This is a genomic window from Bacillus sp. B.PNR1 (genome assembly GCF_030386235.1).
GTDB lineage: Bacteria > Bacillota > Bacilli > Bacillales > Bacillaceae > Bacillus > Bacillus stercoris.
In genome coordinates this window covers 402,525-452,870 of sequence record NZ_JANYMN010000003.1, presented here as the reverse complement: position 1 = coordinate 452,870, position 50,346 = coordinate 402,525, and the positions used below count along the sequence as shown (strand labels likewise).

The 50,346-nt window shown below is 41.6% G+C and carries 43 protein-coding genes, 5 tRNA genes and 2 pseudogenes (1 of these 50 cut by a window edge); 33 read left to right on the top strand and 17 right to left on the bottom strand.

Annotated features, from left to right (window positions below; translation table 11 throughout):
• Positions 1-92: 92 nt before the first annotated feature.
• Positions 93-1,316, bottom strand: coding sequence for an MFS transporter (locus NZD81_RS18940; RefSeq protein WP_282373911.1), 1,224 nt, complete (start codon positions 1,314-1,316; stop codon positions 93-95).
• Positions 1,317-1,582: 266 nt separating this feature from the next.
• Between NZD81_RS18940 and NZD81_RS18935 the strand changes: the two genes are divergently transcribed.
• The 5 genes from NZD81_RS18935 (at position 1,583) to NZD81_RS18915 (ending at position 7,562) form a co-directional block, all read left to right on the top strand.
• On the top strand, positions 1,583-2,851 hold the full coding sequence (locus NZD81_RS18935) for an aspartate aminotransferase family protein (protein ID WP_014662550.1): 1,269 nt from the start codon (positions 1,583-1,585) through the stop codon (positions 2,849-2,851).
• Entirely contained in the window at positions 2,848-3,798 is a 951-nt protein-coding gene (locus NZD81_RS18930) for an inositol monophosphatase family protein (protein ID WP_289861046.1), read from the top strand. Before NZD81_RS18935 ends, NZD81_RS18930 begins: the two co-directional genes overlap by 4 nt.
• Positions 3,773-4,819, top strand: coding sequence for a zinc-dependent alcohol dehydrogenase (locus NZD81_RS18925; protein ID WP_289861045.1), 1,047 nt, complete (start codon positions 3,773-3,775; stop codon positions 4,817-4,819). Before NZD81_RS18930 ends, NZD81_RS18925 begins: the two co-directional genes overlap by 26 nt.
• A 240-nt stretch (positions 4,820-5,059) precedes the next feature.
• Positions 5,060-6,496 (top strand): SulP family inorganic anion transporter, encoded by a 1,437-nt coding sequence (locus NZD81_RS18920; protein WP_069148843.1) that lies wholly within the window; start codon positions 5,060-5,062, stop codon positions 6,494-6,496.
• Between the two features lie 145 nt (positions 6,497-6,641).
• Positions 6,642-7,562 carry a bile acid:sodium symporter family protein gene (locus NZD81_RS18915; RefSeq protein WP_080478297.1) on the top strand — a complete coding sequence of 307 codons (921 nt, stop codon included), beginning with the start codon at positions 6,642-6,644 and terminating at the stop codon, positions 7,560-7,562.
• 9 nt (positions 7,563-7,571) lie between these two features.
• Here NZD81_RS18915 and NZD81_RS18910 read toward each other — a convergent pair whose 3' ends face one another.
• From NZD81_RS18910 to NZD81_RS18850, 13 genes are all read right to left on the bottom strand, one after another.
• Entirely contained in the window at positions 7,572-8,324 is a 753-nt protein-coding gene (locus NZD81_RS18910; protein ID WP_282373913.1) for an alpha/beta hydrolase, read from the bottom strand.
• Positions 8,321-9,331 (bottom strand): iron ABC transporter permease FeuC, encoded by a 1,011-nt coding sequence (gene feuC / locus NZD81_RS18905; protein WP_289861044.1) that lies wholly within the window; start codon positions 9,329-9,331, stop codon positions 8,321-8,323. The genes NZD81_RS18910 and feuC overlap by 4 nt, the downstream gene beginning before the upstream one ends.
• Positions 9,324-10,328 carry a FecCD family ABC transporter permease gene (locus tag NZD81_RS18900; RefSeq protein WP_014662557.1) on the bottom strand — a complete coding sequence of 335 codons (1,005 nt, stop codon included), beginning with the start codon at positions 10,326-10,328 and terminating at the stop codon, positions 9,324-9,326. Before NZD81_RS18900 ends, feuC begins: the two co-directional genes overlap by 8 nt.
• Positions 10,329-10,346: 18 nt before the next feature.
• On the bottom strand, positions 10,347-11,300 hold the full coding sequence (feuA, locus tag NZD81_RS18895; protein ID WP_136654937.1) for an iron ABC transporter substrate-binding protein FeuA: 954 nt from the start codon (positions 11,298-11,300) through the stop codon (positions 10,347-10,349).
• Between the two features lie 89 nt (positions 11,301-11,389).
• The gene (gene btr / locus NZD81_RS18890) at positions 11,390-12,979 is read right to left on the bottom strand and encodes a bacillibactin transport transcriptional regulator Btr (protein WP_282373914.1); all 1,590 of its coding nucleotides are present in this window, start codon (positions 12,977-12,979) and stop codon (positions 11,390-11,392) included.
• Between the two features lie 189 nt (positions 12,980-13,168).
• Complete coding sequence (locus NZD81_RS18885) at positions 13,169-14,413, bottom strand: exo-beta-N-acetylmuramidase NamZ family protein (protein WP_289861043.1); 1,245 nt, start codon at positions 14,411-14,413, stop codon at positions 13,169-13,171.
• 13 nt (positions 14,414-14,426) lie between these two features.
• Positions 14,427-16,355: a beta-N-acetylhexosaminidase gene (gene nagZ / locus NZD81_RS18880; RefSeq protein WP_289861042.1), complete on the bottom strand. Its 1,929-nt coding sequence runs from the start codon at positions 16,353-16,355 to the stop codon at positions 14,427-14,429.
• Positions 16,356-16,382: 27 nt separating this feature from the next.
• Positions 16,383-17,708 (bottom strand): N-acetylmuramoyl-L-alanine amidase, encoded by a 1,326-nt coding sequence (amiE, locus tag NZD81_RS18875; RefSeq protein ID WP_289861041.1) that lies wholly within the window; start codon positions 17,706-17,708, stop codon positions 16,383-16,385.
• Positions 17,709-17,764: 56 nt separating this feature from the next.
• Complete coding sequence (locus NZD81_RS18870; protein ID WP_227099635.1) at positions 17,765-19,132, bottom strand: PTS transporter subunit EIIC; 1,368 nt, start codon at positions 19,130-19,132, stop codon at positions 17,765-17,767.
• A gap of 26 nt (positions 19,133-19,158) precedes the next feature.
• Positions 19,159-20,010, bottom strand: coding sequence for a MurR/RpiR family transcriptional regulator (locus tag NZD81_RS18865; protein WP_069148851.1), 852 nt, complete (start codon positions 20,008-20,010; stop codon positions 19,159-19,161).
• Between the two features lie 16 nt (positions 20,011-20,026).
• On the bottom strand, positions 20,027-20,941 hold the full coding sequence (gene murQ, locus NZD81_RS18860; protein ID WP_289861040.1) for an N-acetylmuramic acid 6-phosphate etherase: 915 nt from the start codon (positions 20,939-20,941) through the stop codon (positions 20,027-20,029).
• Between the two features lie 109 nt (positions 20,942-21,050).
• Entirely contained in the window at positions 21,051-21,533 is a 483-nt protein-coding gene (locus NZD81_RS18855; RefSeq protein WP_286315541.1) for a GNAT family N-acetyltransferase, read from the bottom strand.
• An 11-nt stretch (positions 21,534-21,544) separates the two neighbouring features.
• On the bottom strand, positions 21,545-22,000 hold the full coding sequence (locus NZD81_RS18850) for a 2-thiouracil desulfurase family protein (protein ID WP_286315539.1): 456 nt from the start codon (positions 21,998-22,000) through the stop codon (positions 21,545-21,547).
• A gap of 179 nt (positions 22,001-22,179) precedes the next feature.
• On the opposite strand from NZD81_RS18850, the gene NZD81_RS18845 reads away from it, so the two are divergent.
• The 12 genes and pseudogenes from NZD81_RS18845 (at position 22,180) to NZD81_RS18790 (ending at position 30,227) form a co-directional block, all read left to right on the top strand.
• A tRNA-Glu gene (locus NZD81_RS18845) sits at positions 22,180-22,254 on the top strand.
• A gap of 3 nt (positions 22,255-22,257) precedes the next feature.
• A tRNA-Val gene (locus NZD81_RS18840) sits at positions 22,258-22,333 on the top strand.
• Between the two features lie 4 nt (positions 22,334-22,337).
• A tRNA-Thr gene (locus NZD81_RS18835) sits at positions 22,338-22,410 on the top strand.
• Positions 22,411-22,431: 21 nt separating this feature from the next.
• Positions 22,432-22,516 (top strand) — tRNA-Tyr (locus NZD81_RS18830).
• Positions 22,517-22,520: 4 nt separating this feature from the next.
• A tRNA-Gln gene (locus NZD81_RS18825) sits at positions 22,521-22,592 on the top strand.
• Positions 22,593-22,821: 229 nt separating this feature from the next.
• A complete protein-coding gene (sigW, locus tag NZD81_RS18820) occupies positions 22,822-23,385 on the top strand; it encodes an RNA polymerase sigma factor SigW (RefSeq protein ID WP_003223646.1) in 564 nt (187 codons plus the stop codon).
• 13 nt (positions 23,386-23,398) lie between these two features.
• Positions 23,399-24,025, top strand: coding sequence for an anti-sigma-W factor RsiW (rsiW, locus tag NZD81_RS18815; RefSeq protein WP_040084357.1), 627 nt, complete (start codon positions 23,399-23,401; stop codon positions 24,023-24,025).
• Between the two features lie 159 nt (positions 24,026-24,184).
• Positions 24,185-25,006: a diadenylate cyclase CdaA gene (cdaA, locus tag NZD81_RS18810; protein ID WP_014662568.1), complete on the top strand. Its 822-nt coding sequence runs from the start codon at positions 24,185-24,187 to the stop codon at positions 25,004-25,006.
• Positions 24,999-26,441 carry a CdaA regulatory protein CdaR gene (gene cdaR, locus NZD81_RS18805; RefSeq protein WP_040084356.1) on the top strand — a complete coding sequence of 481 codons (1,443 nt, stop codon included), beginning with the start codon at positions 24,999-25,001 and terminating at the stop codon, positions 26,439-26,441. The genes cdaA and cdaR overlap by 8 nt, the downstream gene beginning before the upstream one ends.
• A gap of 18 nt (positions 26,442-26,459) precedes the next feature.
• Positions 26,460-27,806, top strand: a complete 1,347-nt coding sequence (gene glmM / locus NZD81_RS18800; protein WP_014112449.1) for a phosphoglucosamine mutase — start codon at positions 26,460-26,462, stop codon at positions 27,804-27,806.
• A gap of 434 nt (positions 27,807-28,240) precedes the next feature.
• Positions 28,241-30,043, top strand: coding sequence for a glutamine--fructose-6-phosphate transaminase (isomerizing) (gene glmS, locus NZD81_RS18795; protein ID WP_014662572.1), 1,803 nt, complete (start codon positions 28,241-28,243; stop codon positions 30,041-30,043).
• Between the two features lie 44 nt (positions 30,044-30,087).
• Positions 30,088-30,227 (top strand): annotated as a pseudogene (locus NZD81_RS18790) (hypothetical protein).
• 141 nt (positions 30,228-30,368) lie between these two features.
• Here NZD81_RS18790 and NZD81_RS18785 read toward each other — a convergent pair.
• On the bottom strand, positions 30,369-31,280 hold the full coding sequence (locus NZD81_RS18785) for a DNA glycosylase (protein ID WP_282373921.1): 912 nt from the start codon (positions 31,278-31,280) through the stop codon (positions 30,369-30,371).
• 272 nt (positions 31,281-31,552) lie between these two features.
• Here NZD81_RS18785 and NZD81_RS18780 point away from each other — a divergent pair, with 272 nt between their 5' ends.
• From NZD81_RS18780 to NZD81_RS18735, 10 genes are all read left to right on the top strand, one after another.
• Entirely contained in the window at positions 31,553-32,191 is a 639-nt protein-coding gene (locus tag NZD81_RS18780; protein ID WP_282373922.1) for a bifunctional transcriptional activator/DNA repair enzyme AdaA, read from the top strand.
• Positions 32,175-32,708: a methylated-DNA--[protein]-cysteine S-methyltransferase gene (adaB, locus tag NZD81_RS18775; protein ID WP_282373923.1), complete on the top strand. Its 534-nt coding sequence runs from the start codon at positions 32,175-32,177 to the stop codon at positions 32,706-32,708. Before NZD81_RS18780 ends, adaB begins: the two co-directional genes overlap by 17 nt.
• Positions 32,709-33,366: 658 nt before the next feature.
• Positions 33,367-34,884, top strand: coding sequence for an NADH dehydrogenase subunit 5 (locus tag NZD81_RS18770; protein WP_040084349.1), 1,518 nt, complete (start codon positions 33,367-33,369; stop codon positions 34,882-34,884).
• Positions 34,885-34,898: 14 nt separating this feature from the next.
• Positions 34,899-37,511: a DUF2309 domain-containing protein gene (locus NZD81_RS18765; RefSeq protein ID WP_282373924.1), complete on the top strand. Its 2,613-nt coding sequence runs from the start codon at positions 34,899-34,901 to the stop codon at positions 37,509-37,511.
• A 68-nt stretch (positions 37,512-37,579) separates the two neighbouring features.
• Positions 37,580-38,107, top strand: coding sequence for a carbonic anhydrase (locus NZD81_RS18760; RefSeq protein ID WP_282373925.1), 528 nt, complete (start codon positions 37,580-37,582; stop codon positions 38,105-38,107).
• 57 nt (positions 38,108-38,164) lie between these two features.
• The gene (locus NZD81_RS18755) at positions 38,165-38,455 is read left to right on the top strand and encodes a DUF6407 family protein (protein ID WP_014662580.1); all 291 of its coding nucleotides are present in this window, start codon (positions 38,165-38,167) and stop codon (positions 38,453-38,455) included.
• Positions 38,456-38,512: 57 nt separating this feature from the next.
• Complete coding sequence (locus NZD81_RS18750) at positions 38,513-38,875, top strand: Na-translocating system protein MpsC family protein (RefSeq protein WP_014662581.1); 363 nt, start codon at positions 38,513-38,515, stop codon at positions 38,873-38,875.
• Between the two features lie 524 nt (positions 38,876-39,399).
• Positions 39,400-39,702 carry an ArsR/SmtB family transcription factor gene (locus tag NZD81_RS18745; RefSeq protein ID WP_003234907.1) on the top strand — a complete coding sequence of 101 codons (303 nt, stop codon included), beginning with the start codon at positions 39,400-39,402 and terminating at the stop codon, positions 39,700-39,702.
• A 126-nt stretch (positions 39,703-39,828) separates the two neighbouring features.
• Positions 39,829-41,001 carry an MFS transporter gene (locus tag NZD81_RS18740; protein WP_282373926.1) on the top strand — a complete coding sequence of 391 codons (1,173 nt, stop codon included), beginning with the start codon at positions 39,829-39,831 and terminating at the stop codon, positions 40,999-41,001.
• 205 nt (positions 41,002-41,206) lie between these two features.
• Positions 41,207-41,548, top strand: coding sequence for a hypothetical protein (locus NZD81_RS18735; RefSeq protein ID WP_014662584.1), 342 nt, complete (start codon positions 41,207-41,209; stop codon positions 41,546-41,548).
• A gap of 146 nt (positions 41,549-41,694) precedes the next feature.
• On the opposite strand, the pseudogene NZD81_RS18730 reads toward NZD81_RS18735, so the two are convergent.
• Positions 41,695-42,363, bottom strand: a pseudogene (locus NZD81_RS18730) (serine hydrolase domain-containing protein); the annotation flags it as partial.
• A 377-nt stretch (positions 42,364-42,740) separates the two neighbouring features.
• Here NZD81_RS18730 and NZD81_RS18725 point away from each other — a divergent pair.
• From NZD81_RS18725 to NZD81_RS18710, 4 genes are all read left to right on the top strand, one after another.
• Positions 42,741-43,031 (top strand): lactococcin 972 family bacteriocin, encoded by a 291-nt coding sequence (locus tag NZD81_RS18725; RefSeq protein WP_282373927.1) that lies wholly within the window; start codon positions 42,741-42,743, stop codon positions 43,029-43,031.
• 71 nt (positions 43,032-43,102) lie between these two features.
• On the top strand, positions 43,103-43,726 hold the full coding sequence (locus NZD81_RS18720; RefSeq protein WP_282373928.1) for an ABC transporter ATP-binding protein: 624 nt from the start codon (positions 43,103-43,105) through the stop codon (positions 43,724-43,726).
• Between the two features lie 14 nt (positions 43,727-43,740).
• The gene (locus NZD81_RS18715; RefSeq protein WP_282373929.1) at positions 43,741-45,897 is read left to right on the top strand and encodes a DUF1430 domain-containing protein; all 2,157 of its coding nucleotides are present in this window, start codon (positions 43,741-43,743) and stop codon (positions 45,895-45,897) included.
• Positions 45,898-45,923: 26 nt separating this feature from the next.
• Complete coding sequence (locus NZD81_RS18710; RefSeq protein WP_282373930.1) at positions 45,924-46,412, top strand: hypothetical protein; 489 nt, start codon at positions 45,924-45,926, stop codon at positions 46,410-46,412.
• Between the two features lie 207 nt (positions 46,413-46,619).
• Here the strand turns inward: NZD81_RS18710 and NZD81_RS18705 are convergent, their stop codons facing one another.
• Entirely contained in the window at positions 46,620-47,477 is an 858-nt protein-coding gene (locus NZD81_RS18705; RefSeq protein ID WP_103031472.1) for a hypothetical protein, read from the bottom strand.
• Positions 47,478-47,608: 131 nt separating this feature from the next.
• Between NZD81_RS18705 and NZD81_RS18700 the strand changes: the two genes are divergently transcribed.
• Together NZD81_RS18700 and NZD81_RS18695 are read left to right on the top strand one after the other, a co-directional pair.
• Positions 47,609-48,793, top strand: coding sequence for a DUF4885 domain-containing protein (locus NZD81_RS18700; protein WP_069148868.1), 1,185 nt, complete (start codon positions 47,609-47,611; stop codon positions 48,791-48,793).
• 315 nt (positions 48,794-49,108) lie between these two features.
• Positions 49,109-50,346: the 5' portion of an amino acid permease gene (locus NZD81_RS18695; RefSeq protein ID WP_282373931.1), read on the top strand. 151 nt of this gene lie beyond the right edge of the window; 1,238 of the gene's 1,389 nt are visible here — the first part of the coding sequence; the start codon lies at positions 49,109-49,111; its stop codon lies off the right edge, out of view.

The window sequence follows — 50,346 nt, the reverse complement described above, 5'->3', positions numbered from 1 at the left end:
TCAGCGCCGATGGTAGTCGGGGGTTTCCCCCTGTGAGAGTAGGACGCCGCCAAGCAAGTTTAAACCCAACTCATTGAGTTGGGTTTTTTGTTTTATATCTGTACCGGTTTGTTTTCGTCGGTATCCATTTTATTGAGCTTTCTGCTTTTTAAGTTCTCTAACATTTTTAATACCAATACAATCCCAAGCATGATCAACATGAGCGTTGTAAATAACCAAAATGCAGTTTGTACGGGAAACTCATCTAGACTCCATCCGACTGCGATTGGCAGGATAGAGCCGCCTAATCCATTGGCAGCGAGCAGCATGCTTGTCGTTTGTTCGGTTTTTCCTGGGTAAAATTGATTAGTGATAATTAAAGCAATGGCGAACATGCCGGCCATAAATAATCCTAAGAAGAAACAAAGAACAAACCCAGCAAAAGCTGTTTTGCTGATTGCCAAAATACAGAGTGAAATGAGGCCGCCGATATTTATCAGCCTAAGATAACGATGATAGGTTAATTTTTCGGAAACCGGCCCGGTCAGTAAACGGCCGATGATCATACCGATCCAATATATTGTTACCGTAATGGTCGCTAAGGAGTTTGAAATATCCCATTTCTCAGCAAAGATAGAAGGGATAAAGTGAACAATTGATACTTCACTGCCTCCATAAAAAAAGAAGTAAGCAGCTGCTAAACAAATAAACAGTAAGCCATGCTTTCGAAAACTTGTAGGTGCTTGTTGCTTTCCATCGGCCGAGGTGTCTGTTTGACGATTGAGTAAATCGTCTAAACTGCCAAAACTCATCCGGCTCCAAACAACCATTAAAAGAAATGAACTTACCCCCAATACAAGAAAAGCCAATGCCCATACATGATTGCTGATTAAAAAACCAGACAGCAATGGCATGAAAAGTGCCCCTAAACCGTATGCTACTTCCATCTTACTCATAGCGATTGCTTGTTTTTCTTTAATTGCTGTTAGAATGATTGTTCCTACACAGGATTCTACCAGCCCAGCCCCAAGTCCAGCCATACTGACAAGAAGAAAGAGCAACGGCCATGGAGGGAGGAAATAAATAAACAACTCGCAGCTGATCATGGCTAGCCCAATTACAACGACTTTTCTGCGTCCCATTCTTTTTACAGCATAAGGCATCCCTAATACGCCGATTAAAAACCCCATAAATTGTGAAAAAACTAATACACCGCCATTACTGTAGTTTTGGGCGTAATGGGAAAGTAATTCCGGCAGGACGGCTCCAAGTATAACGAGAGTAAAGGCGATCGATCCATAAGATAAACATCCAATCCACAGTAAACGAGTTTTCATTCATTAATCTCCTTTGATAAAAATAATACTCTCTACAATTTTTAATAGGACTGGCAGCAAAATAAGCGTTTATGTAGTTTATATTTAGTTTTTTACAATAAATCCATTTATTTCTATCTTAACATAAGCTGTTTAAATAGGAACCCCCTATGCAAACGTTAACAAATAATTAACAATTTTTACTATTTATCTAGTTGACATTAATTTCTAGAATTTATACGATGGTTAACGAGTTTTACATATTTTATTAAATAGGGGTGTTGATAGTGGGGACTAAAGAAGTTACGAATCCAGACAGTTTGTATTACAAAGTGGATGATGTTGTCATGGAAAGAGGAGAAGGCATTTATTTATACGACTCAGAGGGCAATGAGTATATTGATTGTGCTTCTGCTACTTTCAATTTGAATTTGGGTTATACCAATAAAGAAGTTATTGATACAGTCAAAGAACAGGCTGACCAGCTGATACATGTCACTTCATCCTACCAAACCAACGCCGTTAATAAACTAGCTGAAAAACTTGTAGAAATCTCCCCCGACAATCTCACGAAAGTTCACCCCAAAGTCAGCAGCGGTTCTGCCGCGAATGAAGGAGCTATCAAAATGGCTCAAAACTATTCAGGGAAAACAGATGTCATTTCTTTATTCCGAAGCCATCTTGGCCAAACGTATATGATGTCTGCGTTATCCGGAAATTCGTTTCGAAGAGAGCCGTTCCCCCCTCAGTTTTCTTTTGGCTTGCAGGTGCCTGACCCCTATTGCAACCGGTGTTTTTACAATCAGAAACCAGATTCATGCGGAATGCTTTGTGTAGAAAGAATTAATGACTTTATCGAATATGCGAGCAACGGAAAAATTGCCGCGATGATTATTGAACCGATCTCCGGTAATGGAGGAAACATCGTTCCGCCTAAGGAATACTTTAAGCAATTAAGAAAGCTCTGTGATGAGCATGATATCGCGCTTATTTTTGATGAAATTCAAACTGGATTCGGCCGTACAGGCAAGATGTTTGCCGCTGATTACTTTGATGTGAAACCGAATATGATGACGGTCGCGAAAGGTTTGGGCGGCACGGGGTTCCAGGTTGCCGCTACTCTTACAGAGGATAAGTACATGGGATTAGCCGGCCATAATCACTCATTTACTTATGGTTCAAATGTGATGGCCTCGGCAGCGGCTTGTAAGACCATCGAAATCATGCAGCGTCCTGGCTTCTTAGAAAATGTAACAATTGTCGGGAATTACATTATGGATTCTTTAGAGCACATGAAGAAAGAATTTACCTTTATTGCTGACGTCAGAGGCGTAGGTTTGATGATCGGCGTTGAAATTGTAAAAGAGAATAATGAGCCTGATGTAGAACTGACCAATTATATTGCAAAACGGGCTATGGATTATGGGTTAATTTTACGGACTTCCCGTTACGGATTCGGAAATGTATTTAAAATCCGTCCGCCTCTCACGATTACGCTTAGTGAGGCTGAGGTGCTTTGTTTCAAACTTCGTAAGCTATTGGAGGATATCAAGTGAAAGAATATATTGTAGAGCTTGGAAAATTTGTTTATGAGGAAGTAAAGGGTCAGAAAGGAACACTGAAAAACCGGTTAGTTAACGGGTACTCCCCAGGCGGAGATGCACAGTTTAATATTGATGCGGCTGCTGAGAAAGCAGTGCTGGATTATGTGCAAAGCAAAAAGGAGTCAGTCGCGTTTTATACGGAAGATGGGGGATTGAAGATATTTGGAGACAATCCTCAATATATTTTGATTGTTGATCCGATTGACGGTACGCGTCCGGCAGCTGCAGGTCTTGAAATGTCTTGTATCTCTATCGCATTAGCAGCGTACAAGCCTGACGCAAAAATTAAGGATATTGAATTTGCTTTTCTGCTAGAGCTGAAAACAGGAGCCTATATGTACGCGGATGTTTATTCTGAGGGTATCTATTATGAAGGCTATCGTGGCACCCTGCCAAACCTGAGCAAGGTGGAAGACATTAAACATATGTTTTGGAGCCTTGAGTTTAATGGGCATCCCTCGAATCTGATGATTGATGCGTACGGTCATTTGATAGATCAGTCAGCGAATAATGGCGGCGTTTTTGTTTTTAATAGCGCTTCATATTCCATCTCCAGAATTATCACAGGGCAGATGGATGCCTATGTGGATATCGGCAATCGTTTATTAAAGGACGATCCTGCACTGCTAAAAGATTTTCAGGCTGTAGGAAATGGGCAGGTTCTGCATCTGTTTCCTTATGATATTGCCGCAAGTGTGTTTTTGGCGAAAAAAGCGGGTGTTGTCATTACTGACGCGTATGGAAAGTCCTTGGATGACACACTTCTGACGGATCTTAGCTACAATAACCAGCAGTCATGCATCGCCGCGTCCACGAAGGAGCTGCATCAGAAGCTGCTGGATCAAATTCGCTGGGACAGAAAGGAAGAGACATATGAAAGCGTTGGTCTGGACTCCTAATGAACGGCTGGAATTGCAAGAAGTAGAAGAACCTCAAATTAAAAAAATGAACGATGTAAAAGTAAGAATATACGGGACAGGCATCTGCGGAACGGATCTAAATGTTCTAAAAGGGAAGATGCGTGCGACTCACGGTATGATCCTTGGTCATGAATCCGTGGGCGTGGTGACAGAAACAGGACCTGAGGTTAAAAACGTTAAGCCTGGTGATCGTGTGGTGATCGATCCGACTCAGTTTTGCGGGAAGTGTTATTATTGCAGAAAAGGTTTAACTTGTTATTGTGAAACATTTGAAGACTGGCAGCTGGGATTAGGGGCACATGGCACATTTGCCGATTATTATGTGGGCGAGGACCGATTTATGTATAAGATCCCGGACGCTATGGAATGGGAACGAGCCACTTTAATTGAGCCGCTTTCTTGTGTGTTAAATGTGATTGAGCGGGCTGCTATCAAACCTGACGATTCTGTACTGGTATTAGGTTCAGGGCCGATTGGACTGCTTGTTCAAATCATGGTAAAAAAACTCGCTAGGCTGACAGTTGCGACCGAGGTTGGTGAGTACCGTTCAGAAGCGGCGCGCCGAATATCTGACTATGTTTATCACCCTCAGGATTTAACGGTAGATGAGGTCAAACGGATTAACCAAGGGAGAACATTTGACGTGATCTTTGACGCGATCGGTAATCAGCTTGAATGGGCATATCCGTTAATTAACAAGGGCGGAAGACTTGTGCCTATGGGATTTGATGATACGTATGAGATGAAAATCAGGCCTTTCCAGCTGCTTTCTAACGGTGTGACGATTGTTGGAACCGGAGAGGCGCGCCAAATTATGGAGGATGCGGTATCATGTGCTGTGGACATGCCTCAGCTTTCTGAATTAATTACGGAGAAAACTCCGCTTGAGAACTACGAGGCTGCCATCCAGGAATTGATGGGTATAGGTGCGTTGCCAAATGAGAGAAAAGATATTACTGCCATTAAAACGATTCTTGTGTCTCATCCGGATATGATATAATCCAGCGAAATGGCTCAGACTATGTTTGAGCCATTTTTTTCTTCAGCATTCATCTTGCGTAATTGATGAAAATTTATTATGATACTTTGTATGACAACTCCTTGCCTCAATACAATATACTCAACGTTTCCCCGTTTTCCCCGGTCGTTTTTCTTTCATTTTCTCCCGTAAAATAAAAAAAGCTCCCAATACAATAGATATGGTGCGGTTTTATTTTTTTATAAGAAGGAGTCGTTATATTTGAATAATAGTTTTACATTACAACAGCAATGGTTCGGGAATATCCGAAAAGACATTCTTGCTGGCATTTTAGTTGCGTTAGCATTAATTCCTGAGGCGATCGGCTTTTCTATTATAGCCGGTGTGGATCCGATGGTCGGTCTATATGCGTCATTTTGTATAGCCATAATTATTTCTATTTTTGGCGGCAGACCTGGCATGATTTCAGCTGCGACTGGTTCAATGGCAGTCGTTATGGTGTCGCTGGTTGCTGATCATGGGCTTCAGTATTTATTTGCGGCTACGATTTTGACGGGCATTATTCAGGTGATTTTAGGTATCAGTAAAATAGCGAGATTAATGAAATTCATCCCGCGTTCTGTCATGATCGGGTTTGTAAATGCGCTGGCGATCCTTATCTTCTCTGCGCAGCTTCCTCAGTTTGAAGGTGCTTCTTGGAGTATGTATGCGATGCTTGCCGGGTCGCTGGTTATTATTTATGTGCTGCCGAGGTTTACGACTGCTGTTCCGTCCCCGCTTGTTGCGATTATTGTGATGACAATTATTGCGGTCACTTTCCATGTGGATGTGCGGACGGTTGGCGATATGGGCAATATTTCTAGTTCGTTGCCTCATTTCTTAATTCCCGATGTTCCGTTAACCTTTGAAACACTGCAAATTATTTTTCCTTATTCGATTGCTTTAGCGTTTGTCGGGTTGCTTGAATCTTTGCTGACAGCACAGATTATTGATGAAATGACGGATACGGACAGTGATAAAAATAAAGAGAGCCGAGGACAGGGAATTGCGAATATCGTGACCGGATTCTTTGGCGGCATGGCAGGCTGTGCTATGATCGGACAATCTGTCATTAATACAAAAGCGGGCGGGCGCGGACGTTTGTCAGCATTTGTGGCCGGTGCTTTTCTGATGTTTTTAATTGCGGTGCTAAGTCATGTCGTGGTGAAAATCCCAATGGCTGCGTTAGTGGCTGTAATGGTTATGGTGTCTGTCGGCACATTTGATTGGTCTTCTTTAAAAGGACTTAAAAAAGCGCCGCTCACGGACTCGATTGTCATGGTTGTGACTGTGATAACGGTTGTTGTGACGGATGACTTATCTAAGGGTGTATTTGTCGGCGTTCTTTTAAGTGCCGTGTTCTTTGTGGCAAAAATCTCGAAGCTGAAAATCGTTTCTCATGCAGAGGATCAAAAGCTTAGAACCTATCAAGTGAAGGGGCAGATCTTTTTTGCGTCAGTGACGGATCTTGCAAATGCGTTTATTTATCAAGAGGATATTGAGCGGGTCGTGATTGACTTAACTGAAGCTCATGTATGGGATGATTCTGGAGCGGCAGCACTTGATAAGATTGTTGCGAAGTTTAAAGAACAAGGCATTGAAGCCGAGTTAAAAGGTTTGAATAAAGCGAGTAAGTCTCTAATGAAACAGATGGCATAAAATAGGGAAGCCCAGATTAACGAGATCTGGGCTTTTTTATATAACATACGGTTAAGCAGCATTGATATAATAGAGAGAAGAGAAATTTAAAATAGGGGACTTGCATATGATGCTTCAGAAGCTGAACCGTGTATTGGGGAGGGTGATGCCGCTTTTAACCCCGACTAGTGTGGTGTTGGGCGTGCTGTTGTCTCAATTTTTAAATGGATATGAAAGCGCAGTGCCTTGGATCTTTGCGTTTATTACGTTTGCAGGCAGTTTAAGCGCGAACTTTCAATCTTTGAGACATGCATTATCTCACCCTCTTCCTATGATTCTTGCACTATTTGTTCTTCATATTTTTATGCCGCTTTTTGCTTGGGGCAGCGGCCATCTTATCTTTAAAGGCGACCCTTTAACGATCACTGGTTTAACGTTGGCTGTCGTAATTCCTACTGGGATTACAAGCTTGATTTGGGCAGCGATGTACAAAGGGAATGTCGGTTTGACGCTTTCGATTATCTTAGTTGATACTGTGCTGTCACCGCTAATCGTACCGCTGAGCCTTTCATTGCTGGCCGGCGCTCAGGTTCATATGGACGTGTGGGGAATGATGAAAGGCCTGATTGTAATGGTCGTGATTCCTTCTTTTCTGGGCATGCTGTTTAATCAGATGTCATCTCCTGAACGAACTGCATCTGTGAGCAGCGCGCTGTCGCCTTTTTCAAAGCTTTGCTTGATGGCAGTGATTGCGATTAACAGTTCAGCGATTGCTCCTTATTTCAAAGCCATTGATTTGAGATTTGCAGGAATAGCTGTAACGGTCTTCTTTATTGCGTTAACAGGCTATGCCGCTGCTTGGCTGATCGGAAAAATGATGAAAAGGCGCCAAGAGGAAATAGTCTCTCTTATATTTACGGGAGGCATGAGGAATATCAGTGCCGGCGCAGTTCTTGCCGTTACGTTCTTCCCGTCTCAGGTTGCCGTTCCTGTTGTGATCGGCATGCTGTTCCAGCAGATATTGGCTGCTTTGTTTGGCTATATGCTGAATCGTTTTGAATTAAAACCTGTTTTGCAGAAAGCATGAAAAAACCGCTCATTGGATTGAGCGGTTTTTTCCGTATAGCCATTCGAGAGCGGTGATGAACTGTTTGCAGAAATACTTGCGGTGGTGCACCGCCCCTTTTTCAATTGAAAGACAAAGCTGGTCTTCAGTGAAGCCTTTTTCTTTTAGACTTTGGTGAACTTGCTTTGTTTTTTTCAGCATATGCCGCTGAATGGATTGTTTTCCACGGCCTTCTTCACTGCCGACAGACATGAAAATACGCGCAGTGCCGGGTGTTAAAAAAGAAATATGAATGGTTTCCGCTGCGTTCTCGTACCAGTATGAACCTGAGATAGAACCTATTTTCCCAAAAACTGACGGATACTTTAATAAGGCGAACATTGAGATGAGGCCGCCTAATGAGGCACCGATCATTCCTCTTGTTTGCGGTTTCCTGGCGATGTTCCAGTTTTCTTCGATAAACGGAATGAACCGGTTTGTCATGTCAGACAGATAGTCATATCCCATGCCTCCGAAGTCCGGGAATCGATCACTGAGTGATGCAGCCGGCCATGGCGTGTATTCGTCAAGCCGATTTTCAGGTTTGATACCAATTAGTACAAGTTGAGGGAGCCTTTGCTGTTGAAACATGCTTTCTAATAATTCAATTTGGCCGTGAAACAAAGAATGGCCATCTTGCACATAGACAGCAGGGAATTCCCCGCTGTCTGCGCTGTAGGAAGGAGGGAGGTACAGCGTGAACCTCCTGTTGCCGGCTTTGTGTTCTGAAAGAGATCCTTTCAAGCATTCTCCCCCTTTTTTTGCTTAAAAAGCAAATATAAGAAATAAGGAACACCGAGGATCGCCAAAATGATGCCTGCGGGCACTTCCGCGGGCTGAAAAAACAGTTTTCCTGCAAAGTCTGCGCTTATCACAAGCAGCATCCCGATTAAACCGCTCAGTGGCAGAATATAGCGATGTTCGACGCCAGACAGCCTCCGTGAAATATGGGGAGCAATTAAGCCGACAAACGCCATGCTGCCCGCTACGGAGACACAGGCACTGATGATTGCTACACAGGCGACGAGCAGGATGGTTTTTTCTTTATTTGATGATATGCCAAGGCTTCTGACTGTGTCTTCATCAAAACGAATGGTGTCGAGCAAGCGGGATTTGGCAATAAGAATCGGTATAAACAGCAGCATCCACGGAAGAACGGCTGTGATATACGTCCAGTTGGCAGACCAGATGCTTCCGTTTTTCCACACCATGGCCATTTGATAGTCTTGCGGGTCCATTTTTAATGATAAAAACAAAGAAAGGGCGCTGAATCCTGAATTGATCGCGATTCCTACCAGAATAATTCTTCCTGAATCTAAATTGCCTCTGTGCCATGCAAATATGTAAATCAGGAGCGCCGCGATGAGCCCACCTATCAATCCAAAGAGCGGCATCCCCATCGCTGCAGCTATGGATGTAACTTCCTTCTGGCCTTGGAACAAGAGCATAAACGCCACAATACCGGCTCCCGCCCCTGCGTTGATTCCGAGAATTCCCGGGTCAGCAAGCCCGTTTCTTGTGATGGCCTGGATGACAGCGCCTGCAATGCCAAGACCGAGTCCGATAATAGCAGCCATGATAACCCTCGGAAGTCTTAGATCGAACAGCAAAATTTCATACTGCGGATTCGGATCGATTTGAAAAAGAGTGGAGAGCAGCTCAGCCGGACGAACAGAAAATGATCCGCTCGTTAAGCTGAAATAGCTGACAACGAGAATCAAAACGATGAACAATGCATATTTTTTAGCCATTTTGCTCCCCTCCTTTTCGTTTAATCAAATAAAGGAAGAAAGGTACGCCGATAATGGATGTTACGACCTCAATCGGTGTTTCAAACGGATAGTTGATAAATCGGCTTGCGAGATCACACAGGGTTAAAAAGATTCCGCCCAAAATACAGGAACACGGAATCAGCCTGCTGTAATCAGAGCCGACGAGAAATCTCGTGATATGAGGAACAACCAAACCAACAAACGCAATTTTTCCGGCCAGCGCTACGGCACTGCCGGTTAAAATAATGACGGAAAGCATCGCCATGATTTTTATGGTTTTTTTCTTTTGGCCCAGACTTTTAGAAATGTCATCGCCTAAGGATACGGCAGTCACCTTTTTGCTGAGAGACATGGCCATTATGATGCCAATCAGGAAAAACGGAGCGGCAAGCTTCAGGAAATCCGGACTCATTTGATGAAGTCTGGCACTGTACCAGAAACTGAGATCCTGAGAAATTTGAAAATAAATCGACATGGCCGCTGATAAACTGCTGAGCAGCATGCTTGTGACTGTGCCGATGATGGCGAGCTGCACGGGGGTAAATCCGTTCGGCATCATGGCGGCAAGGCCGAATACTAACACAGCCCCTAACGCTGAGCCGATAAAAGAATAAATGATCATTTCAATCGACGATGATTGCGGGAGCAGAACCATACAGAGCGTGATGATAAACGCGGAACCATCTGAAACGCCCATAATGGAGGGCGAAGCTAAATAATTGCGCGTAATGCCTTGCATAAGCGCTCCAGAAACAGCAAGGGCTGCCCCTATGAGCAGAGCGCCGGCAGCCCTTGGAATCCGAGAATGCCATATAATTTGATGGTCTGTGTTTCCCGGATCGAAATGAATAAGAGATGTAAAAACAATATCTGTGCTAAGATGCTTTGCCCCATAAAGGATTGAAAGCAAAAGCGACAGTGCTATAGCAAATGGAGAAGTAATCAATATGATACGTGTCCACTGTTTTGAATACATACAAAAACCTACTCTGAATTAGTTTTGTGTCAATTTTTCAGCAGCCGCTTTCAGGAAACGGACTTTGCTCCAAGCTGTGCCGCCTTGTGCGAGAGGGTCCACTGAGTTGACATACACATGATCTTCTTTGACTGCTTTCAGGCTTTTCCAGATTGGATTTTTCTCCAGATCTTTTAAGGCATCAGGTTTGTCTGCATTTTCATCATCAGAAAATTGGACGAAGATATGATCTGGGTTCATTTCACTTAATTTTTCTAATGAAATCAGCTCTTGCGCTTTTGCAGCTTTTACTTCGCTCGGCGCCTTAAGGCCTAAATCACCGTATAGCGTGGAGTTGAAATACACCTGTTCAGGGTAAATGTAAATGTTGCCTTGTCTGATTCTGATGACAAGCGCTTTTGAATCTTTCGCTTTATTATTGATTTTAGTTTTTGTTTCTTTTAGATCCTGTTCATAATCTGCAATGATTTTTTTCGCTTTTTTCTCTTTTCCAGTCAGCTGGGCAAGCAGCATCATGTTTTCTTTCCAGTTTGAAGAGATATGAGAAACTGGGATCGTTGTGCCGGCTGTGCTTATTTTTTGCAGTGTTTTTTCCGGGAATTTTGTTGAAGCAAGGATGACGTCTGGCTTCATTTCTAAAATCTTTTCAATGTTTGGCTCCATTTTTTCTCCGGTTGATTGGGCTTTATCAGTAATGTCTTTGAACATATCAGGGAATTTGCCTGAGAATGAAATCGCGCCTTGCGGGTGAACGTCAAGCAGTTTGGCATCTTCCATTGATTCAACGCTTCCTGTAATGGCAATTTTGTCTGTCGGTACAGTTACTTCATATGTTTTATCCAGGTATTCAATTTTCTTCTTTTCAGATGCTGTGCCGCTTGCCTTGCTGGCGGTCGATTCGTTTTTGCCGCCGCAGGCTGCTGCTGTCAGTGCGAGAAGCAAGATTAATAAGGTTAGAGATATTTTTTTCATCTATAGGGCCTCCTGTCAATTGATAACTATTATCAATTAGAATTATAGAGAATGAATAGATATAACACCATGGACAAATTTCTGATTTATCATGGACAATCTCCGGATAGTAAAGAAATAGTTTGCTGAACGATGCGTTCGTGCCCGCAAGCTGAGTATTCATTCCACGGGTCAAGGGATAAAAGATAAACACGGTTATTCTTTACGGCGCTTAGGTTCTGCCATGCTTCTGTCAGCTGTAATTGCTGATAATAGGCTATGGTCTCTGGTTCTTTAAAAAGAAAAAGCATCATGCAGTCAGCTTGGTAATTTGCGATATTTTCTAACGGAATCGCTTGCTCTGAAGGTGTGTCAGCTGTTTTTGCCGAGCTGAATCCTAAATCTCCAAAGAAAACTTCGCGGACGCTTCGGTTATGTGCCAGATAGAAGTTTTGCTTATGCAGCCTCAAAAAGAGAAAATGCAGCCCTTGAACGTGCTGAAGTGTTTTTTTGGCGGTTGTTGTCTGCCGGTCATAAGCCGAGAGCCACTTTTCTGCTTCGGATTCTTCCTTTAAAAATGAGGCCGTTTGCAGAAAGTGGGTTCTCCAGCTTTCTTCTGAAGGAAGGTACATAACTTCTGCGATGCGATTCAGGTGATATTGTTCTTCCGGAGAAATAGAATCCATGCTGACAATCACATCTGGTTCTGCCTGCGATAATGTGTACAGGTTTTCTTCCCACTTTTCATTAAAGCGGTATGCACTGAGCTGGACGGGTATATCTGCCGAATAATGCTGATAGTAGTAAGACGTCCATTTCGGATGCAGAGCAGCGGCAAAGGGTATGTGATGAAGAGGAATGAGATGGCCCATTGTCCCCCTTCCATAAGCGGCGATCTTTTTTCGTCGTTTTTTCATATAGCTTGTAGGTGAACACCCTGTATATTTTTTAAAGATTCTGCTGAAATAAAATTCATCTTGATAACCGGATTGGTGAGCGATTTCTTTCAATTTGCAGTTTGATTTTGCCATGAGCTGTTTCGCTTTGGTGATTCTTGTGTTCGTAATAAATTCTGTTACGCTCTGTCCAGTCCATTTTTTAAAGCTTTCGCTGTAGTGTTTGGCGCTGATTCCTGCGATTTGTGCCAGCTTGGCAAGGGTGATTTTTGAATGGGCATGGGTTTCGATATAGTGTTTTGTTTTTTCGATTGCTGAATGTGTATCCGTTTGCTCAGATAAACTGGCAGTAAAGAGGTCATAAATCAGGCTTTGTACTTCAATCACGCATTTAAGCTGAGAAAGCTGAGACGATTCATTCCATAGTGTTGCAAGCTCTTGAAGCCGGACTGCAAGGTTTTCGATATGCGAAACATTCACAAGCTTCAGTTTGGCTAATTCTGATTCTGCGCATGGTGTGAAAATATCTTGGCCGTTTTCCTTGATATAGCTTTGAAGCCTGATCAGACAGGCATCTATATGTCCATTGGCTGCTGGTGTAAAGCCAAAGGTCTCGTTAGGCGGGCAAACATAAAGTGTCTTTTTTTGCAGAGGATTGGTGTTTGTTCCGATCGAAATATGGCCGTTTCCTTTTAAATGAAAGATCAGAACGAATGAATCGGCTAATTGCTGTTCTGAGAAGAGATCACTTGTTTTTTTTAGATATTCAATTTGTATGGGTTGATAAATCACTGCGTTTGGCAAGAGTAGACCACCTTTTCAGAAACTTTCAATTGATAATCATTTTCAATAAAATTGTACCAAATAAATGAAAGTTTTCCTATATAAAGCGGGTGGGTTTTTAGCACGAAAAAAACCCTTACTCGTGTGTGAAAGTAAGGGTCTTTCGTTCAGTAAGAATATGTTACACGTGTAACATACGATGCTTACGCCTTAATAAATGAGATATTTTTTTCTTGTTTTGCTGAATTGTTGGAGTGTTTTTTCATAGCTGTCTATGATGTCTTCAATAGAAGTTCCATTTTCGATTTTTGTCCTGATCCAGCCGTTGCCTGCCAGTTTATTGAATGAACCTGTTGAGAGGAATTCAAAATCCTCAGGATAGAGATCGTGTATGGTTTTAATGACTGAAAGACCTGTTTTAACGGCTTCAAACTTATCTCTGTCTGTCACATAGAGCTGCACACCGTGGCAAAGCGTTCCTTGATGTTTAGAAAACGTCGGGGTAAAGGATGCTGCCCTAAATGTCACGCCCGGCAAATGGAGGCTGTTTAAAGTTTCTTCAAGCTCTGTGCTTTTGATAAAGGGAGCTCCGATCAATTCGAATGGTTTTGTTGTCCCTCGCCCTTCGGATATATTTGTTCCTTCAATTAGCCCGGTTGCAGGATAAACAAATGTGCTCTCCACTGTCGGCATGTTAGGCGAAGGGAGGACGAAAGGCAATCGGGTATCGTCAAAATCCATTTTTCGTTTCCAGTGTTTCATTTTCACGACTGTAAGCTCGGCATCAATGTCAAACTCTTTGTTGAACAATATAGCCAATTCGCCTATCGTCATCCCATGCTTCAACGGAATGGGATACAATCCGACAAATGAGGCGTATTCAGGTTCTAAGATTGGTCCTTCAATATGATTTCCGCCTTGAGGGTTCGGGCGGTCCAGCACCATAAACGGAATGTCGTTTTCTTTGGCGGCTTCCATTGCGTATGCCATTGTATAAATGTACGTGTAGAAACGGGTCCCGACATCCTGTATATCAAATAGTAGAATATCAACATTTTTCAGCATCTCTGGTGTCGGTTTCTTCGTTTTTCCGTAGAGACTGTATACGGGAACCCCGGTTTTTTCGTCAATGTAAGAGCCTACTTCGTCTCCAGCCTGGGCGTCACCACGGACGCCGTGTTCAGGGCCGAATAAAGCTGTCAGTTTGATTTCTGGATTCTCGAAAAGTATATCGACACTGCTTTTCAGAGATGCATTTACTCCCGTTGGGTTGGTGATCAGTCCGATTCGTTTTCCCTTGAGCTTTTTTTTGTAATCTGGCAAAAGCGTGTCTATGCCGGTCTGGACTTTAGGTTTTTTAGCCGTTTGATTCTTTGAATCGGGTGAAGCAGAGGCAGCGGTTATCGTTCCGAACATCATGAGCCCTGTGAGAAAAGCGAATATTGTTTTTCTCATATGTTCCTCCTCATTAAAGCGGTTTTCCCGTTTTGATATTTAAACCGTAGCCAAATGGGTAAAGGGTGTTCCCTGGTTTCGTGACTGACGGAATGTCAACTGGAAGTGTGCCTTTAGGTTTTGTCTGGCCGAATATCGCCATCACTCCGGCCGGAATATTAGGTTGAAGATAACGGCCATTTGTGTATCCTTTAAAGCCATAGACAGCAATCAGTGCCTTTGCTTCTTCAAAATTGGCGGCATCATAGGGATTGCGCAGACTCATTAAGACAAAAGGTTTATTGTGCTGCAGTGCGGCTTTCATGACAGCTCTCGGAAACACGGTAGCCCATTTGCTTGAATCAGATATGGTGTCGTCGATGACACCGTCGTTGACGACAGGGTCATTTTTGACGACATAGGAACCGGTAATGATATAATCAGCCTTTTTTACTTGTTTTTCATGCTCGGCCTTAAATACTTGGTTGGCAAAATTCATTTTGTCGACAGATACGGGTTTGATTTTCTTACGATTGACGAGATCGCGAATGGTTTGTTCGATTGAAGCAGTTTGTTCTTCGTAAGGTGCCACAATTAAGATTCGGCTGCCTTTTTTGGGCTTGAACGGCAAAGTGTGCTGTTCATTTTTTAATACAGTTACTGCTTTTTCAGCTATTTTTTTCTCTGCTTTCAGGTGCTGCTTGCTTCCTACAATTTTTTGGGCTTTGGCTATTTTTTCTTTTGTACTGTCGTCGTTCCGTGCTGGATACATGCCGCGTTTTATTTTCAGGGAAATGATTCTTTCAACTGATTTGTTGATTTGATGTTCAGGAATGTCTCCGTTTTTCACGGCTTCTTTCAAAGCTTGAATAACACGTGCGAATTTCTGTTCTTCTTTCAATGAAGTAACTGAGGCTGGCATTAATGCAATATCGACACCAGCTTTTACGGCCATGACCACAGCCTCTTCCTGTCCGAAATGATCTGCGATTGCCTTCATATTGAGCGCATCGGTAACGATGACCCCATTAAAGCCCATTTCCTGACGAAGAAGGCCTGTCATCACTTTTTTCGAAAGTGTAGCTGGAACCAAAATGTCCGATCCATCGAGTTTGCTTTTGTATGTGGTGTCGTCAAAGGCAGGGAATTGAACATGGGCTGTCATCACCATATCAGCACCGGCATCAATTGCTTTTTGAAAAGGATAGAGCTCGACCTCTCGAAGCCGTTCTTGATCATGGGAAACGAGCGGCAGTCCATAATGGCTGTCAACGTCCGTGTCTCCATGTCCCGGGAAATGTTTGAGGGCAGAGGCGATATCCTGCCGCTGCAACCCTTTCATCGTGTATAAACCGAGTCGTGATGTCAGTTCTCGATTGGAGCTGAATGACCGTACGCCGATTACAGGATTATCAGGATTATTGTTAATGTCTACGACAGGGCTGAAATCTGTATTGATGCCTAAGGCCGAGAGCTCTTTTCCAATGATGCTGCCGGTCTGATACGCATTGATTCTACTTCTGGCTGCGCCCAGCGCCATATTCCCTGGGAAATTAGTGCCCTCCCCTAGCCTCGTTACAATGCCGCCTTCCTGATCAATACTAAGCATGAGCGGGATTTTAGGACTTGCCTTTTGGTAAGCGTCTGTCAGCTGGACCGTTTGCTTTGTTGTTTTTACATTTTCTGCAAAAAGAATGACGCCTCCGAATTGATATTTCTTGACGAGGCTGGCGACTTCCTCATTCATTTCCGTAAGGGCTTGCGGTGAGGACTCGCCTTTCTTTTGCCAATTTCTAAAATCAGGCATCAGCATCTGACCGAGTTTTTCATCTAATGACATACGATTGACAATCTGATTGGCATCGATTGAACTTTTAGATGCAGTGGCTTCTTTCTGGTTAGCCACGAGAAAACATGAAAGAAAAAGAACGGCTGAAAGGATAAGCGGAAAGACAGGTTTCATAGAAACTTCCTCCTATCGTCTAATCATTCATTCCATTGCTTCATAAATCGCGGTTATAACGCTTCCATAACTGCCTGTTGGAAATTGATCACCCTCAAAGACGTTGGGATTTTCTTCTGGATCAACAACTGGGGTATGCTTTTTATTTGTTAACAATGCGATACCTAAATTGTATGCCGGATCAATGATTGTAACGGTCCCCGTCCAGCCTGTATGCCCATAAGCATTTGCGCTGGCGTAAGGGCCAAACATCCATTCCATGCTTTTGCTTCCGTTCCGCCGCCAGCCAAGAGCGAATGTCGGATCTGTTGCTGAAGGTGCTGTAAACAAGTCAGCTGTTTTCTGATCAAATAAAGAAATGTTTCGGTATGATCCTTTGTTTAACATGACTTGCAGCAGAATGGCCATATCATCTGCATTTGAGAACAACCCGGCATGGCCAGACACGCCATCCATTGAGTAAAACGCTTTTTCATCATGCACTTCTCCTTGCAGCGTGTTTGTGCGTATGTTAGGGAATTGAATAACGCCGTCACGTGTATTGCCCATGCGTTCAGTAGCTGCGAACTGCTTTGGTTTAAAGCCTTTTTGCAGCGGATTGTACAAGGTGTGCTTCAGCTTCAACGGCTTGTAGAGCTCTTGCTCCGCGTAGCCATCAAGCTGTTTTCCGGTGAGTTTTTCGACAATACAGCCGAGGAGCATATACCCAATGTCACTGTATACGTGTTTTGTCCCGGTTTGATAATCGAGCGGAATTTTCGTCAAATATTCAATCGTTTTGTCACGTTCCTGGGAATAGTATTTGCCGGCTTTTTCCGGCGTGTAAAAGTAAAAGCTTGATGGAAGCCCTGATTGGTGCTGAAGAACATCAATGACACGTATCTTGTTTTTTCCTTTTATGGGGTCTCCAGGCTGATCCTTGAAACCAGGCAAATATGCAGAAACTTTTTCATAGACGTCAAGTTTTCCTTGGCTGACTAAGCGCTGCAATGCAAAATTTGTGGCGTACATTTTTGTATTTGAGGCTAAGTCAAACATCGTGCGGGTTTTCATTTTGGACGGACGGCGCAGCAGCTCTGATCCTTCGTACTTTTTACTGTAGCCGTATGCTTCTTTTTTTATGATGTGTCCATCCTTCACGATGACAAGAACGGCGCCTGGAAATCCTGCTGCAATATCCAGTTCTATCATCTGATCTACCTTCCTTAGCTTCTTCGTCGAGAATTGTGCAGTTGCTGCATTTATGGTTTTCGGCTCAACCAAGCTGTCTGCTGCTTGCGCGAAGGTTTCATTTGGCGCCAATATCGATAGGGTTAAAATGGCACTGAATAACAACAGTGTCTTTGTTTTCACAGGCTATCCCCTTTCTGTGCTTCTATCCCGTTTACTATCCCTAAAATAGAAACAATTTAATCGAACTGAGAAGCCATTTCATCTTTATATCCGAATGCATAGGTCAATAAAAAGCCGGCCGCGTAGGAAATGAAGAGCCCGACGATATACAGGATGATTTGCGAAGGCAGGACTAGAAAGGAAAGCGGCAGTCCGGAGACACCAATCGCAAAGGTGGCTACTTGAAAATAAGCTTGAAAGGCGCCGCCGATTCCAGCACCTAAGCATGCCGTTAAAAACGGACGGCCAAGCGGCAGCGTGACTCCGAAAATGAGCGGTTCCCCAATGCCGAGCAGGCCTGACGGAAGCCCGCCGGCGATTGCTTTTCTCAGTGTTGTTTTTTTCGTTTTCACGAAGACGGCAAAGGCCGCGCCTACCTGTCCTGCACCTCCCATAGCCAAAATAGGGAGCAGAGGATCATTGCCAATTGAATTGATCAGTTCCATGTGCACAGGCGTCAAGCCTTGATGCAATCCGGTTACGACGAGAGGAAGGAAGGTTGCGCCCAGAATAAAGCCCGCAGCGATGCCGCCGATGTCCAGGATGGACAGAAGGCCGGATGTAATGGCGTCAGAAATGAATCCGCCTAAAGGCATGAATACGACATACGTTACGATTCCGGTGATTAACAGTGAAACGGTGGGTGTGACAATGATATCGAGTGATTGAGGAATAAAGCGGCGAATAAATTGTTCGGTGTAAGCAATGAATATAGCAGCGAAAAGGACGCCGATCAGGCCGCCCCTGCCCGGAAGAAGCTCTTCTCCAAATAAACTGATCTTTGCGATCTCCGGATTGATAATCAAGATCCCGGCCAAAGCCCCAAGAGCGGGTGTCCCGCCAAATTCTTTTGAAGCGTTGATACCCACGAGAATGCCGAGATAAGTGAACAGCCCTGATCCGATGATTGTCAGGATAACAGCAATTTGTGATTCTGCAGAGAGCCAGCCGGCTTGAATACTTGCTTTGGTAATCCCAGTAATTAAACCGGAAGCGACAAGAGCCGGAATAAGAGGGATAAAAATGCTGGCGATTTTACGTAAGAAAAGTTTAAAAGGAGTGGCGTTCTTTCGATTGATATCGGCTTTCTTTTTGGCGGCTGCTTCATTCACATCGACACTTTCTTCAGCTGAGACGAGCTTGGAGAAAGCCGTTGTGACATGATTGACGACTCCTGTACCGAGGATGATTTGTAAGGTTTCAGCCTCAACGACCCCCAATACTCCGTCAAGCGCTCTTAAAGCCTGAGCATCTGCTTTGTTTTCATCGTAAGGTGTAATACGCAGCCTTGTCATGCAATGCGTAAATGAGGATATATTGGATTTCCCCCCGCATAACTCGAGGATTTTCTTTGCGAGTTGATGGTAGTTATTTTCTTTGCTCATTAAAAACCCCTCCCCTTCAAGATGCTTTATTTTTTTCTCATAGATTTTATGGCTGCTCTTGTTTTATCGATATAGCCGGTTGTTTCTTCATATTGCTCAGCCGCCATGCCTAAAAACAATACATCTATCATAAAAAGCTGGGCGAGGCGGGAGGAAGTGGCTGCACTTCGAATCAAGGCTTCGTTGGAATGGGCTGTATACAATGGGACGTCAGCCAGTGCGGAGACGGATGTCTGACTGAATTGTGTGAGGCTGATCGTTGTGATGCCTTTTTCCTTAGCCATGGCAAGCAGTTCAATGATTTCCTGCGTCTCTCCTGAGAACGAAATGGCGAATACGATGTCGTCTTTATCTGCATTTGCGATTAAAGAGGCCACAAGATGAGTGTCTGTAAACGCGGTTGCTTGTTTATGAATGCGAAGCCACTTTTGCTGAGCGTCCTTGGCGACAATGCCGGAAGCCCCGACGCCGATAAAATGCACAGTGTGAGCTTTGAGAAGCAGAGAAACCGCTTGTTCCAGTTCTTTGTAGTCCATCAGGTCTGAAGTATCCTGAATGGCTTGAATGGCATTGCCGGCCGCTTTTTCGGAAATAGAGGGCAGCGGCTCGTGGGGAACAATATCACGGTAGCCCTGAAACGTAGGCTTTGCCAGATCGCCCGCTACTCTCATTTTTAAATCTTGAAATCCCTTTAATCCGAGTGATTTGCAGAGCCTGATGACGGCAGCGTCACTTGAATTGGCTAAGGCGCTGATTTCGCTGACAGTGCTTTCGATTGCTTTGTGGGGATGGGTTAGGATATAATCTGCAAGTTTACGCTCGGATGGAGGGAGCTTATGCTTCATTGATTGGATGATCGCTAAACCGCCTGTTGCCATTCTAGTTCTCTCCTTATCATGGATGGTAATTTTCGATTGCTTTATCAATGAAACCGTTTGCTTCATCGAGTAATGTCTTTGCTTGTTTCTGATCTGTGCTGGTTTTGAGCATAACGATTGCTGTTTTGACGTGATGATCGGCTTGTTCCAGGGTTTTCCTCGCTGTTTCGTATGAAGCGTTTGTAAGGCTTTGGATGATGCTGATGGCGCGTTCTTTTAGTTTTTTGTTGCTGACGTTGACGTCTACCATCAAGTTTTCGTAGACCTTGCCGATTTTGACCATTACAGCGGTAGATATCATGTTTAGAATCATTTTATGAGCGGTTGCAGCTTTCATACGTGTTGATCCTGTAATGGCCTCAGGTCCGACGACAACCTCAATGCTGTGATCCGCATCCTTGCTGATGGCGGAATTTTCATTGCAAGTAAGGGCGATGGTGTGCGCTCCGACTTCGCGGGCGTATCTTAGGGCGCCTGCGGCGTAAGGTGTACGGCCGCTTGCTGCGATGGCAATGACGGTGTCATTTGACGTGAGCTGTATGTTTCTTAAATCCTCAGCCCCTGCTTTTTCACTGTCTTCAATGCCCTCTGCTGCCTGTAAAAAGGCTTCGGGACCTCCAGCCATGATTCCGATGACCTGATCAGGACTTACGCTGTAAGTGGGAGGACATTCAACAGCATCCATGACGCCGAGTCTGCCGCTTGTGCCTGCGCCTGTATATATGAGCCGGCCTCCACTTTGAAATGAATCATATGCGCAGTCTACAGCTGTTTTGATGTCGGGGAGAACCTCCTGAACGGCTGCAGCGACTTTCATATCTTCGTTGTTGATCATTTTGAGGATGCCGAGAGTGTTTGCTTTGTGGATTTCAACCGTTTGGCTATTGCGTGATTCCGTTGTAAGATGATGAAGGTTTAGTGATTCTGACATGAGGATGCCCCCTGTTTTAAAATGATATATCTCAATATTCAGTATATTCATTTCTGTTATGATATTTCAACTATGTTTTTACATTTTTGAAATTTTATTTCACTCAAGACTATAAGAAATGATGAAGGATCAACTGTTCTCCAAGCGGCCCGATTCTTCGCCGTCCTTTATCAATGAACCCGCATTTCATATAAAGGTGTTTTGCGCGTGTGTTCAGATGATTGACGGCCAAGATGATTTCGTCGCACCATGGAAAGTATCCGCTCACAAAAGAGGGAAGCAAAAGCATGGCTTTTTTCGCGTACCCTTTTCCGTGATGCACAGCGTTTAAAGACAGGGAGCTGAGTAGTAAAGCAAATGGATTGTTAGAATAGGAAGCTAGCGTTTCTTTTGATGCATGTAAAATGAAAAAACCGACTGGAAGATCGTCTATTAAGATGACAACCGGGTATCGGTCCTGTATGCCCAGAGCCTGAGACAGCACCTCTTTCGGGAGGGAGGTAAAGCGTTTGTCATCATTGGTGAGCGTGAATGATTGAAGCTCGGGCAAGTGTTCAGGCTTATAGAAGGATAAAGAAATGTCTTGAGTCATGGGTGGCCTCCTTACAATATGTCGTCTAGCTGGTTTTCTGAAATGACGCGGTAGCCCGCTTGTTTTAGCAGTGCGGCGGTTACTCCGCTGCCGGGGATTTTTTTGCCAGAGAATGTACCGTTATAGATAAAGCCGCTTCCGCAAGATGGACTGTTTTCTTTTAATATGACGGCAGTGGCGTTGATTTCTTTTGCGTAAGCCAATGTTTTCGCGGCACCTTCCATATATAGCTCTGTGACATCTTCACCTGAAGCTGTCACGATTTTCGCTGTTCCACTGAGGACATCCTCGCCTTTGCCTCCTATGATTTCTGCGGGTTCCCGGGGGGTTGAAAAGCCGCCAAGAAGTTCAGGGCAAGCCATGACTGCTCTATTTTCAGCGACGAGTTTTCTGATTTTCTCAGACGCTGCGTGAGAGCCGTTATATCTGCACTCAATGCCTCCAAGGCAAGAACTGACTAGAATCATATTGGTTTCTCCTCTCTTGCTTTGCTTGTCTCTATCATAAAATAAATGACTTTAGTTGGGAGGCTTTTTCAGTTAAAAAAGGAGTTAAAAAGTTTGAAAATAAAAAATTTAATTTTTCTCTTTACAAACAGGGGGTGACCTGTATATAATAACTTTTGTCAGCTCGACGAGAACACAACGGCCCGTTGGTCAAGCGGTTAAGACACCGCCCTTTCACGGCGGTAACACGGGTTCGAATCCCGTACGGGTCACCATTTGGAGGATTAGCTCAGCTGGGAGAGCATCTGCCTTACAAGCAGAGGGTCGGCGGTTCGAGCCCGTCATCCTCCACCATCTTGCCGGTGTAGCTCAATTGGTAGAGCAACTGACTTGTAATCAGTAGGTTGGGGGTTCAAGTCCTCTTGCCGGCACTGTTTTTCAAAATTTAATGTGGAGGGGTAGCGAAGTGGCTAAACGCGGCGGACTGTAAATCCGCTCCCTCAGGGTTCGGCAGTTCGAATCTGCCCCCCTCCACCATTATTGGGCTATAGCCAAGCGGTAAGGCAACGGACTTTGACTCCGTCATGCGTTGGTTCGAATCCAGCTAGCCCAGTCACAGACACCTTTGACCAAAAGGTGTCTTTTTTCTTTTTTAAAATTCATTCCAACTTCTAACTGTTCAGTCTGTATAATAATTTTAAAAATATGTTAAGGTAGTTTATTCACGAATTACCATCTACACCCTGCCAAAAATTTGATAAACTTATTTTATAAAAAAATTGAAACCTTTTGAAACGAAGCTCGTATACATACAGACCGGTGAAGGCAGAGGTTAGATAAATATGGAAATGATGATTAAAAAAAGAATTAAACAAGTTAAAAAAGGCGACCAGGATGCATTTGCGGACATCGTAGATATTTACAAAGATAAAATTTATCAGCTTTGCTACCGTATGCTTGGCAATGTGCATGAGGCGGAGGATATTGCACAGGAGGCTTTCATCAGAGCGTACGTTAATATCGACAGTTTTGATATTAACCGGAAATTTTCAACTTGGCTTTATCGAATCGCGACCAATTTGACCATTGACCGCATTCGCAAAAAGAAGCCGGATTATTACCTCGATGCAGAGGTGGCTGGTACAGAAGGCTTGACCATGTATTCCCAAATCGCCGCAGATGGTGTTTTGCCTGAAGATGCAGTTGTGTCGCTGGAGCTCTCAAACACGATTCAGCAGAAAATTTTAAAGCTTCCTGACAAATACAGAACAGTCATCGTATTAAAGTATATTGACGAACTCTCATTAATTGAAATCGGGGAGATTCTAAACATTCCTGTGGGGACTGTGAAAACGCGGATTCACAGAGGCAGAGAGGCTCTTAGAAAACAATTAAGGGATCTTTAAGTGGGGTGATGAAATGAGCTGTCCTGAACAAATTGTGCAGCTTATGCATATGCATCTTGATGGAGATATCCTTCCAAAAGATGAACACGTATTAAATGAACATCTGGAGACATGCGAGACATGCAGAAAGCATTTTTACGAGATGGAGAAATCTATAGCGCTCGTACGGAGCACATCGCATGTCGAAGCCCCCGCGGATTTTACCGCTAATGTCATGGCAAAATTGCCTAAGGAGAAGAAAAGAGCTTCTGTGAAAAGATGGTTCAGAAGCCATCCCGTTATCGCAGCTGCTGCGGTATTCATCATTTTGATGGGCGGAGGTTTTTTTAACAGCTGGCATAATGACCACAATTTCAGCGTGTCCAAGCAGCCAAATCTTGTGGTTCATAACCATACTGTGACCGTGCCGGAAGGTGAGACGGTTAAAGGTGATGTCACTGTCAAAAACGGCAAGCTGATTATTAAAGGCAAAATAGACGGGGATGTAACCGTCGTGAACGGCGAAAAGTATATGGCCTCTGCTGGACAAGTCACCGGTCAAATTGAAGAAATCAATCAATTATTCGACTGGACATGGTACAAGATGAAGTCTGCGGGGAAAAGTGTACTCAATGCATTCAATCCGAACGGAGAAGAGTAAAGCGCGTTAGCCGCTTTGCTCTTTTTTTGCGGGCTGAGCGGCTGGCTCATTTCACTTGCTAAATCGATATGTGGTATAATGGGCTCGCTATGTAAAGTACATATGCGTAACACGTAAAACACAAAATACGAAATGACTGAAATCTTGGAGGACGAGGAAATGGCTTTTGAGGATATCCCTTTTTTGCAGTACCTCGGCAATGCCGTTGATATTCTCCTTGTTTGGTATGTGATATATAAATTGATTATGGTGATACGCGGCACGAAAGCGGTTCAGCTGTTAAAAGGAATTGTAGTCATCGTGCTTGTTCGTATGGCCAGCCAATATTTGGGCCTCAGCACACTTCAGTGGCTGATGGACCAAGCGATAACATGGGGATTTTTAGCAATTATTATTATCTTTCAGCCTGAGCTGAGAAGAGCGCTTGAACAGCTAGGCCGCGGCCGATTTTTTTCAAGGAGCGGCACGCCTGTAGAAGAAGCGCAGCAGAAAACGATTGAGGCCATCACAAAAGCGATCAATTATATGGCGAAACGCCGTATAGGCGCCCTGCTGACCATTGAGCGGGATACTGGAATGGGGGATTATATTGAGACCGGCATACCACTGAATGCCAAAGTCAGCTCTGAGCTGCTGATTAATATTTTTATCCCAAACACCCCGCTTCATGATGGTGCGGTGATTATGAAGAATAATGAAATTGCCGCGGCCGCCTGTTATTTGCCGCTTTCTGAAAGCCCGTTTATTTCAAAAGAATTGGGCACGCGGCACAGAGCGGCTGTCGGCATCAGTGAAGTAACAGACAGTTTGACGATTATTGTGTCTGAAGAGACCGGCGGCGTCAGTGTGGCAAAGAACGGCGACCTTCACAGAGAGCTGACAGAAGAAGCGCTGAAAGAAATGCTTGAAGCCGAGTTTAAGAAAAACACCAGAGACACTTCTTCTATCCGCTGGTATTGGAGGGGCAAGAAAAATGGATAAATTCTTAAACAACCGCTGGGCTGTGAAAATCATTGCTCTGCTTTTCGCGCTCTTGCTTTATGTGGCGGTTAACAGCAACCAAGCACCGACTCCGAAAAAACCGGGTGAATCTTTCTTTCCGACATCAACAACTGATGAAGCAACTCTGACCGATATTCCGGTTAAAGCGTATTATGATGATGAAAATTACGTCGTGACAGGTGTTCCGCAAACGGTTAATGTCACGATAAAAGGCTCGACAAGTGCCGTGAAAAAGGCTAGGCAGACCAAGAACTTTGAAATATACGCCGATATGGAACATTTGAAAACCGGCACACATAAGGTTGAGCTTAAGGCCAAAAACGTGTCGGATGGGCTGACAATCTCAATTAATCCGTCTGTTACGACAGTGACCATACAGGAACGGACGACCAAAAGCTTTCCTGTAGAAGTGGAGTACTACAATAAAAGCAAGATGAAAAAAGGCTATTCTCCGCAGCAGCCGATTGTCAGTCCGAAAAATGTGCAGATTACCGGATCTAAAAATGTGATCGATAATATTTCTCTTGTCAAAGCTTCAGTGAATTTGGAGAATGCAGATGAAACGATTGAAAAGGAAGCGAAAGTGACTGTCTATGATAAAGACGGAAACGCGCTTCCTGTCGACGTTGAGCCCTCGGTCATCAAGATTACCGTTCCGGTGACAAGCCCAAGTAAAAAAGTGCCCTTTAAAATTGAACGGACAGGAAGCCTTCCTGACGGTGTCAGCATAGCGAATATTGAATCCAGCCCCAGTGAGGTAACGGTTTACGGCTCACAGGATGTGTTGGATTCTCTTGAATTTATTGATGGCGTCAGCCTAGACTTAAGCAAAATTAACAAGGATTCCGATATCGAGGCAGATATTCCGCTTCCTGACGGCGTCAAAAAAATCTCGCCGTCAAAGGTGACTTTGCATATAGAAGTCGATAGTGAAGCGGATCAGAAGTTTGAGAATGTCTCTATCAAGACTGTAGGGCTGAGCAGTTCACAAAACATTGAATTTCTTGATCCTGAATCACAAGCGATAGACGTAACGGCTAAAGGCTCTCCCGCGAATATAAAAAAACTGAAAAAATCGGATATCGAATTGTATGTGAATGTTTCAGATTTAGAGGACGGGGAGCATAGCGTGAAGCTTGAAGTAAACGGACCACAGAATGTAACCTGGTCCTTGGGGCAGAAAAACGCCAAAATCAAGCTGACATCCAAAAAAAGCAATACATCAACGAATGATAACAGCAGCAATACATCAGGAAATCAGGATGACACAGACAAACAAACAAATGATCAAAAGAACAATCAGAAAGAAGATACAAAGAACACTGATAAAAACAGCAACGATCAAAACCAAGACGAAAACCAAGATCAGGATGAGGATGAATCCACTGCGGATTCACAATCCTCATCGGAATAAAAAAGGAGCGATTACAAAATGGGCAAGTATTTTGGAACAGACGGTGTAAGAGGTGTCGCCAATAGTGAGCTTACACCTGAGCTGGCCTTTAAAGTCGGACGTTTCGGCGGTTATGTGCTGACAAAAGACAAACAACGTCCAAAAGTGCTGATAGGCCGCGATACACGCATCTCCGGCCATATGCTGGAGGGAGCCCTTGTCGCCGGACTTTTATCCATTGGCGCAGAAGTCATGCGTCTGGGTGTCATTTCTACACCGGGTGTATCCTATTTGACAAAAGCGATGGATGCAGAGGCGGGCGTCATGATTTCCGCTTCTCATAACCCAGTGCAGGATAACGGCATCAAGTTCTTTGGGGGAGACGGATTCAAGCTTTCTGATGAACAGGAGGCTGAAATTGAGCGCCTGATGGACGAACCTGAGGATAAGCTGCCAAGACCGGTCGGAGCCGATCTTGGGCTTGTTAACGATTATTTTGAAGGCGGACAAAAATATCTGCAATTCTTAAAACAGACAGCCGATGAAGATTTCACAGGCATTCATGTGGCACTTGACTGTGCTCATGGCGCAACGTCATCCTTGGCGACACACCTGTTTGCTGATTTAGATGCCGATGTTTCAACAATGGGGACTTCCCCGAACGGATTAAACATTAATGACGGCGTCGGATCGACTCACCCTGAAGCGCTCAGCGCGTTTGTCAAAGAGAAAAACGCTGATCTCGGCCTTGCGTTCGATGGTGATGGCGACCGCCTGATTGCTGTTGATGAAAAAGGAAATATCGTTGATGGCGACCAAATCATGTACATATGCTCAAAACACCTGAAATCAGAGGGCCGCTTAAAGGATGATACAGTGGTTTCAACCGTGATGAGCAACCTCGGCTTCTATAAGGCGCTCGAGAAAGAAGGCATCAAAAGCGTGCAGACAGCTGTCGGTGACCGCTACGTAGTAGAAGCAATGAAAAAAGATGGCTATAATGTCGGCGGAGAGCAGTCAGGACATCTTATTTTCCTTGATTACAACACGACAGGGGACGGATTATTGTCTGCTATCATGCTGATGAACACTTTGAAAGCAACAGGCAAGCCGCTGTCAGAGCTTGCAGCTGAAATGCAGAAGTTCCCGCAGCTGTTAGTCAATGTGAGAGTGACTGATAAATATAAAGTTGAAGAAAATGAAAAAGTAAAAGCAGTTATTTCTGAAGTTGAAAAAGAAATGAACGGCGACGGACGGATTTTGGTTCGCCCTTCAGGAACTGAACCGCTCGTCCGTGTCATGGCTGAAGCGAAGACGAAAGAGCTGTGCGATGAGTATGTCAATCGCATTGTTGAAGTCGTCCGGTCAGAAATGGGATTAGAGTAACGAAGTCTCTAATCAGAGAGCGAACAAGACAAGCGACGTTTACATATGATAATTGTGAGACATACGGCAAAGTTGTTTAAAAAACAATTGACCGTTTATGCCACATGCTGTAAAATCAAGCTTGTCTTGTTCTTGCTTTCTTAATAGGAAAAAGTAGACGGGATTATGGATTTACCTATAATTATAGCGCCCGAACTAAGCGCCCGGAAAAAGGCTTAGTTGACGAGGATGGAGGTTATCGAATTTTCGGCGGATGCCTCCCGGCTGAGTATACAGATCACAGCCGTAAGGATTTCTTCAAACCAAGGGGGTGACTCCTTGAACAAAGAGAAATCACATGATCTTCCAAAAAACATGTAGGAGGGGACGATTGAAAGTCCCCTTGAAATTTGACTTTCTTCGTCTCCTTTTACCATCTTAGGAGGAAGAAAAATATGTGTGGAATCGTAGGTTATATCGGTCAGCTTGATGCGAAGGAAATTTTATTAAAAGGGTTAGAAAAGCTTGAGTATCGCGGATATGACTCTGCTGGTATTGCTGTTGCCAATGAACAGGGAATCCATGTGTTCAAAGAAAAAGGACGCATTGCAGATCTTCGTGAAGTTGTGGATGCCAATGTAGAAGCGAAAGCCGGAATTGGGCATACTCGCTGGGCAACACACGGCGAACCAAGCTATCTGAACGCTCACCCGCATCAAAGCGCACTGGGCCGCTTTACACTTGTTCATAACGGCGTGATCGAGAACTATGTTCAGCTGAAGCAAGAGTATTTGCAAGATGTAGAGCTTAAAAGTGACACCGATACAGAAGTGGTCGTTCAAGTAATCGAGCAATTTGTCAATGGAGGACTTGAGACGGAAGAAGCGTTCCGCAAAACACTTACACTGTTAAAAGGCTCTTATGCAATTGCTTTATTCGATAACGACAACAGAGAAACGATTTTTGTAGCGAAAAACAAAAGCCCTCTATTAGTAGGCCTTGGAGACACATTCAACGTCGTAGCATCTGATGCGATGGCGATGCTTCAAGTAACCAACGAATATGTTGAGCTGATGGATAAAGAAATGGTTATCGTCACTGATGACCAAGTTGTCATCAAAAACCTTGATGGTGACGTGATTACACGTGCGTCTTATATTGCTGAGCTTGATGCCAGTGATATCGAAAAAGGCACGTACCCTCACTACATGTTGAAAGAAACGGATGAGCAGCCAGTTGTTATGCGCAAAATCATCCAAACGTATCAAGATGAAAACGGTAAGCTGTCTGTGCCTGGCGATATCGCTTCCGCTGTAGCGGAAGCGGACCGCATCTATATCATTGGCTGCGGAACAAGCTACCATGCAGGACTTGTCGGTAAACAATATATTGAAATGTGGGCAAACGTGCCGGTTGAAGTGCATGTAGCGAGTGAATTCTCCTACAACATGCCGCTTCTGTCTAAGAAACCGCTCTTCATTTTCCTTTCTCAAAGCGGAGAAACAGCAGACAGCCGCGCGGTTCTCGTTCAAGTCAAAGCGCTCGGACACAAAGCCCTGACAATCACAAACGTACCTGGATCAACGCTTTCTCGTGAAGCTGACTATACATTGCTGCTTCATGCAGGCCCTGAAATCGCTGTTGCGTCAACGAAGGCATACACTGCACAAATCGCAGTTCTTGCGGTTCTTGCTTCTGTGGCTGCTGACAAAAACGGCATCGATATCGGATTTGACCTCGTCAAAGAACTCGGTATCGCGGCAAACGCAATGGAAGCTTTATGCGACCAGAAAGACGAAATGGAAATGATCGCCCGTGAATATCTGACTGTATCCAGAAACGCTTTCTTCATCGGACGCGGCCTTGACTACTTCGTATGTGTCGAAGGCGCACTGAAGCTGAAAGAGATTTCTTACATCCAGGCAGAAGGCTTTGCCGGCGGAGAGCTGAAGCACGGAACGATTGCCCTGATCGAACAAGGCACACCGGTATTCGCACTGGCAACACAAGAGCACGTAAACCTAAGCATCCGTGGAAACGTCAAAGAAGTTGCTGCTCGCGGAGCCAACACATGCATCATCTCACTGAAAGGCCTAGACGATGCGGATGACAGATTCGTACTGCCGGAAGTAAACCCAGCGCTTGCTCCGTTGGTATCTGTTGTTCCATTGCAGCTGATCGCTTACTATGCTGCGCTTCATCGCGGCTGTGATGTTGATAAACCGCGTAACCTTGCGAAAAGTGTTACTGTAGAATAAAGTGTTTTACCCCTTTGGATATGATTGTCTAAAGGGGTGTTTTTATGTCCAAAAGAAAAAGAACATCTACAGTGGAAAAATGGATTAAAAAAAGTGTGGTACAGGACCCGACTATCGATCGGCCGTTGCTATAGATTTAAGATGTTTTCACATAAGGCCAGTTAACGAGCTTAAAAGGCTTTAAAACTAGTAGGCTGCATGAATTTTTCAGTGGAGAGAAACGGCTTTTTTCTAATGTAATTGCAGGTGAACTTGGAATAACCGGAGAACCTATTGTAATAATAACCTTATTATTGAGTGCATTCGTGGTTTAAGTCGTAATGATTCAGTAAAGGACACGCCACAAATAAAAGGTAGCGTATGATTCCCATTCTTTCCAAGGAAACGATATTTCTATGATTTCATTTTTCGTAGGCTTTCGGTTCATATGACGTAATATTTTTATCGAATGAATAAGACCCACATCATCGATTGGAAAAGCTGTCGGGAACTTAAGGCAGCGCATTAGAACATAATTGGCTGTCCAAGGACCGATTCCCCGTATTTTAATTAAGTATTTTTCAGCATCTTTAAAGTTCATTTTCATTAATTTTTCCCTCGATAATTCTCCACTGGCCATTAATTTGGCAATTCCAATGATATATTCACTTTTTCTTACCGTCATTTTAATATCTGCTAGGTCGGTAGGTGTTAACCGTGCTATTCGTTCGTACGGTGGGAACACCCAATACTTGTTCCCATTCCATTCGATAGAATCGCCAAATCCTTCTACAAATTGCTTCTTTAAGGAGTACGCGAAGGCTAAGTTAATTTGTTGCCCTAAAACTCCCCAACATAATGCTTCAAATAAATCGGGAATGCCGACAAGCCGCAATCCATAAAATTTTCGGGCAGGCATTTTAAGTAATGGATCTGCTTTTGCCATTTCATAAAATGGTGTTAAATCGTTATCAAGATCAAACCATTCATGAATATATTTTACAATTTCCTCCCGTTTCCACTTTTCAATAGGTCTAGAATCGTTTAGGAATTTGACAACCATTTGTTTATTATTGATTACGCTTACCTGCACTAAGGACCGAATTTCCCCTATGGCAATAACTTTTGTAATGATATCGTTCTCTATTTCATACATGCATTCATTTTTTTCCCTAGTTAGATAGCCTAGGTTCGCATTCATGTCGAAAATTTCAGGTAATGTAATGACAATAACGTCATTGATTTCATGCCATGTCACTTATTCATTCTCCTTATCTTAAATAATGATAGAAAACTCACACTGATTGAATTTTACTTTATCACATAATAAGCTTTACTCATTTTGTTATCTTGCTATTACATTCTAACCACCTTAATTTTTTCTATTTATGAGGTTATAGTGTTAGTTATCAAGAATGCTAAACGGGAGTGGATTAAAATCGCCCAAGTTATAAAAACGCGTGTCGAAAACGTAAATTGGGATTCAAGTCAAAATGAATTAGATGAGCATTGTAAGGAGGGGTGAGATAAATGTCGGATAGTATCAATAACGGACATAAAGAGAGCCATGGTCAGAGAACTTTAAATGATGTAGAAATGCTAACAGATGAAAAGTGGCGAGCAATTATAAATAATGACGCAGCGTACAATAATCAATTTTTCTACGCTGTGAAGTCGACAGGGATATTTTGTAAACCATCCTGTAAATCTCGCGTTCCGAAAAAAGAAAATGTATGCATTTTTCCAAACGCAGAACAAGCTCTCCGCGCAAATTTTCGCCCTTGCAAACGCTGTAAGCCTACTAATGAAAAAATGCCTGATAGCGAGTGGGTTGATCTCATTACTGAATACATTGATAAAAATTTCACAGAAAAACTAACTCTAGAATCGTTAGCAGATATTTGCCATGGGAGTCCGTATCATATGCATCGAACATTTAAAAAGATGAAAGGTATTACGCTGGTTGAGTATATACAACAGGTTAGAGTTCAGGCGGCTAAAAAGTATTTGATTCAGACAAATAAAGCGATTGGAGATATCGCTATATGTGTGGGTATCGCTAACGCACCTTATTTTATTACTTTATTTAAAAAGAAAACTGGACAGACACCAGCACAATTTCGCCAAATGAGAAAAATGGAGGAAACGTACAATGGAAACAAAGAATAAGCCAACCCTTTATTGGTCTTTACTGATGTTTAAGGATTGGAGCTTTTATATTGCTTCCACTTCAAAGGGGATTGTGTTTGTAGGTTCACAGAACAAACCATTTGAGGAATTATTCGAATGGGCTCAGAAACACTTTCCAGGAAGTCCTCTTGTTGAAGATGATAGTAAGTTTGAACCCTACATTACTGAAATCACTCAGTATCTAGAAGGAAAGCGGAAAAACTTTACTGTGCCATTTGAGTACGTTGGTACGCCATTTCAGCTAGCAGTCTGGAATGCACTTTGTGAAATTCCTTATGGACAGACGAAATCCTATTCCGACATTGCACATGATATAAATAAACCAGCAGCTGTTCGTGCTGTAGGCGCGGCTATTGGGGCTAATCCGGTATTAATTGCTGTACCGTGCCATCGTGTAATAGGGAAGAATGGCTCGTTAACTGGCTATCGGGGCGGATTTGAAATGAAGGCACTGCTCCTTGATCTGGAAAAACGAGCTTCATCTAGCAATGAGTAATTGTGCCGGACCACTTTTGGTTATGGATCTCATTTCACAATGATGAGGACAGCTGCCCTATAAGGTGCAAATATGAAATGTTTTATAATCGAAGAACAAAAGGCACCAGAGTTAGTCAAATGAATGCAGTTTGTGAAGCTGATATTAAACCGCGATGCAGGGGTTTGGTCTTTCTCTGTAATCCAACATCTTGACAATGTTTAAGATTTAGCATATCTTATACTTAACTTAAAAATCGCAACCAGATGTTTATTTTCGTTTGTGAATAGGACTTTAGCATTCTTTCAACTAATCTTGACAGGATGAAAAAGTATCCTAATTTAAATGAAAGAGAAACATAAGGCGATTTATCTATAATCAAGCACTATATTAAAGTGTAGCGGTGATTTCATTCCTTTAGAATGAACTTAAAATATTGTATAAAATAAAATGACCAATAATAAGGTAGCTCTTCAAAAAACTTCGCTGAAGTTAGTTGAAGTGAAGCCGACAATTTTCAAGATTCAATGATCTGCAATCATCATTGAAATTTTGAGGTTGTCGGTTTTTTTGTTGGAAAAAAATAGAGATACATAAAATTTGTATCCATTATAGAAAAATATGATCTGATTTAAAGGTCGTATGAGCAATAACGACATTTAAAAAGGGAGAATTTGAAATGTTAGTTTCGCTGAGTTTGTCATCATTATTAACATTATTTTTTATTATGCTTATTGCTTCTGGGATAAGTGGACTTTTGTTTTTACATCCCCGAGTGCCCTTGAGTTTTGTCCGCATTCATATTGGGATTTTGGCTTTACCACTTTTGGTTGCCTTACTGATCCTTGCCAATAGCAGCGTGAGTGGAAACGTTGGCCCTTGGCATTTAGATACCTTAGCTTGTTTAATGACCTTCTTTGTTCTTGCAATTGGATTCGTTATTCAGCGTTTTTCTGTACGTTACTTAATGGGGGATCGATCTTATCGCAAATATTTTGCGCTTTTTACTTTTACAACAGGTGCTGCTTCAATGACGTGGTTAAGTGGCGATCTCCGTTTGATGGTTCTATTTTGGGGAGCAACTCTTGTTGGTTTAACTTTACTGATAAGGTTAAACAGTGCTTGGCAAGTGGCTAGTGAAGCAGCCAAGATTTCTGGCCGGTTATTTTTGTTAAGTTGGTTTTCTTTGTTTTTTGCGATGATGTGGCTTTTTCATGCCACAGGTCAATGGCAGTTATCATTGGTTGTAACAAATGAAAGTTTAGCTGGGCTGGGAGAATGGGAGAGAACAGGGATTCAGCTATTGATTGTACTAGCGGTAATTATTCCTGCAGGTCAATGGCCATTCCAAAGATGGTTAGTTGAGTCTATTGTTGCTCCAACCCCTGTTTCTGCAATTATGCATGCAGGTTTAGTAAATGCAGGAGGAATAATACTAACTCGATTTTCACCTCTATTTCATGGTGGTATCGCTTCGATTATCTTACTTCTGCTTGCTGGCATTTCTGTATTGATTGGAACTGGTATTAGTTTAGTCCAGGTTGATTATAAACGCCAATTAGTAGGCTCCACGATTGGACAAATGGGATTTATGCTCATTCAGTGTGCACTAGGGGCCTATATAGCAGCCATTATTCATCTTATTTTACATGGTTTATTTAAAGCTACGTTGTTTTTACAGGCTGGTTCAGCCGTACAGCGTCATGAAGTATCGACTCGTGTTAAAGAGAGATCATCCTATTTATGGCTCGTGGCTGGTCGTACGTTAGCCTTAGTTATAGGCGTTGCTTTTTGGCTCACTGCTCCTGGAGACGGATATCAATTAATGAGTGCGCTGATCTTAGGGTGGTCATTGTCCGTTTCCTGGACTCAGCTTGTAGCTTTTGGAGAGGGGCGAATTGGCCGAATTGCCGGCTTAATCGTTTTAGGAGGAGCAGCCTTTATATATTTTATCATTCATAACCTTTTCTATGATTGGCTGCATGCAGCCGTTTCTCAAACTGTTCAGCCTCCAATGCCAGCTGTCATCATTGTCGTATGCCTCTTCCTATTTGGCAGTGCTTTAGGTTCGTGGATTGCTCGTCATCGTTCTTCCGTTTTCTTCACGATACTCTATCTTTGGCTAGTTCGGTTAGGTGAAGCAAAACCAAAGTCAGTGGAGAGTCACCCAGACTACCTTAAACAATATTTATCATAAGGAGCTAATCTGAGATGGGCATTACATCCGTATTAACGAAAGAAAATGTAAAAAAGATAGATACAGATATTGATGTTCAAGAAAGGGATCTTAACGTTTTGATTACATCTGCCAGCCGAGTGATTGCGCCACTTTGGCCTATTTCTACATTTGCTGCACGCAATCCGTGGATGGGACTTGAAAACCAGACTTTTGATCAGGTTGCAAGCTGGTTGAAAAATACGCGTGATGTTGATATATACCCAAGTGCGTCTATGATCCGTTCAGCAAAGAATAAAGGTGAGATTGATGAAGTTTTTGTGGAAATGGGGCTGCAGCGTTGGCTTGATTCACATTCCTTTCACATCCCACGGGACGTGGCAGAACGGTTTTGTCATGCGGGATTACAATTAGATCCATTACCTTCCGACCTTTTATCATCACACGAGCTGGAGAAATTAGTAAGTGGATGTAGAGGATTGGATCCTATCGATAATGTTTTTATGGAACCACTAAGTTCGTATATAGAGAATCAAGATGGTGAAAGGTTAGTCACTATACTAGATCATCATGTCATTAAGTGGAGTAAATTATATCTTGATGACTCTCAAGCCGGTTGGACAATGCCCAATCGTGAGGAAGGCTTCTATCGTGCCTGGCAGCAGCTCATACAATATGATCCAGCACTTAGCAAAAAGCAGCGTGAAAGGTTAAAAGGTTTGCCGCAAGAGGCGCATTTGGCTTTACAAGAAGCCTTATTCGCACTAGGAATCCCTGAATCAGAAATCCAGGCTTATCTTGAAGCTCACTTACTTTCCTTACCTGGATGGGCAGGGATGATGCTTTGGCGCTCCCAACAATCGAGCCATGAACATGCACTCTTAACAGAATATTTAGCGGTTCGATTATCCATGGAGTGGGCTCTGATAAAGCCATATTTGCCTTTGACTAATGAACGAGCTGAGAAAAAAATTTCGATTGCTCCCCTTATAGCAGCTTGGATTCATTGGGGTGGGCTTACATTAGAGGAATGGTCACAGATGTCGGCCAGTGAACAAAATGAATATTTATCATTTGCCTACAGCTTTGATGAGAAACTGCACAGGAAACTTTGGTTAGAAGCTTGGGAACAAACTTACACTGATCGATTGAGCCAGAAGATCATCTCGAAACAACGTGAAACCGGTAAAAAATCTGCATTAGCTCAATTAGCATTCTGCATTGATGTACGATCAGAACCTTTTCGCCGTCATCTAGAAAAACAAGGTCCGTTTGAAACGATTGGCATCGCAGGTTTCTTCGGGGTGCCGATTGCAACTTGTGAACTTGGCAGTAAACACAGTCATGCCTCCTTGCCGATCATACAAAAACCGCAAAATAAAATAAAAGAGCTCGCGGATGAGGATGTATTCAACAAATACAATCAACGGAAGCAAGCAGTTCATTCGTTAAGCTATACATTTAAAACGATGAAACAGAATGTGCTTTCAAGCTTACTTCTGCCTGAGCTAAGCGGACCTTGGCTTACTCTGCAAATGGCAGCACGTAGCTTTGTGCCAAGAAAAGCGGGTCGTTTCATTCGTAATCTCCGTGAGGCTTGGCTGCGCAAACCTGATACAAAACTCTCGCTTCATCATGATGCTACAGAGGCGGAAATACCTGTGGGTTTTACTGATGAAGAAAAAGTGAACTATGCTCGCCAAGCGTTAAAAATGATGGGGTTAACAGAGAATATCGCACCATTGGTTGTGATATGCGGGCACGGCAGTCAAAGTACCAATAATCCTTATTCCGCAGCACTTGACTGTGGCGCCTGCGGTGGAGCGGCCGGTGGATTCAATGCAAGAGTTTTAGCTGCTTTATGTAATCTTTCAGAGGTGAGAGAAGCACTTTTAACTGAAGGAATTAAAATCCCTGAGGATACGGTGTTTGCAGCAGCTGAACATAATACAACGGTGGATGAATTACATTGGCTTTATGTACCGGAGCTTTCTGAAGCTGCACAAGAAGCATTTGAGCAAATTGAAGCTGTTATGCCGAAAGTGAGACATCATGTAAATGCAGAACGTCTAGCCCAATTACCGAATTTCCAATCGGAATTTAAAAATCCGAAGGCTGAGGCACACCGATTTGCGGAGGATTGGAGTGAGATACGTCCGGAATGGGGGCTGGCTCGTAATGCTGCTTTTATTATCGGCCAACGTGAATTAACCCAGGATTGTGATTTGGAAGGAAGAGCCTTTCTCCATAATTATGATTGGAAGCAGGATGAAAGCGGCGAAATCCTAGCAAATATTATTGCAGGGCCTGGAACCGTGGCCCAATGGATTAATTTACAATATTACGCATCAACGGTAGCACCTCATTATTATGGCAGCGGAAATAAAGCAACTCAAACCGTTACAGCAGGTCTCGGAGTTATGCAGGGGAATGCAAGTGACTTGTTAGCCGGACTGCCTTGGCAATCCGTCATGAAATCAGATCACGAAGCCTATCATTCTCCGCTTCGTTTGTTGATACTCATTCAAGCACCTAAAGAATATGTAGAACGGTTATTAAACAATGACTCAGCATTTATGCAAAAAGTTCAAAATGGATGGGTCCGACTGGCTAGTATTGATCCAGAAGGATGTTGGGAAAGCTGGTAATTATGAATCTAAACATTTATTAAATGGATTTGTTACTCAATACTAAACATAAGGAAGAGGTGTGCTATATGAATGGAAATCAAAATAAAAAAGTATTATTTTTGACGGACATTGAAAACGGCTTGGAGTCTATTTTACAAGAAGTGACTAACACTCCTGCAGAAAGTATGTTGACTATACAAAGCTATGGTGCCAGTATTTCACATCCTTATGGAGAAATCATGAGGTCTGTTATTTTTGCGATTTTCCAGGAAGATGTTGAGGAGATTTTTGTAGTAGGAACAAAAGATAAGAAAACTTCCACAGGTCATAGACTTACTCAACTTGAAGCAATGAAAGATAAAATACAAACATTGGATTATCTCTTTCAGAATTGCAAACCTGAATTTTTAGGTGGTACGGTCGATGAATGGCTACATGAAAATAGCAGTGACACCATTGAAAAAAGTGTTGATATCATTCGTCATCATCCATTAGTGCCGTCATATGTTAAAGTTCGAGGTTTAATCATTAATCAAGAGGATGGAACATCATCAATGGTGGAGGTTCCTGCTATGAAAACAGGTCAAACCTCACCTGATCATTGCTTGTCATGATGAAATGGAAGAACTTCTATACACCTATATATGAAAAAACAGCTTTAAGGAGAAGGTATGGACTCTAATTTAACTGATTTTGTCACGAAAACAATAGAGGACATGAACTCGTTTGATCGTGAAAATATGGAATGTATGAAAAAAGTAATAAGAAAAGCAATTGATTTTTATCATCTACAATCTTATGAAGAAGTTGAGGAAACCCATTTAGGAAGCATTCGATTTTTGCATATACACTCTATGATGGAGGAAAATATGTTATCCAAAATGATAGTGGTCACAAGAAACGGTAATACTGATTTGGATATTGAAGGTGTATATGAAGGACATGTTGTAAGAGAATATTAATGAGACGAAATCACAAATAGAATATGCCAATTTTTTTGCTCAGGAGATGTATGATATATGAAAAAATCGAAAGGTTCTATTGAATCAGAGATCAGTAAGTCCATTACTCAATGGGAGAAAGATTATCTTGGGCGCGGGTCTGTATCTGTTAAAACTGATATACTCCGGGATATGGTCATCGTCAATTTAAAAGGGATTTTAACACCAGCTGAATATGTAGTGTGTGGATCAAAAGAGGGTATGTTATCTATTAAACAAACTCGCTCGGAGTTAGTCGAATCAGGTATAGAAGGTCTTAAGGATATTATCCTAAAAATCACCGGAGAAAAAGTGATAAGTTTTTTTACTGATTTAAGCTCCCGGACAGGTGAACGAGTAATGGTATTTAAATTATGTAATGATCTAGAGAAAAATCTTTAATATAAATGTTTGATAATCCCTGGTATTCAAGCCAGGGAGAGGGCATTCAAAATATTACCTGCCGCTTCTTTTGCTTTACAGTTATGTCATCATTACTATTTTTAATTCATAACCCACGAGCGGACTTGTTATTCCTGCTGAAAGATCTAACATCCGCTTTTGTTACGAGCGGATGTTTTTTCACATCTAATTAAAATGCATGAATTTGATGCTGGTGATTAGTCAATGCCAAATTCATTATAAACATCCAAAATACCCGAACCCAAACATCTGTGAAACGTAAGCCTCTAGCGAATAGTGTTGTTTACTCCCTTAGCCAAAATCAAAATGTTTTATTGATTTAAATTAGAAGCTTTGCTTCGGTTAACAAAGTCACCGCCGAGTTCCCCCAAGAATAACATGATAATGAGACCCATTCGAAAGTGTAGGGTTTTTGATATGCTGTCTTCAGTTTCATTCCTCGAAAAAAGCTGAGTACCAAAAAACGAATTGACATATCGAAATATAACGATATAATAATTGGTATGGAGCCAATTGAAGTATTCAAAGCTTTATCAAATGAATCAAGGCTGCAAATTTTACAATGGCTGAAGGAGCCCGATCGTCATTTTGCACCCCATGAAGGGATTGATATGAACACAATCGGGGTATGTGTCAGTCAAATAACAGACAAATTGAAAATGACGCAATCGACAGCTTCTCAATATCTTACCATCCTTTTAAGAGCCGGCTTGATTAAGGCGGAGCGTATTGGAAAGTACACATATTACAAAAGAGATGAAGAAGCCATTGGGAAACTTGCTGACTTTCTTAAAACAGAGATATAAAAATAAACATCAAAAGATGTTTATTTTTACACTATACATATCGACATATTACGATGTGTTTATTTTTTATAATAACATATCGATATATCGTGATATGTTTATTAACAATTAAGGAGTGAATGCTTTATGTCTAATACTTGGAAAATTTATATTTTAGCCATTGTCAGCTTTTTAGTTGGAACCTCAGAATACATCATTTCGGGAATTTTGGATCAAATTGCTCATACTCTCGGGATCACTATAGCTGCCGCGGGCCAGCTTATTACCATTTTCTCACTTGTGTATGCTCTTTCTACACCCGTACTTATGGCGTTGACAGCAAGTATGGATAGACGCAAATTGATGATGTATGCCCTCGGTTTGTTTGTGTTCGGTAATGTCCTGGCTTTTGTACTGCCTGGTTATGGATGGTTTATTGCAGCGCGGATCATTATGGCGATGGGAGCAGGTGTGGTTGTTGTTACCGCTTTAACCATTGCCGCTAAGATTGCATCGGAAGGAAAGCAGGGCAGTGCCATCGCTACTGTCGTGATGGGATTTACCGCTTCTTTAATCATAGGTGTTCCGCTTGGAAGAATGATAGCAGTTGCACTAGGCTGGAAGTCTGTATTTGGAGCCATTGCTTTGTTGGGATTGATCGCAATCGCCGTTATTTTCTTTACTCTCCCGCATACTAAAGGTGATAAGCCTGTGCCTTTGCTTCAACAGCTTGCTCTTTTCAAAAAACGGAAAGTGGCTATGGGGTTATCAATCACTTTCTTCTGGCTCGGGGGATATTCTGTTGCTTACACTTATTTGTCACCGTATCTCTTGAACATCTCAGGTATAAACGGCAAGCTGCTTAGCGGTGTTTTGCTTATATTTGGAATTTCCAGTTTGGTTGGGTCGAAGTTTGGGGGATATAGCACCGACAAATGGGGAGTGCCCTTTACACTTGTTGGCGGGATGACATTGCATATCGTCACACTGATTCTGCTGTCACTTGTTACTCATTCCTATATCGGCGTGTTGGTGATTCTCATATTATGGTCGTTTGCCGCATGGTCTACCGGTCCGACACAGCAATTTCACTTGGCTACAATAGAACCGGAAATGTCAGGTGTTTTGCTCAGCATGAATCAGTCCATGATGCAACTCGCCATGGCAGTCGGCGCAGGAATAGGAGGGGTTTTTGTAGAAAACGTATCATTGGCCTCGATTACCTGGGTTGGTGCGTTAGGGGTTATGATTGCCATTATTGCATCATTGATGATTTTCAATTCGCAACCGAAACAAGCGCTAAAAGATATTAATCAATAATTTCGAAAGATCTAACATCCGCTCGTTATACAAGCGGGTGTTTTTTTATAAGCCCAAGTAGAAGGCACACTGAAGCTGAAAGAGATTTTTGCCGACGGAGATCTGAGGTACAGCAATTTATAATATACTAGGAATGGAAATAACGATATGGCGGAAGGATTCTAATGCTTCTCGCCTGTAATCACTACTTTGAGGATGTGTCATCGTGAATCAAAAGACGTACATTGAAATGAGCAGGACATCGCAGTACATCAACAAATTGAGAGAGTTTTCAGTGTTAATTGATGGGGCTGAGATGGGAAATATCAAAGATGGAGGGAGGCTGCGAATTGATGTGCCGCCTGGTGAGCATGTTATTCAAGTGAAGATTGCTTGGTGTACAAGCCCAACTTTGAGGTTTACTTTAACGGAAGGGGAAGTGTTGAAGTTTAGATGCGGAAGTCCGCTTCGAGGATGGAAGTTGCTTTTGGCTCTTTTTTCTGTTTTGGGCCGTCCTGAAAATCATCTGTTTATCGAGCAGGAAGAAGAGAAAAAGGCTTTGTGGTGACTTTATGTTACTACATGGATAAAATATCGCTGAATTCTGTTTTGTGAAAGTTTAATTGACATAAGAAAGAATGGCAGCCTTCTCAATATCGTGCTCCTTAGAGCAGGCTGCCAATAAGGAATTCTCGTTTGCCAATTTTCATAATTTCATTGAGAAACTAAATACTCCTTAATCAATTGCCACCTGTCACGAGCATTCATGATGAACTCCGATGCAATGGCTACAACCAGGTTTTTCTCTGGAACACAGCAAATCACTTCCCGCCATCGCCTAGTGCTGAGTATGAAAAAACACTGTCCTCATCACGAAGCCACCATAGATAACCATAGTTATTGGCGTTCATCTTTGTTGATTGGTCAATCCATGATTCAGGAAGTGATCTGTTGGTTGTTCCAAGTACCATGATTCAAAATAAAGATAACCAAACCTAACCATATCCCGCGGAGTCATCGTAAGCCCCCATCCTCCGGTTGAGTTGCCGTCCGGGTCATTCTCCCAACCTCTCACATGTTTACCGAATAGATCGTCAAAGCCGAATGATTTCATTTCATAATGCGGAATTTCTTTCATGCCGATCGGTTTAAATAAGTACTCGTTGGCAAATTCGCGGGCGCTTTTGTCTGTGGTGCGGGTGATGATGGCTGACAGCAGGTGTACGCCTGCGGTGGAGTATTTAAATGTGCCGATTTTTCCTTCTTGATCCAGCATACCGAGCGTATAGGCGATCCAATCTGGCTGCATGCACATCTTATCGAGCGGTTCTTGCAGTCTTCAAATGGATAGGGAGCTGTCATTGTGAGAAGGTGGTGTCTTGTTTTTGTTTATTAGGAGTATTCGACACATTCTGGGAAAGAAGCAGTGTTTTCCGAATAAATCCAGCTCCAAGAAACCAAATCTAATAAATGGATCTATAAAAACGTTAAAATCAAAAGAACTAATATATATAGGCTAACGAAAGAGATATATTATTTTTTGAAAAATAGTTTTGATTGCTTATAGCTTAACAATTTAACTATTTGATGAGTATTAAGTGAAAACAATCCAAAAAAGTCCCTAACCTAAATTTTAAATAATTATAATTAGATACGGTTAGAGAAAAATAAGTTAAATATTTGAAAAAAATGTTGAAAAAAGGCATAAAAAATGATATTATTACCTATATAAGTCATTAATTTCTTAAGGAGGAACGAAAATGAAGAAAAAATTTGCTGCATTTCTACTATTAACAATAGTAGCGATAAGCACGATAATTCCTGTCACAGTATCTGCTGGAAGCGGGGAAAAGTGGAACTATGGTTATGACAAAAAGAAAATGCAGGATTACAATGATTACTACCATTGGCTTTATCGTCACAATTCGTCAATAACAAAAAAAGGTATAAATTATCCAGGTCGTATTGCACAACCTAAATATTGGTCCAAATTAAGACTTGATTATACTGGTCCTTATAAAGTTTCGTACCACAAACACGTTTACAAATAGAAAATTTTTCGAAAGGGATTTATATTATAATATATAAGTCCCTTTTGTATTAAGATAAATAAGGAGAAAATATGATTGAAATAAAAAATATGAACAAATCTTTCAATGAAAGAAAAATTTTTGAAAACTTAAATTTGGTTATTGAACCTGGAGAATTTATTGGAATTATAGGAAAGAGTGGAAAGGGAAAAACTACACTGCTAAATATAATTGGCACGTTAGAAAAAGCAGATAGTGGTTCTATAAAAATATTAGATAGGGATATTAATAGAAAAAAAAATAAAAGATATTTACTTAGACATCACCTAGGATTTATATTTCAAAACTATGCATTAATTGATAATGCATCTGTGAATGAGAATCTAGAAATCGCACTTAAACATAAGAAGATGAATAGACAACAAAAAAGAAATGCTATGTCTTCTGCATTAAAAGAAGTGGGTTTAGATAACTATGGTAAAGAAAAAGTTCATACTTTAAGTGGTGGGGAACAACAACGCGTTGCCATTGCAAGGCTGCTGCTTAAAAATCCTACTTTGATTTTAGCTGATGAACCTACGGGATCATTGGATACTGAAAACAGAGATATTATAATATCTCTTTTTCAAAAACTACATAAACAAGAGAAGACAATCATTATGGTAACTCACGATAAAGAACTAATAAAAATTTTTTCAAGAACTCTACAATTATAAAGGGGGAATAGATTGTGAAAAAATTATTATTCCTTCTCGTTATTACTACCTTTATAGTTGTAAGTTTCCTATCGATAAAGCAATTTGAATATTTACAGTTTCAATCTTTTAATCATAATAATGTTCATGATTCATGGAATGTTGTTATAGATGAAGGGAATTCTAAAATCGGTAAAAAAGATAATTTTAAAATGTTAGAACAAATAGCATTTGAATCTAAAGTTAATTTGCAACGCATATCATATGAAAATGATAATAATAAAGATAAAGTAGTGTATTATGTTGTTCTCTATAATGCACCAGAATATTTTAAAGATCTAAAACTAAGATATGGGGAATTTTTGAAAAGTAATAGTAGTTCTAATGATTTTCTATCTACTGTTCAAACAAAGAATAAGCATCAGATAGGAACATTAGAGATATTTCATAGTTTTGAACCTATTGAAATTAGGCCAATGATTGCTGCGGAAAAAACAAAAGATATTAAAGGTACCTATACTGTAATAGGTGAAAAACATGCTGAAAATTTTAAGAAAATCGCATTACAGCATGGTTTTTCAATTAAGTTATCCAAAAATGAAGATTCACAAAGTGTGAGTACACCATATCCTTATCAGGAAATGATGTATATAAGCTCATTGATTTTATGCTTATTAATAATGCTTACAATATTATATGATTTAAGTAATAACTATAAAGAAATTGCTGTTAGGTATATGTTAGGATGTAATTTATTTCATATAGGAATATATCTATTCAGAAAATATATTCCTATCATTATAAGTTCCTTGCTTGTTGGAAGTTTAGGTTTAATATTATATTTATATTGGTATAATCACTATCAACAATTCATTGAATTCGCATATTTTTTATCGAAAAACATTGCTCTGTTATCAATAGTACTTACAATCATTTTATTAATAATATGGTTTAGTACTGTAAGTATCAATATCCCACAAATGATTAAAAATAAAAAACCAGTAAGAATGTTTTTTTATTTAAATATTATTGTGCGGTTTGTATTAGCAGTTTTTCTATTATTAGGTTTAGAGCAGGGAATTAGCAAACTTCAAGTGTTAAAAAGCACGGTTTCGAATCAAGAAAAATGGTCTTTGTTAAAACATTATTCTTATTTAGGGATGATAGCTTCACCAGAGCAAAAACAAGAAACTCTTAATTTTCAAAAAGATAAAGAAGAGCGAAAAAAAATTCAACTTTTCTATAAAAAACTAGAATCCCAAGGGGCGTTTTTTATATATCCTTCGGACTATTATTCGAATGATTCACAAATTACATCTCAAGACATAAATCCATGGGGAGAAGAGGGAAGAAAAGTAGAAATAAATAAGAATTATTTATCGGTTAATATGATAAAAGATGTACATGGAAAAGATGTGGGGATACCTTCCTCTAATAAAGATGTAATAAATGTGTTAGTACCAATAAAATTTAAAATGTATAAAGAAGATATTGAAAGATCATTAGCAGAAGATTATAAAGGTATATACGATATAAAAAGCGCCGCTCCTGTAAAAGTAGATATTATCTATGTTCAGAATAACCAATCTTATTTTACGTTTTCTGCAAATTCAGCTCAAAACAGTAACTATAAGATTGTAGATCCGATTGCAGTAATAGTTAATGATAAATTTGACCCATTAATACTAGCTAATAATATTTCTATGGGGTATGGTTTTTATACCAAGATTAGTGAAGGTAAAGATCCTTTCAAAATAATAAAAAGAACATTAGAGGAATATGAATTAAACAACATTTGGAGTCCTGTATCTATTGCTTATTCAAATGTCGAATTAAAGATAGCCAATGATAAAGAAGCATTGCAGTTAACGGCTATATATTGTGGGGTATTTCTTTTGTTAGCTGTAGTATTATTGATTTTTTCGGCAGTTTATTACTTAGAAATGAACAAAAAGCTATTATCAATACAATGGATATTTGGTTATAGCTTTTTTGAGAAGCATAGTTTGGTCTATCTTTCGGTATTGGTTTTCTGGAGTCTGACTTTTATGGTTAGCTTTTATGTATCTGGAAATATTACGTTATTGGGTGGAATTTCCTTATGGTTGGCGATTTTAGACATATTATTAACAAGTATATTATTGATTATGAGAGAATATAATGTTACTAAACAAGTCTTAATTAAAGAGTGAATAATACAAATGGGGGGGAAATATTTTTGAAAAGAAAAATAAAATTTCTTACGATTTGTTTAGCGTTTGCATTATTATGTCTAATTATTGCTGCCTATTCCTTCTCAACGAATAAACCGGATAATGAAAATAATATTAACAAAAATCAAGTTGGAAAAACACAAAAACAAGATAGTTCATATTCAGATAATATGGTATCTGATCAAGATAATAAATACTATGTCATCTATATAAAACAGAAGAATGGAACAGGCTCATCATTTGTGCCTGAAAAGCTTAACCCTGGTTTTAAAAATGACTCTGATGATTTTAACATAAGTATTTCCTTTGATGATAAAGGGAACGTAATTAATAATGATAAGGTAATTGAAGTGGAAGACTTCTCACTATCAAATTCTAATAAGAAAAAAATTAGAAAAATAGTTGGTGCAAATAAATATGATGCAGCTTTGAAAGAGGTTGAAGATCGAGTGTTAGAGACTAAGAAAGAATTAGAAGAAAGTTCTAATAGTTAGTAAATATACAATTAGCAGTATTGACCGCTGTACATAAGAGGCGGTCTTTTTGCTTAGAATTGAATATTTGCAAGGTTTATTAGAAATTTATTTTCATATTGTATCTTTCCGTATCACATGAAAGGAGCACTATGAGAGTTGTACTGATCTATAGTTTACCTTCTAGACTGAGAATAAAAAAGAGCCGGATAACCGGCTCGGTATAAGTTAAAACTGCTTTGTTACGTCGTATTCATAATCTATTTTTGCTTTAACATTGCTCATCGTCGATCTGGCAGTCGCTAATGTATTATATTTAAAACTCCATACCTTTGCCACACTGAGTTGATCCGACAAAGAGATATCATAAGACCCTGAAGTCGAGCTGTTTACAAGGGCACGGCGCCATTCGTTATTTTCGCTTGTCATGATCAGATGGCGTGTATTTCCTTGGCTTGGTGTTTGAGTGGCGGTTGTTTGCACTCTGGTTACAATGGCATCACGCGGTATCCCGGATTGGTTTGTTAAATCAGCCTTGATCACGCTGGAGTCAGAACCTGAGGGGCTAAGGCTTGTATTTCCTTTATTTTCAGCAATGCCGCTGAATTGGAATGTTCCGCTGCCTGATTTGATTCGGTCTTCAATTGAAAGCGTAAAGTACATGTTTCCGGTATAGGTGCCTCGTGACACCTTCACATAGAAGGTATCCGTCGTGTTTTGGGCGTCTGCATTTGCATAAATAAAAGAGGAGAACGTATTGGGGTTAATGACTTCTGTGCCTTGAGAAACAGGTATTCTGTTCTTATCGTAAATTTCAATTTTCATCCCTGTATACGCGCTCTGGTATGTACTCCTCACGTATACCTTTTCTCCCTTATTAGCCGTAAAAGTGAAATAGGCTTCATCTTGACCAGCTTCCAGTATCGTTGTATCGATATTTTTATATTTCCAATAACCGATAGGCATTGCGGTATCAAATGAATTGTTTCCTGTGATCGCAGTGACCCCGGCAGCTGATGCCGAATACGTAAAGGTGAATAAGACAGACAGCATGATAGCAAATGGAATAAGCCATTTTTTCGCCATGTAAACAACCTCCTTTTATTTCCATCATACATAATAACTGTATGGGTGTAAATAAATGTTTTTAGAGGTTAATATATACATAACCATTGCCGATAAAAAAGAATAAGAGAGAATACTCGGGAGGGAATTCAATGCGTCTGAATCGGCAATTTATCCGCACTCAGCTGATGGCACAGAATATATTAAGCAAGAATGCGCCTGCCAAACGAGAGAATTTGACTGAAAGTACAGCGGCAGTTCTGGAAAAGGCATACAGCAGGCTTGAGCCGCGATCTTCAAGTGTGGGAATCGATCAGTTCAACTATTCTAAAACCAGCGTGTCGGGAAACAGTGGGACGTTCAGCAAAGTGTATCAATCAGCGAATGACCGAACAGTGACAGATACAGGGAAAGAAACAGTGATCGAATCCAATAACCCCTATGACTCTGAGAGTGATATCAGAATCAAAATACTAGATGAAAAATACAGCAGGATGAATGCCATAAACAAAGCAAAGTCTGATCCCTTAGGCTATATTAAGGATAAGTATCAAAATTCAAAGTCTCCTTATTTCAGAAGTGATCTGTCTGCCGCAGAAAGACAGGCTGCTTACGATAATGAAACAGAATGGCTATTCAAAGGCAAAGCCCAAAACTATAACCTCCAGGATGCTGCGTTTCGCAATGTTACATTTAATGGGGAAGTGGAAGCTGAGAATGAAAAGGTGTATCAGCGGAGCCAGGTGAACCAGCAGCTGCAAGTGCTTTTGAATCGGAACCATATTCACATTCCAGAGGGGACGGAGCTGACGTTTACGATTACGCCGATTGACTATCAGGTGCGTGTGAGCGGGACAGACGATCAGGATCTGATCAAGCAAATTGAGCAAGTACTGCAATCTGGAGACAACAGCAAAGAACTATTTTTACACATCATGAAAAGCCAAAGCAGTGATTCAACACAATTTTCCGAAGAGGCCTATAAAAAGTATCAGGCAGCTCGTGAGATGTACGAAGTCACAGGCTACCATTTGAAGGATTTAGAAGTGATTGACGGGCGGTATGTAACGCCTGATGGACGTGACTTGTTAGACGTCTATAAAGAAGAGCTTGAAAAAGATCCTGTGCAAAAAGAGACGGCCTCTTATGCTATATCTCACTATCGTTCAGAGCTTAGTGAAATTGCGGAAGCTGGGTATGATGCCATTCCGGATTTCATCCTATCAATTGATTACAGCAATGGATCTCTGAGAGATGTGGGACAAAGCAAGAGCTATGGAACCGGAGATACCGGGTGGCTTGAAGCATTAAAGCGTCAAACGGGCGTAAATTATTAGGTAAGCTGTTCATGTAGAACAGCTTATTTTTTATGAAAATCTAAAAATTATAATTTTAATATTCAAATAATTTTATTATTTTTATATAGAAGATTTTAAATGAAGTGAATGATTCAGAACTTAGCACAAAGGTGTTTACCTGAAAAAAACAATTGTATTTTCCAGAGAAATTTATTATGATGAAATAAGTAATTTAGGAGATTATATAACAATTTTGAGTTTGAATTTTCTGATTGTTATTACTGAGTGATGTGAGGGCAAGCAGATCTGCTGTTTTCTCATTTGTGAGTATTTTTGTGAGGAGGAGGAAGAGGAGTGGCAAATAAAGAATTAAAGAGGGGCCTGGGCGCGCGTCATATTCAGATGATCGCCTTGGGCGGCACGATCGGTGTTGGCTTGTTTATGGGGTCTGCCAGCACAATTTCATGGACTGGCCCATCTGTCCTTCTGGCTTATGCAATATGCGGAATTTTTATCTTTTTTATTATGCGTGCGATGGGTGAAATGCTGTATGTCGAGCCGAGCACAGGTTCTTTTGCGACATTCGGCCATCAATATATTCATCCGATGGCAGGTTATATAACAGCATGGAGCAACTGGTTCCAATGGATTATCGTCGGCATGTCAGAAATCATCGCTGTCGGTACTTATATGAAGTATTGGTTCCCGGACTTGCCTGCTTGGATACCTGGTATCGTGGCAATGGTGATTCTTGGCGCAGCGAATTTAATTTCTGTTAAGTCGTTTGGTGAATTTGAATTTTGGTTTGCGATGATTAAAATCGTGACGATTATCTTGATGATTATTGCGGGGATCGGAATTATTTTCTTCGGTTTTGGCAACGGCGGAGATGCTATCGGATTGTCGAACCTGTGGTCTCACGGGGGCTTCTTTGCAGGAGGTTTCTCAGGTTTCTTCTTTGCACTGTCGCTTGTCATTGCGGCTTATCAAGGAGTTGAGCTGATCGGGATTACAGCGGGTGAAGCGAAGGACCCGCAAAACACGCTAAGAAACGCGATTCAAAGTATTATCTGGCGTATTTTGATTTTCTACATTGGCGCTATTTTTGTGATTGTGACGGTGTATCCTTGGGATGAACTCAATTCACTCGGAAGTCCGTTCGTGTCAACGTTCTCGAAAATCGGAATCACGGCAGCGGCCGGCATTATTAACTTTGTCGTGATTACAGCGGCAATGTCGGGCTGTAACAGCGGCATTTTCAGTGCGGGCCGCATGCTGTATACACTGGGTGTAAATGGACAAGCACCGAAGTTTTTTACGAAAATTTCACGCAACGGTGTGCCGCTGTATGGCACAATTGCGGTGCTGATCGGTTTGGCTGTCGGTGTTGTACTGAACTATATCGCGCCGCCGAAGATCTTTGTCTATGTATACAGCGCAAGCGTGCTTCCTGGGATGATTCCTTGGTTTATCATTTTGATCAGCCATATCGGATTCAGAAAAGCGAAGGGCGCCGCATTAGATAAACATCCATTCAAAATGCCATTTGCCCCTTTTACAAACTATTTGACGATTGCTTTCTTGCTGATGGT

What these genes read in the sequence shown, in the direction of transcription:
- NZD81_RS18770 (WP_040084349.1), top strand. Translation starts at nt 33,367, where the DNA reads ATGTTAGTTTCGCTGAGTTTGTCATCATTATTAACATTATTTTTTATT.
- NZD81_RS18755 (WP_014662580.1), top strand. Translation starts at nt 38,165, where the DNA reads ATGGACTCTAATTTAACTGATTTTGTCACGAAAACAATAGAGGACATG.
- adaB (WP_282373923.1), top strand. Translation starts at nt 32,175, where the DNA reads ATGGAAACAAAGAATAAGCCAACCCTTTATTGGTCTTTACTGATGTTT.
- NZD81_RS18720 (WP_282373928.1), top strand. Translation starts at nt 43,103, where the DNA reads ATGATTGAAATAAAAAATATGAACAAATCTTTCAATGAAAGAAAAATT.
- sigW (WP_003223646.1), top strand. Translation starts at nt 22,822, where the DNA reads ATGGAAATGATGATTAAAAAAAGAATTAAACAAGTTAAAAAAGGCGAC.
- feuC (WP_289861044.1), bottom strand. Translation starts at nt 9,331, where the DNA reads ATGGCTAAAAAATATGCATTGTTCATCGTTTTGATTCTCGTTGTCAGC.
- NZD81_RS18925 (WP_289861045.1), top strand. Translation starts at nt 3,773, where the DNA reads ATGAAAGCGTTGGTCTGGACTCCTAATGAACGGCTGGAATTGCAAGAA.
- NZD81_RS18900 (WP_014662557.1), bottom strand. Translation starts at nt 10,328, where the DNA reads ATGTATTCAAAACAGTGGACACGTATCATATTGATTACTTCTCCATTT.
- glmM (WP_014112449.1), top strand. Translation starts at nt 26,460, where the DNA reads ATGGGCAAGTATTTTGGAACAGACGGTGTAAGAGGTGTCGCCAATAGT.
- NZD81_RS18850 (WP_286315539.1), bottom strand. Translation starts at nt 22,000, where the DNA reads ATGATTCTAGTCAGTTCTTGCCTTGGAGGCATTGAGTGCAGATATAAC.
- NZD81_RS18740 (WP_282373926.1), top strand. Translation starts at nt 39,829, where the DNA reads ATGTCTAATACTTGGAAAATTTATATTTTAGCCATTGTCAGCTTTTTA.
- rsiW (WP_040084357.1), top strand. Translation starts at nt 23,399, where the DNA reads ATGAGCTGTCCTGAACAAATTGTGCAGCTTATGCATATGCATCTTGAT.
- NZD81_RS18870 (WP_227099635.1), bottom strand. Translation starts at nt 19,132, where the DNA reads ATGAGCAAAGAAAATAACTACCATCAACTCGCAAAGAAAATCCTCGAG.
- NZD81_RS18700 (WP_069148868.1), top strand. Translation starts at nt 47,609, where the DNA reads ATGCGTCTGAATCGGCAATTTATCCGCACTCAGCTGATGGCACAGAAT.
- NZD81_RS18765 (WP_282373924.1), top strand. Translation starts at nt 34,899, where the DNA reads ATGGGCATTACATCCGTATTAACGAAAGAAAATGTAAAAAAGATAGAT.
- NZD81_RS18865 (WP_069148851.1), bottom strand. Translation starts at nt 20,010, where the DNA reads ATGGCAACAGGCGGTTTAGCGATCATCCAATCAATGAAGCATAAGCTC.
- NZD81_RS18780 (WP_282373922.1), top strand. Translation starts at nt 31,553, where the DNA reads ATGTCGGATAGTATCAATAACGGACATAAAGAGAGCCATGGTCAGAGA.
- NZD81_RS18855 (WP_286315541.1), bottom strand. Translation starts at nt 21,533, where the DNA reads ATGACTCAAGACATTTCTTTATCCTTCTATAAGCCTGAACACTTGCCC.
- NZD81_RS18915 (WP_080478297.1), top strand. Translation starts at nt 6,642, where the DNA reads ATGCCGCTTTTAACCCCGACTAGTGTGGTGTTGGGCGTGCTGTTGTCT.
- glmS (WP_014662572.1), top strand. Translation starts at nt 28,241, where the DNA reads ATGTGTGGAATCGTAGGTTATATCGGTCAGCTTGATGCGAAGGAAATT.
- NZD81_RS18940 (WP_282373911.1), bottom strand. Translation starts at nt 1,316, where the DNA reads ATGAAAACTCGTTTACTGTGGATTGGATGTTTATCTTATGGATCGATC.
- NZD81_RS18745 (WP_003234907.1), top strand. Translation starts at nt 39,400, where the DNA reads ATGGAGCCAATTGAAGTATTCAAAGCTTTATCAAATGAATCAAGGCTG.
- NZD81_RS18885 (WP_289861043.1), bottom strand. Translation starts at nt 14,413, where the DNA reads ATGAGAAAAACAATATTCGCTTTTCTCACAGGGCTCATGATGTTCGGA.
- NZD81_RS18750 (WP_014662581.1), top strand. Translation starts at nt 38,513, where the DNA reads ATGAAAAAATCGAAAGGTTCTATTGAATCAGAGATCAGTAAGTCCATT.
- NZD81_RS18725 (WP_282373927.1), top strand. Translation starts at nt 42,741, where the DNA reads ATGAAGAAAAAATTTGCTGCATTTCTACTATTAACAATAGTAGCGATA.
- nagZ (WP_289861042.1), bottom strand. Translation starts at nt 16,355, where the DNA reads ATGAAACCTGTCTTTCCGCTTATCCTTTCAGCCGTTCTTTTTCTTTCA.
- cdaR (WP_040084356.1), top strand. Translation starts at nt 24,999, where the DNA reads ATGGATAAATTCTTAAACAACCGCTGGGCTGTGAAAATCATTGCTCTG.
- murQ (WP_289861040.1), bottom strand. Translation starts at nt 20,941, where the DNA reads ATGTCAGAATCACTAAACCTTCATCATCTTACAACGGAATCACGCAAT.
- cdaA (WP_014662568.1), top strand. Translation starts at nt 24,185, where the DNA reads ATGGCTTTTGAGGATATCCCTTTTTTGCAGTACCTCGGCAATGCCGTT.
- NZD81_RS18760 (WP_282373925.1), top strand. Translation starts at nt 37,580, where the DNA reads ATGAATGGAAATCAAAATAAAAAAGTATTATTTTTGACGGACATTGAA.
- NZD81_RS18705 (WP_103031472.1), bottom strand. Translation starts at nt 47,477, where the DNA reads ATGGCGAAAAAATGGCTTATTCCATTTGCTATCATGCTGTCTGTCTTA.
- feuA (WP_136654937.1), bottom strand. Translation starts at nt 11,300, where the DNA reads ATGAAAAAAATATCTCTAACCTTATTAATCTTGCTTCTCGCACTGACA.